55 protein-coding genes, 1 tRNA gene and 3 pseudogenes (2 of these 59 running past the window's edge) are annotated in these 55,390 nt (G+C 54.9%); 33 read left to right on the forward strand and 26 right to left on the reverse strand.

What is annotated here, in order from left to right:
• The 9 genes from BMW97_RS08465 to BMW97_RS23835 all read left to right on the forward strand — a co-directional run.
• On the forward strand, positions 1 to 47 hold the 3' portion of the coding sequence (locus BMW97_RS08465; RefSeq protein WP_090392643.1) for an aspartate aminotransferase family protein. It extends 1,282 nt beyond the left edge of the window; the window shows 47 of its 1,329 coding nt (coding positions 1,283-1,329); its start codon lies beyond the left edge, outside the window; it ends in the stop codon at positions 45 to 47.
• Complete coding sequence (locus BMW97_RS08470) at positions 44 to 598, forward strand: carboxymuconolactone decarboxylase family protein (RefSeq protein WP_175430163.1); 555 nt, start codon at positions 44 to 46, stop codon at positions 596 to 598. The genes BMW97_RS08465 and BMW97_RS08470 overlap by 4 nt, the downstream gene beginning before the upstream one ends.
• A gap of 125 nt (positions 599 to 723) precedes the next feature.
• Complete coding sequence (glnH, locus tag BMW97_RS08475; RefSeq protein WP_045909654.1) at positions 724 to 1,476, forward strand: glutamine ABC transporter substrate-binding protein GlnH; 753 nt, start codon at positions 724 to 726, stop codon at positions 1,474 to 1,476.
• Positions 1,477 to 1,526: 50 nt separating this feature from the next.
• Complete coding sequence (gene glnP, locus BMW97_RS08480; RefSeq protein ID WP_024906945.1) at positions 1,527 to 2,183, forward strand: glutamine ABC transporter permease GlnP; 657 nt, start codon at positions 1,527 to 1,529, stop codon at positions 2,181 to 2,183.
• A 2-nt stretch (positions 2,184 to 2,185) separates the two neighbouring features.
• Positions 2,186 to 2,908, forward strand: coding sequence for a glutamine ABC transporter ATP-binding protein GlnQ (gene glnQ, locus BMW97_RS08485; protein ID WP_024906944.1), 723 nt, complete (start codon positions 2,186 to 2,188; stop codon positions 2,906 to 2,908).
• Positions 2,909 to 2,929: 21 nt separating this feature from the next.
• Positions 2,930 to 3,961: an acyl-CoA--6-aminopenicillanic acid acyl-transferase gene (locus BMW97_RS08490; protein ID WP_045909655.1), complete on the forward strand. Its 1,032-nt coding sequence runs from the start codon at positions 2,930 to 2,932 to the stop codon at positions 3,959 to 3,961.
• Positions 3,962 to 4,193: 232 nt separating this feature from the next.
• A complete protein-coding gene (locus BMW97_RS08495) occupies positions 4,194 to 4,649 on the forward strand; it encodes a hypothetical protein (RefSeq protein ID WP_045909656.1) in 456 nt (151 codons plus the stop codon).
• A gap of 324 nt (positions 4,650 to 4,973) precedes the next feature.
• Positions 4,974 to 5,210, forward strand: a complete 237-nt coding sequence (locus BMW97_RS23830; RefSeq protein WP_126534566.1) for a hypothetical protein — start codon at positions 4,974 to 4,976, stop codon at positions 5,208 to 5,210.
• 185 nt (positions 5,211 to 5,395) lie between these two features.
• The gene (locus BMW97_RS23835) at positions 5,396 to 5,893 is read left to right on the forward strand and encodes a hypothetical protein (RefSeq protein ID WP_126534565.1); all 498 of its coding nucleotides are present in this window, start codon (positions 5,396 to 5,398) and stop codon (positions 5,891 to 5,893) included.
• 317 nt (positions 5,894 to 6,210) lie between these two features.
• Here the strand turns inward: BMW97_RS23835 and BMW97_RS08500 are convergent, their stop codons facing one another.
• A complete protein-coding gene (locus BMW97_RS08500; RefSeq protein WP_126534564.1) occupies positions 6,211 to 6,960 on the reverse strand; it encodes a hypothetical protein in 750 nt (249 codons plus the stop codon).
• A gap of 477 nt (positions 6,961 to 7,437) precedes the next feature.
• Between BMW97_RS08500 and BMW97_RS08505 the strand changes: the two are divergent.
• The 6 genes and pseudogenes from BMW97_RS08505 to BMW97_RS23840 all read left to right on the forward strand — a co-directional run bounded on the left by BMW97_RS08505 (position 7,438) and on the right by BMW97_RS23840 (position 10,660).
• Positions 7,438 to 7,746, forward strand: a pseudogene (locus tag BMW97_RS08505) (type II toxin-antitoxin system HigB family toxin).
• Positions 7,743 to 8,162: a helix-turn-helix domain-containing protein gene (locus tag BMW97_RS08510; protein WP_045909658.1), complete on the forward strand. Its 420-nt coding sequence runs from the start codon at positions 7,743 to 7,745 to the stop codon at positions 8,160 to 8,162. Before BMW97_RS08505 ends, BMW97_RS08510 begins: the two are co-directional and overlap by 4 nt.
• A 69-nt stretch (positions 8,163 to 8,231) precedes the next feature.
• The gene (locus BMW97_RS08515; protein WP_045909659.1) at positions 8,232 to 8,642 is read left to right on the forward strand and encodes an Imm63 family immunity protein; all 411 of its coding nucleotides are present in this window, start codon (positions 8,232 to 8,234) and stop codon (positions 8,640 to 8,642) included.
• A gap of 111 nt (positions 8,643 to 8,753) precedes the next feature.
• Positions 8,754 to 9,344: a hypothetical protein gene (locus tag BMW97_RS08520; RefSeq protein ID WP_045909660.1), complete on the forward strand. Its 591-nt coding sequence runs from the start codon at positions 8,754 to 8,756 to the stop codon at positions 9,342 to 9,344.
• Positions 9,345 to 9,625: 281 nt separating this feature from the next.
• Positions 9,626 to 10,129, forward strand: a complete 504-nt coding sequence (locus BMW97_RS08525) for a DUF2569 domain-containing protein (protein WP_045909661.1) — start codon at positions 9,626 to 9,628, stop codon at positions 10,127 to 10,129.
• A 231-nt stretch (positions 10,130 to 10,360) separates the two neighbouring features.
• Positions 10,361 to 10,660 carry a hypothetical protein gene (locus tag BMW97_RS23840; RefSeq protein ID WP_126534563.1) on the forward strand — a complete coding sequence of 100 codons (300 nt, stop codon included), beginning with the start codon at positions 10,361 to 10,363 and terminating at the stop codon, positions 10,658 to 10,660.
• A 115-nt stretch (positions 10,661 to 10,775) separates the two neighbouring features.
• Here the strand turns inward: BMW97_RS23840 and BMW97_RS08530 are convergent, their stop codons facing one another.
• Positions 10,776 to 11,090 carry a DUF6678 family protein gene (locus BMW97_RS08530; protein WP_052714375.1) on the reverse strand — a complete coding sequence of 105 codons (315 nt, stop codon included), beginning with the start codon at positions 11,088 to 11,090 and terminating at the stop codon, positions 10,776 to 10,778.
• 119 nt (positions 11,091 to 11,209) lie between these two features.
• Here BMW97_RS08530 and BMW97_RS24300 point away from each other — a divergent pair.
• Positions 11,210 to 11,317 (forward strand): annotated as a pseudogene (locus BMW97_RS24300) (AraC family transcriptional regulator); the annotation flags it as partial.
• Here the strand turns inward: BMW97_RS24300 and BMW97_RS08535 are convergent.
• On the reverse strand, positions 11,314 to 12,204 hold the full coding sequence (locus BMW97_RS08535; RefSeq protein ID WP_045909662.1) for an oxidoreductase: 891 nt from the start codon (positions 12,202 to 12,204) through the stop codon (positions 11,314 to 11,316). The pseudogene BMW97_RS24300 and the gene BMW97_RS08535 sit on opposite strands and share 4 nt — an antisense overlap.
• A 104-nt stretch (positions 12,205 to 12,308) precedes the next feature.
• Here BMW97_RS08535 and BMW97_RS08540 point away from each other — a divergent pair, with 104 nt between their 5' ends.
• Positions 12,309 to 13,430, forward strand: a complete 1,122-nt coding sequence (locus BMW97_RS08540) for a YbdK family carboxylate-amine ligase (protein ID WP_045909663.1) — start codon at positions 12,309 to 12,311, stop codon at positions 13,428 to 13,430.
• Here BMW97_RS08540 and BMW97_RS08545 read toward each other — a convergent pair.
• The 3 genes from BMW97_RS08545 to BMW97_RS08555 form a co-directional block, all read right to left on the reverse strand.
• Positions 13,360 to 16,515, reverse strand: coding sequence for an efflux RND transporter permease subunit (locus BMW97_RS08545; protein ID WP_090392645.1), 3,156 nt, complete (start codon positions 16,513 to 16,515; stop codon positions 13,360 to 13,362). The two genes, BMW97_RS08540 and BMW97_RS08545, sit on opposite strands and share 71 nt — an antisense overlap.
• Before the next feature lie 9 nt (positions 16,516 to 16,524).
• Positions 16,525 to 17,586, reverse strand: coding sequence for an efflux RND transporter periplasmic adaptor subunit (locus BMW97_RS08550; RefSeq protein WP_045909665.1), 1,062 nt, complete (start codon positions 17,584 to 17,586; stop codon positions 16,525 to 16,527).
• Between the two features lie 122 nt (positions 17,587 to 17,708).
• Complete coding sequence (locus BMW97_RS08555; RefSeq protein WP_045909666.1) at positions 17,709 to 20,417, reverse strand: cation-transporting P-type ATPase; 2,709 nt, start codon at positions 20,415 to 20,417, stop codon at positions 17,709 to 17,711.
• 479 nt (positions 20,418 to 20,896) lie between these two features.
• Between BMW97_RS08555 and BMW97_RS08560 the strand changes: the two genes are divergently transcribed.
• A complete protein-coding gene (locus BMW97_RS08560; RefSeq protein WP_013097677.1) occupies positions 20,897 to 21,145 on the forward strand; it encodes a DUF1158 domain-containing protein in 249 nt (82 codons plus the stop codon).
• A gap of 54 nt (positions 21,146 to 21,199) precedes the next feature.
• Here BMW97_RS08560 and BMW97_RS08565 read toward each other — a convergent pair whose 3' ends face one another.
• Together BMW97_RS08565 and BMW97_RS08570 are read right to left on the reverse strand one after the other, a co-directional pair.
• Entirely contained in the window at positions 21,200 to 21,541 is a 342-nt protein-coding gene (locus BMW97_RS08565; RefSeq protein ID WP_010428317.1) for a RamA family antibiotic efflux transcriptional regulator, read from the reverse strand.
• A 32-nt stretch (positions 21,542 to 21,573) separates the two neighbouring features.
• The gene (locus BMW97_RS08570; RefSeq protein WP_045909667.1) at positions 21,574 to 22,677 is read right to left on the reverse strand and encodes an MBL fold metallo-hydrolase; all 1,104 of its coding nucleotides are present in this window, start codon (positions 22,675 to 22,677) and stop codon (positions 21,574 to 21,576) included.
• Between the two features lie 190 nt (positions 22,678 to 22,867).
• Here BMW97_RS08570 and BMW97_RS08575 point away from each other — a divergent pair, with 190 nt between their 5' ends.
• The 3 genes from BMW97_RS08575 to nfsB all read left to right on the forward strand — a co-directional run bounded on the left by BMW97_RS08575 (position 22,868) and on the right by nfsB (position 24,590).
• On the forward strand, positions 22,868 to 23,458 hold the full coding sequence (locus BMW97_RS08575) for a TetR/AcrR family transcriptional regulator (protein WP_045909668.1): 591 nt from the start codon (positions 22,868 to 22,870) through the stop codon (positions 23,456 to 23,458).
• On the forward strand, positions 23,448 to 23,816 hold the full coding sequence (locus BMW97_RS08580) for an MmcQ/YjbR family DNA-binding protein (protein WP_045909669.1): 369 nt from the start codon (positions 23,448 to 23,450) through the stop codon (positions 23,814 to 23,816). Before BMW97_RS08575 ends, BMW97_RS08580 begins: the two co-directional genes overlap by 11 nt.
• Positions 23,817 to 23,936: 120 nt before the next feature.
• Positions 23,937 to 24,590 (forward strand): oxygen-insensitive NAD(P)H nitroreductase, encoded by a 654-nt coding sequence (gene nfsB / locus BMW97_RS08585; protein ID WP_024906901.1) that lies wholly within the window; start codon positions 23,937 to 23,939, stop codon positions 24,588 to 24,590.
• Between the two features lie 35 nt (positions 24,591 to 24,625).
• Here the strand turns inward: nfsB and BMW97_RS08590 are convergent, their stop codons facing one another.
• From BMW97_RS08590 to BMW97_RS08600, 3 genes and pseudogenes are all read right to left on the reverse strand, one after another.
• Positions 24,626 to 24,913: a helix-turn-helix domain-containing protein gene (locus tag BMW97_RS08590; RefSeq protein ID WP_045909670.1), complete on the reverse strand. Its 288-nt coding sequence runs from the start codon at positions 24,911 to 24,913 to the stop codon at positions 24,626 to 24,628.
• Positions 24,894 to 25,223 (reverse strand): annotated as a pseudogene (locus BMW97_RS08595) (type II toxin-antitoxin system RelE/ParE family toxin). Before BMW97_RS08595 ends, BMW97_RS08590 begins: the two are co-directional and overlap by 20 nt.
• Positions 25,224 to 25,362: 139 nt before the next feature.
• Entirely contained in the window at positions 25,363 to 26,232 is an 870-nt protein-coding gene (locus tag BMW97_RS08600) for a helix-turn-helix transcriptional regulator (protein WP_045909671.1), read from the reverse strand.
• Positions 26,233 to 26,339: 107 nt separating this feature from the next.
• Between BMW97_RS08600 and BMW97_RS08605 the strand changes: the two genes are divergently transcribed.
• Together BMW97_RS08605 and BMW97_RS08610 are read left to right on the forward strand one after the other, a co-directional pair.
• The gene (locus BMW97_RS08605) at positions 26,340 to 27,776 is read left to right on the forward strand and encodes an MFS transporter (protein ID WP_045909672.1); all 1,437 of its coding nucleotides are present in this window, start codon (positions 26,340 to 26,342) and stop codon (positions 27,774 to 27,776) included.
• 65 nt (positions 27,777 to 27,841) lie between these two features.
• Entirely contained in the window at positions 27,842 to 29,086 is a 1,245-nt protein-coding gene (locus BMW97_RS08610) for a mechanosensitive ion channel family protein (protein WP_048225987.1), read from the forward strand.
• A gap of 104 nt (positions 29,087 to 29,190) precedes the next feature.
• Here the strand turns inward: BMW97_RS08610 and pheP are convergent, their stop codons facing one another.
• The 8 genes from pheP to BMW97_RS08650 form a co-directional block, all read right to left on the reverse strand.
• Entirely contained in the window at positions 29,191 to 30,579 is a 1,389-nt protein-coding gene (gene pheP / locus BMW97_RS08615; RefSeq protein ID WP_045909674.1) for a phenylalanine transporter, read from the reverse strand.
• 102 nt (positions 30,580 to 30,681) lie between these two features.
• The gene (locus tag BMW97_RS08620; protein WP_045909675.1) at positions 30,682 to 32,865 is read right to left on the reverse strand and encodes a TonB-dependent receptor; all 2,184 of its coding nucleotides are present in this window, start codon (positions 32,863 to 32,865) and stop codon (positions 30,682 to 30,684) included.
• 185 nt (positions 32,866 to 33,050) lie between these two features.
• Positions 33,051 to 33,326, reverse strand: a complete 276-nt coding sequence (yahO, locus tag BMW97_RS08625) for a DUF1471 family periplasmic protein YahO (RefSeq protein WP_021241596.1) — start codon at positions 33,324 to 33,326, stop codon at positions 33,051 to 33,053.
• Between the two features lie 149 nt (positions 33,327 to 33,475).
• Positions 33,476 to 34,507 carry an ABC transporter ATP-binding protein gene (locus BMW97_RS08630; protein WP_045909676.1) on the reverse strand — a complete coding sequence of 344 codons (1,032 nt, stop codon included), beginning with the start codon at positions 34,505 to 34,507 and terminating at the stop codon, positions 33,476 to 33,478.
• Position 34,508: 1 nt separating this feature from the next.
• Positions 34,509 to 36,083, reverse strand: coding sequence for an ABC transporter permease (locus BMW97_RS08635; RefSeq protein WP_045909677.1), 1,575 nt, complete (start codon positions 36,081 to 36,083; stop codon positions 34,509 to 34,511).
• A 24-nt stretch (positions 36,084 to 36,107) separates the two neighbouring features.
• Positions 36,108 to 37,124 (reverse strand): iron ABC transporter substrate-binding protein, encoded by a 1,017-nt coding sequence (locus BMW97_RS08640; protein WP_045909678.1) that lies wholly within the window; start codon positions 37,122 to 37,124, stop codon positions 36,108 to 36,110.
• Positions 37,125 to 37,482: 358 nt separating this feature from the next.
• Positions 37,483 to 38,313: a CPBP family intramembrane glutamic endopeptidase gene (locus tag BMW97_RS08645; RefSeq protein ID WP_045909679.1), complete on the reverse strand. Its 831-nt coding sequence runs from the start codon at positions 38,311 to 38,313 to the stop codon at positions 37,483 to 37,485.
• A gap of 102 nt (positions 38,314 to 38,415) precedes the next feature.
• Positions 38,416 to 38,492, reverse strand: a tRNA-Arg gene (locus tag BMW97_RS08650).
• A gap of 278 nt (positions 38,493 to 38,770) precedes the next feature.
• Here BMW97_RS08650 and BMW97_RS08655 point away from each other — a divergent pair.
• The 3 genes from BMW97_RS08655 (at position 38,771) to fimZ (ending at position 41,655) form a co-directional block, all read left to right on the forward strand.
• Positions 38,771 to 39,469, forward strand: coding sequence for an EAL domain-containing protein (locus BMW97_RS08655; protein ID WP_045909720.1), 699 nt, complete (start codon positions 38,771 to 38,773; stop codon positions 39,467 to 39,469).
• 24 nt (positions 39,470 to 39,493) lie between these two features.
• Positions 39,494 to 40,222: a helix-turn-helix transcriptional regulator gene (locus BMW97_RS08660; protein ID WP_045909721.1), complete on the forward strand. Its 729-nt coding sequence runs from the start codon at positions 39,494 to 39,496 to the stop codon at positions 40,220 to 40,222.
• 800 nt (positions 40,223 to 41,022) lie between these two features.
• A complete protein-coding gene (gene fimZ / locus BMW97_RS08665) occupies positions 41,023 to 41,655 on the forward strand; it encodes a fimbria biosynthesis transcriptional regulator FimZ (RefSeq protein ID WP_008499339.1) in 633 nt (210 codons plus the stop codon).
• A 51-nt stretch (positions 41,656 to 41,706) separates the two neighbouring features.
• Here fimZ and sfmF read toward each other — a convergent pair whose 3' ends face one another.
• The 6 genes from sfmF to fimA all read right to left on the reverse strand — a co-directional run bounded on the left by sfmF (position 41,707) and on the right by fimA (position 47,718).
• Positions 41,707 to 42,228 (reverse strand): fimbria assembly protein, encoded by a 522-nt coding sequence (gene sfmF, locus BMW97_RS24305; RefSeq protein WP_045909722.1) that lies wholly within the window; start codon positions 42,226 to 42,228, stop codon positions 41,707 to 41,709.
• Positions 42,229 to 42,237: 9 nt separating this feature from the next.
• Positions 42,238 to 43,245 carry a type 1 fimbria D-mannose specific adhesin FimH gene (gene fimH, locus BMW97_RS08675; RefSeq protein WP_045909723.1) on the reverse strand — a complete coding sequence of 336 codons (1,008 nt, stop codon included), beginning with the start codon at positions 43,243 to 43,245 and terminating at the stop codon, positions 42,238 to 42,240.
• Positions 43,238 to 45,799 carry a fimbrial biogenesis usher protein gene (locus BMW97_RS08680; protein ID WP_045909724.1) on the reverse strand — a complete coding sequence of 854 codons (2,562 nt, stop codon included), beginning with the start codon at positions 45,797 to 45,799 and terminating at the stop codon, positions 43,238 to 43,240. The genes fimH and BMW97_RS08680 overlap by 8 nt, the downstream gene beginning before the upstream one ends.
• 14 nt (positions 45,800 to 45,813) lie before the next feature.
• Positions 45,814 to 46,506 carry a type 1 fimbria chaperone FimC gene (gene fimC / locus BMW97_RS08685; RefSeq protein ID WP_045909725.1) on the reverse strand — a complete coding sequence of 231 codons (693 nt, stop codon included), beginning with the start codon at positions 46,504 to 46,506 and terminating at the stop codon, positions 45,814 to 45,816.
• Positions 46,507 to 46,540: 34 nt separating this feature from the next.
• On the reverse strand, positions 46,541 to 47,086 hold the full coding sequence (gene fimI, locus BMW97_RS08690; RefSeq protein ID WP_023310642.1) for a type 1 fimbrial protein subunit FimI: 546 nt from the start codon (positions 47,084 to 47,086) through the stop codon (positions 46,541 to 46,543).
• A gap of 68 nt (positions 47,087 to 47,154) precedes the next feature.
• On the reverse strand, positions 47,155 to 47,718 hold the full coding sequence (gene fimA, locus BMW97_RS08695; RefSeq protein WP_008499333.1) for a type 1 fimbrial major subunit FimA: 564 nt from the start codon (positions 47,716 to 47,718) through the stop codon (positions 47,155 to 47,157).
• A 309-nt stretch (positions 47,719 to 48,027) separates the two neighbouring features.
• On the opposite strand from fimA, the gene folD reads away from it, so the two are divergent.
• The 5 genes from folD to BMW97_RS08720 all read left to right on the forward strand — a co-directional run bounded on the left by folD (position 48,028) and on the right by BMW97_RS08720 (position 52,587).
• Positions 48,028 to 48,894 carry a bifunctional methylenetetrahydrofolate dehydrogenase/methenyltetrahydrofolate cyclohydrolase FolD gene (gene folD, locus BMW97_RS08700; RefSeq protein WP_008499332.1) on the forward strand — a complete coding sequence of 289 codons (867 nt, stop codon included), beginning with the start codon at positions 48,028 to 48,030 and terminating at the stop codon, positions 48,892 to 48,894.
• 1 nt (position 48,895) lies between these two features.
• A complete protein-coding gene (gene ybcJ / locus BMW97_RS08705) occupies positions 48,896 to 49,108 on the forward strand; it encodes a ribosome-associated protein YbcJ (protein WP_028012224.1) in 213 nt (70 codons plus the stop codon).
• A gap of 284 nt (positions 49,109 to 49,392) precedes the next feature.
• On the forward strand, positions 49,393 to 50,892 hold the full coding sequence (locus BMW97_RS08710; RefSeq protein ID WP_045909726.1) for a PTS transporter subunit EIIC: 1,500 nt from the start codon (positions 49,393 to 49,395) through the stop codon (positions 50,890 to 50,892).
• An 83-nt stretch (positions 50,893 to 50,975) separates the two neighbouring features.
• Positions 50,976 to 51,992, forward strand: a complete 1,017-nt coding sequence (malI, locus tag BMW97_RS08715; protein ID WP_045909727.1) for a Mal regulon transcriptional regulator MalI — start codon at positions 50,976 to 50,978, stop codon at positions 51,990 to 51,992.
• 73 nt (positions 51,993 to 52,065) lie between these two features.
• Positions 52,066 to 52,587, forward strand: a complete 522-nt coding sequence (locus BMW97_RS08720; RefSeq protein WP_045909728.1) for a metal-dependent hydrolase — start codon at positions 52,066 to 52,068, stop codon at positions 52,585 to 52,587.
• Between the two features lie 85 nt (positions 52,588 to 52,672).
• Here the strand turns inward: BMW97_RS08720 and cysS are convergent, their stop codons facing one another.
• Positions 52,673 to 54,058: a cysteine--tRNA ligase gene (cysS, locus tag BMW97_RS08725; protein ID WP_045909729.1), complete on the reverse strand. Its 1,386-nt coding sequence runs from the start codon at positions 54,056 to 54,058 to the stop codon at positions 52,673 to 52,675.
• Positions 54,059 to 54,232: 174 nt separating this feature from the next.
• On the opposite strand from cysS, the gene ppiB reads away from it, so the two are divergent.
• Together ppiB and lpxH are read left to right on the forward strand one after the other, a co-directional pair.
• The gene (gene ppiB / locus BMW97_RS08730; protein ID WP_008499327.1) at positions 54,233 to 54,727 is read left to right on the forward strand and encodes a peptidylprolyl isomerase B; all 495 of its coding nucleotides are present in this window, start codon (positions 54,233 to 54,235) and stop codon (positions 54,725 to 54,727) included.
• A 3-nt stretch (positions 54,728 to 54,730) separates the two neighbouring features.
• On the forward strand, positions 54,731 to 55,390 hold the 5' portion of the coding sequence (gene lpxH, locus BMW97_RS08735) for a UDP-2,3-diacylglucosamine diphosphatase (protein ID WP_045909872.1). 63 nt of this gene lie beyond the right edge of the window; only the first 660 of its 723 coding nucleotides appear in the window; it begins with the start codon at positions 54,731 to 54,733; its stop codon lies off the right edge, out of view.

Genomic DNA, 55,390 nt, shown 5'->3' on the forward strand with positions numbered 1-55,390 from the left:
TAGACACGCTGAACACCGTGATTCGCGAAGAGACCAGCAAATTATGATCAATCGTTTACCGCCGCTGGCGGAGCATGAGTGGGACGACCAGCAGCGCGCGTTGGCCGAAGAGATAATCAACGGGCCCCGCGGTGCGCTGCTGCCACCTTTCGAGCCGCTGCTGCGCAGCCCAGAGCTTATGGCGCATGCACAACGCATGGGGGAATACCTGCGTTATCGCAGCGCGCTGGGGCAGCGCCTGTCTGAACTGGCGATTTTGATGACCGCGCGGCACTGGTCGCAGCCTGTGGAGTGGGCGATTCATGCGCCGATAGCGCGCGAGAAGGGTATTTCTGCCGCGGCGGTGCAGGCGATTAATGAAAAGCGTCTTCCAGAGGATCTGCAGCCGGATGAGTGGGCGATCTATCACTTTTGCAAGGAGTTGCAGGAGCAGCAGAAGGTCAGCGATGCCACCTGGCAGCACGCTATCGCGCTGTGGGGCGAGAAAGGCGTGGTGGATCTGATCGGCATCAATGGCTATTACAGTTTTCTCTCAATGGTAATGAACGGCGCACAGACGCCGGTACCCGACACCCGGGATGAGATTATTCCCGCATAAGCTTTCGCTTTAAATTTGGCGCATGAAAGTGCGCCCTGCATATCAACATTTTATTTCCCCACCCCGCAGATGTATTTCGCCGGGTGACATTCATGCACGCTACTTCACTGACGCCGAGGGTTATCATGTCTGGATTATTAACTAAATTAAAAGTTACGTTAGCGCTGGTCGCTTGCTCCGCCAGTTTTGTGGCACAAGCGCAGGATAAATTAACGGTTGGCGTTGATACCGCCTTTGTCCCCTTTGAATTTAAACAAGGCGATAAATACGTCGGCTTTGATATTGATTTGTGGGATGCCATCGCAAAAAAAATGGATGTCAGCTACGAATTACGCCCGATGGACTTCGGGGGACTGATTCCGGGTTTGCAATCACGTAATCTGGATGTCGCCATGGCGGGCATTACGATAACCGACGCGCGTAAACAGGTCGTCGATTTCAGTGACGGTTATTATGATGCTGATTTATTAATGGCGGTGAAAAGCAGCGATAATACCATTACTAAATTCAGCGATTTAGCAGGAAAGAAAGTGGGATTAAAGCAGGGAACGGCGGCGGCCAGCTTTATGAAAAGCAAATATAAGGCGAACTATGTTGAATTCCCGAATATCGACAACGCCTATCTTGATTTGCAGGCAGGTAACCTTGATGCCGTGGTGCATGATTCCCCCAATGTGCTCTATTACGTAAAAACGGCGGGTGATGGCAAAGTGAAATCGACCGGCGAGACTGACAGCATTCTGCCGCAGCACTACGGTTTTGCGATGCAGAAGAACAGCAGCCTGACGCCGAAGATCAACGCTGCACTGCAGGCGTTACGTGCGGACGGAACTTACAACAAGATTTACGTGAAGTGGTTTGCTAAACAGCCAAAATAATCCCGCCAGGTCGGAGCGATCCGACCTCGTTGCATCTTAACGGGTAACATATGAATTTCGACAGTAAATATATTTGGGAGTCCCTGCCGCTGCTGTTGCAAGGACTACAGTTGACGCTGATTATTTCATTATCAGGTTTATTGGGTGGTTTTGTTATTGGCCTGCTGGCCGGAACCTGCCGGGCGCTCGGAGGGAAAATATCAAAAACAGTCTCGTTAGTTTTTGTCGAGTTAATCCGCGGAACGCCTATTATGGTGCAAGTGATGTTTATTTACTTCGCACTCCCCATGGTGTTACCGATTCATATCGACCCGGTAACGGCGGCCATTACGACCATTGTGATTAACTCGGGTGCTTATATTGCAGAAATCACCCGAGGGGCGATCCTCTCGATTAATAAAGGTTTTAGAGAGGCCAGCCTGGCAATGGGATTATCCCAGCGCAGCACGCTATGGCATGTCATTATGCCGCTGGCATTACGCCGTATGATCCCTGCGTTGGGTAATCAGTGGATTATCAGTATTAAAGACACCTCGCTGTTTATTGTGATTGGTGTGGCGGAATTGACTCGTCAGGGGCAAGAAATTATTGCCGGTAATTTCCGTGCGCTGGAAGTCTGGACCGCAGTGGCAATGATCTACCTGCTGGTGACGCTGTGCCTGAGTTTCCTGCTGAAGCAACTGGAGAAGAGGATCCATATTTTATGAGCATGGTTGAATTTAGCGCAGTGTCGAAAAATTTCGGCGCCACTCAGGTGCTGCACGACATCAATTTAAAAATTGACGCTGGCGAAGTCGTGGTGATCATCGGCCCTTCCGGTTCGGGCAAATCGACGCTGCTGCGCTGTATTAACAAGCTGGAGGAAATTTCCTCCGGCACGCTGCTGGTAGCGGGAATGCATATTACCGATCCTCACGCTAACGAATGTGATATCCGCCGTGAAGCCGGGATGGTGTTTCAGCAGTTCCATCTGTTCCCCCATCTGACGGCGCTGGAGAATGTGATGTTTGGTCCGGTTCGCGTACGCAAACAGAGCAAAGCCGCCGCGCGGGAACAGGCGCTGGCGCTGCTGGACCGCGTTGGCTTACGCGAACGCGCCAGTCACTACCCATCAGAGCTCTCTGGCGGTCAGCAGCAACGCGTGGCCATTGCCAGAGCCCTGGCGGTGAAACCGAAAATGATGCTGTTCGATGAGCCGACCTCAGCGCTGGACCCCGAATTACGGCATGAGGTGCTGAAAGTCATGCGCTCGCTGGCCGAAGAAGGCATGACCATGGTGATTGTGACCCATGAAATCGGCTTCGCCCGCGATGTGGCATCCCGGCTCATTTTTATTGATGGCGGTACCATTGCCGAAGATGGTCCACCTGATATGCTGCTGAATAGCAGTCGCAATCCCCGCCTGAAAGAATTTTTGCAACACGTATCCTGAACAGAAGTGAATGATAACACTATGAAAAAAATCGACATTCGTGGTTCCGCTTTTGCAGTAGGTCAGGCGCTTGGCGCGTTCGGACGCGAGGCCTGGCATGCAAAACTGACGCAAACGGCATTGTGGCAAACCGTTACCGCCATGAAAGACGCAGAACAGACCCGGAGCATGCGCTCGCGGGTCCAGTCTCAGTATCCCCTGATCTGGCAGGAGCTGGAGGGATTGGCCGAGGGTCTGGATGCACCGTTTGATGAGGTGTTTGCCTGGAACTGCCGCGGCGATCTGGTGAGCTCAACCTCTGATGGCTGCACCACGGTAGCGGGAAGCACCGCGGAGGGAGAGCTGATTATCGCGCATAATGAAGACGGTTTCCCGCAGCTTCGCAATGACTGCGCCATCGTCAGCATCACTCCGGATGATAGCCTGGCGTTCACCAGTTTCGCTTATCCGGGATCGATTTGCGGACACACCTTCGCCGTAAACGAAAAGGGCGTGGTGAATACGGTGAATAACATACGCGCTTTGCACCGTCCGGACGGCATGCCGCGCCAGATACTTGCCCGCGCTGCGCTGAATGCCGCCAGCCTGGATGAAGCTATCACTATACTGACCTCATCACCACGCGCCGGAGCCTTTCATCATACGCTGGGACAAATGGGAGACAGCCGGCTGTTTAGCGTGGAGGCGACGGGAACAGGCTGTTCCGTCACGCCGCTGCGGGACGTTTTCGCCCATGCTAATCACCTTATCCACCCTCAGCTTGATGCGGTTGAGCAGGTGATCACTGACAGCTCCCGGTCACGCCAGCAGCGGCTAAACGCCTGGCTGGAGACGCAATCTCACCTTGATGGTGCAGCGGCACTGGGTATTCTTTCAGACCAGCATGATCCTGCGCTCCCGATTTATCGTCTCTCGCCACACGACCCGGATGAAGAGAACACGCTGGCCACGGCCATTTTTACCCTGAGTACGTCGCAGATAAAATGGCAGATATTCACACACGATCGGCAAAAACCCGTTTTACAGCAGGAATACCCGGCGGCGCTGCGCTAGCGCGGGCCTACAGGGCTGTGATTTTTGTAGGCCGGGTCAGGCGTAGCCGCCACCCGGCAATGCCCTTCTGGAAGCCGCCTCGCAAACCTGCAAGCAACCTTATGTAATTCAGGGGCATCCCCTTTCCTTCCTTTTTTCACCGCCGTAAAGTGCCTGCGTTGCGGCACATCCGTAACCGGGCGTAGGAACCCGTTAGCATAACATGACATTTTTTGGACAAAGAGGATGCTAAATGGCGACTACCCCTGAATTTTCCTACGCGCTTTCTGAGGAAAGCGCTGTTCATCAGCTCATCACCCACCCCATTTCCGATTCTGCGGATCTCTTCGAACTGGCCGATGCCTGCGCCGCTTACGTAAGCGTACTGGTGGAAACTGACGATGCGGTGACGTTTGCCACGCTTTGTAAGCAATTACTGGCTGCGCTCAAACGGCTGCGAGAGTGCTGTGACTCGGAACTTCCGCCGTATCTGGCTGAACAGCTTATTGCGGGGGAAAAGATTGCTTCCTGCGTGCCGGACTGCTGGCAAGAGACGACGTTGCAGGTGGATTATGCCGTAGCGTTAACGCTGGCGGTGATGGGCGGGACGCTCCCTGTAAACGTGGCGAAAGAACTGACCGGGCTGCTTCATGATATGGTCTGGCTGCTGGCGGAGTTTGTGAAGGAGCCTTATATCCAGGCGCACTGAGACGGGTGATGGGAGGCTGGAATTCTGCTGGGTAAGAAGCAGGATTTCGGCCTTACGCAAAGTACAACGTAGCTTGTTTAATGTCTGTAAAGAGCGAGGAGCAGGCTTCTAGGTTCTTGACTAAGAATTGGCCCCTCTATAGGCCTAAATAACTGGGATACGATAAACATTAAAGCGTTTTGGTCGGACATAATCATCTATGATGATTTAGTATTTCCTCGTGAAAGAAAATCTGCTGCACCTTCGCATGGAATATTTAAATTTCTTAATTCCAACTCAAGAGTTAAAATAAAAAAGTATAGTTAAAATTTAGTGGATTAAGTAATGGCTAACAAAAAAAGAGATAACTTTAGTGCTAAGACGATTAAAACCCTTCAGGAGAGAGCAGGATGTCGATGTTCGATGCCTGGATGTGGTGTTGTGACAATAGGCCCAAGTGAGGAGTCATTAGAAAAATCCATCAATCTAGGTGTTGAAGCTCATATATGTGCTGCTTCTCCTGATGGGCCTCGTTACGATGCAAACATGACAACTGAAGCTCGTAGACATATAAAAAAATGAATTTGGTTATGTGTATCGCATAGCACTTTGAACGATCGCGATATTATCAGTTATCCGGTAGAAGTCCTGCAATCCATGAAAATGGACCATGAAGAAGCAATTAAGGCAGAAAATAGATCAGGTAAAGGCTTTCTTCAAAATGCTGATTTTTTTGCAATTGGCCCGATATTGTAGGATTAAGTGAATTGCAGGGAGTATCAATTAATAATTGGTCTATTCGAATTGACCATTTTGTTGCCGGCGATTTATCAAACCTCATTCGATTCATTGAGAATTTTGATCAGCAAGACCTGTCAGATCGATACCTCATAATCAATTCACTGGGTGATGGTCGTCAGTTTGCAGCAGCTCCTACATGGAGAAAAGATGGGAAATCAATTGAGCTGTCATGTACTCTTAAGAATCGATTTCCTCGAAAAAATGCAAAAGATCTAGGCCGTACATTAGCCAGAGACAACTCGAATGATATCTTCTTAGTTAATAGGAGCTTATCACTCGTTAGCGGCATTGAAGCTTTGCCTCAAAAAATTAGAACAACCCTTTCTCTGATTCAAGATAAGTCCCCCTTTTACCCTAAGGCTGGAAATTGTATTAAAGAGTACTTCGACATTTTTGATGATTCGCCATGGATTTTACGCTGGGTTAAACTTGAAGTAATAAGGCAGGCATGTATTCATTACTAAAATAAATCAACTGATACTGAATCAACTCCGCTTGAATGCGTCAATAAAGTTATTGAAGTTGTGTCAAAATCTAATACAAAAAAAACAACTGGCGCTTAATTATGTTTAAACTAGATATCGAAGGGATTGGCATATGGGAAGGAGTCCTTCCAATTTGTGTTCCCTATGATAGTATGCAACCTAAACCAAATAGCTGGGAACTCCTGTCAGACTAGAAAGTTCCCGGTTGATATTATTAAAAAAAATTATTTTTTTGTATTGTACTGAGTGCAGCCAGTACTGGGAGTTAAAGATTTTAATAAAATTACAATGCCGAGCTAAATAAATATTTTATTGAGAGGGCTTGCTTTGCATAAAAAATAAGCATAACTATATATTCTCACAGATGACTCTTCAATTTTTTTATGTGCTCGATCAATTTCTTTTAACAGATACTCTTGATTCATGAGAGATCCATTTATTTGACATTCTTCAATCTTAGTCAAAATACGGCTATACTCTATAAAATTAGAGATTATAGTTCCACCTAATTCAGAAAAATTATAAACATCCCTATTAAAATCTAAAGAAAAATTTTTCTTGATTACCTGTCCTCTTTTTCGTAGCGAGTTTTCGAGGCTAGACATCGAGCTATAAATATCATCAAGTGAACCGATAAGAATTGTAGCCTCCTGCATTTTTGATAAAAAATCAAGGGAGCTAGTTTGTTTATCAAAATTTTGATAATTGCTTAGCCATTGTTTCACCTCTCCATTGATAAGCATTACTTTTTTTAAACGAGCTTCTAGTTCAGTGGCATTTTTTTCAACAAAATCAATGGCGAATGAAATTGCCGACTCATCTAATTTTTGTTTGAACCAGTTCGGCGCGGACCTATACACTTTCCAAGCAATAAGGAGAGTGCCTGCACTGCTCATCGCTGAAATCCAGTCAGTTACTGAACCAAAATCTAAGCTATGCCATACGCTGTTTTTAAATATTGCACCGGCAACAATCACTACACACAAACCTGCAAGACATACTGGAATTACTAAAATAATTATCAACCATTTAAATACTAATTTCATTTAGCCAAACCATTTCCAAGTTAATTAATGACTGCGATTTATGAAAAAATCTAATTTACGATGTAAAGACAGTATATTATATAGTTATCCGAATTAACTAAATGATACAGAACTCACACAATATATCCAATTGTAAACACTCATTGGCTAGCACACATACTTGCATAAATTTCCGTAGTTGGCACAAAGAGGACGAAATTTTCACACACTTCCATATACTGCTGTAAGCAAAACTATCAACCACAGCACTCCTTTTCACCCAGCATCCCTTAATACACTAAGAAAATCAAACATATACCAAAACCGAGCCATACCATCCACTTTAATCTCTCACCACCACCTCTTAAAGTATTCGCACTCATTAAATGAGCGCCGTAATCACGGGCATGTAGAAACTGCACTCCCATCGTAGTTTCCACATTGTCAACTCACCAACCACTACCTATAATGTTTCCAATCTGGAAACAAAGGGCAAGGATGCACGTAGTCTCAAGAGCGCCTTTCGATACGGCGGCCAGATATTTTCCCAATGGATCACTCGCCCTGGACGACCTTTACCGGGTACTAAAGAAGGAACACTACTCGTCACCAGGCGATATGCGAAAAGCGCTTTCCCAACCTGGACCGGATGAAATACCGGGAAAAATGGTGGGTCATTGATGTAGGTGGCGGACATTTAAGAATAATATTTTTTGCTGATTTTGAGCGGGGAAAGATCTTCATTAAACACATCAGCACGCAGAGTATGACAAGCTCACGGACTACTACCGGAGAACAAAAGAATGAATTACGAAGCAGCCCTCAAAGCGGCAAACGATTTGACAAACGAGCTTCCCTTCCTGGGCTCAAGCCCGTCGCAACAAGATTACGAGGATGCTCTGGCGATGGTGGAACACCTTATTGAGCACGACCCCGATAGCCCGCTGGTAGAGATGCTTACCGCGAAAATCGATAAATACGAAAACGAGTCTCCGGAGTTTGCAGAATTTAACGCGCGTGTTGCCCGCATTCCGTCAGGCGTTGCGTTATTACGAACGTTGATGGATCAGCACCAACTCACTCAGAGCGATTTCGAGAATGAGATTGGTAAGAAGTCTCTGGTGAGTCGGATCCTTAATGGACAGCGCACATTGACCCTGGATCATATGCGGGCGCTGGCGAAGCGTTTCGGTTTGCCTGTGAGTGCGTTTGTGGGGAAGTGATCGCGAGCAGACTCTGTGCACCCATTCTGCGATAATGAGTGGTTCACATAAAAGAACAAAGGAATGCTGATGAAAACGATTGAAGAACTACGAAACGAGCTTCTAAAAATAGGTGAGCAACTTGGGGGAGGCACAAGACCAAATCATTATTTTTTTATTCCTGACCAACCTGATGGGGTTGCAACTCCCTATCTGGAAATTCATGGTAAAGAATATCATTTTATCATCAGTGAAAGGGGTCTTGAAATACAGCGAAAAGTAACGCTCAGTGACGATGAAATTCTTTATTGGTTTGTGGAGAGTGCCGTGGCGGGGCTGGCCTCAGCCTATGCAGCAAAACATTCATCTGAACGGGAATTCAGAGAGGTTTATTTCAGAAAGGAATACAGTTCAATGCTCTCAATCAAGCCCGAATGGGCAACAAGAAAGCGCAAAGAAATCACTCAGCTTCTCCATTCGCAAAGAAGCGAACATCGTTAACCCAACCGGCTCGTTACATTTACTGCCCTATCCCCCTCTCTTTTCCTGGTGATTGCCTGCAGCACGCCATCTGATACTCTGGCTGCACTCAAGGAATGACAAGGAAGAGAAATGCTGAATCCTGGATTCGTAACCCGCAAAGCACTTGCTCAGTGGCAGGATGTCCCCGTTTTTTTACCTCAGTTCCAGTTTCATGAAAAACACCGAACGGTCATTCATACTGCGCACCCTGAACATATTCTGCCGTTGATTGCCAACTTTGACGTCCGGCAAGATGCTGTGATTCGTCGGTTGATGGCTTTGCGGCAATTACCGCAAAAACTTCTGCGCGATCAGCAGGCTGGCTCAATTAGCAACTTTGGTCTGCACAGTTTCACCCTTTTGAAAGATTCAGCATCGGAGCTTTGCTATGGCTTAAGAGGGCAATTCTGGCGTGCAGATTTCGGTCTGGAAAACGTGCCGGATGCCAGCGCGTTTCAGACGCCTACCGTGCCGGGCAGCGCGACACTGTTGCTGCGCTACCAGGTAAAGGAACTGGCGCCAGGCCAGCATGAACTCAGTACGGAAACGTTCGTCTTTTGCCCGGACAGAAGCACCCGGCTCAGGATGGCGGCTTACTGGCTGGTAATACGGGCGGGCAGCGGCTGGATCCGCAGGAGAACGCTGAAAGCGGTTAGGATGAATATCGAGAAGCTGGACTGAAGTGCAACAGAGAACTTTATGGTGTTCAGTGTTAGCACTTTACTTTAAATATTCGTTTCCGGTCGGGAACTGTCGGAAAGAAATGTTTGAAGAACCGTTATTAGCAAAGAGCGGTCCCTGGTAGGGACTTAGAATGAATATCTGTGCTGCGGGAATCTCCCCTTAACGCAAATTTACTCAAAAAAGTTAGCTGCACAGCATACTTATTTATCAGTCAGTTGCGTTTGTAATAGACTTCGTTTAATCTATTGTAAATCATTAAATACTTCAAAGGTCCATATATGGAATGGGGATGCATAAAGTGTGGGGTCGAAATACCTCAGGACAGAGAGTTTTGCGACAGTTGCGAAGATAAAAACTTCAGGAAAATTGGAGGCTTTCTTTTTCTCCCTCTTATAGGATTAGTGGTTACTGCTGCTTCCTATCTTTTTGCAATGACAGATGCGTTTAAATTTACGATAGAAAATTATTCGCACCTGAATGCAAATGCAAAAATTTTCTTCATAGCTTCACTGGTTATTTATATTGGCGAATTTCTTTTTACAGTCACCGTTCTTTCATTTTTCCTAAGAAAGAAGAAATCGCTACCAAAGCTTTATATTTTGTTTTTAATATCAATCGTGACGACAATGTCATTTAATACCTATTTGCTTTACATATTAATTCCTGGCGCTGAAATTGGCTATAATGAACTTGTACCTATTTTTAGAAACGTGATTTCGGCTTTAATTTGGATTCCCTATTTCATAACCTCTGTTCGTGTAAAAAGAACGTTTATCCGATAAAAAACACGAGTGGCTTCATCATTTTGATGACAGAAGATGCATGGCTATACTAATGCACATACAGTCATCAACACTGAGCGGACGCTATCACCGTCCGCTCATTATACGGAAAGGGCAGAAAAGTGGGTAAGGTCCGCACTGAGTTAAGAACGGACACTCTTGTATAAAGCATGGCGTCGGATTACAGTGAGAGCATTGATTGATAAGTGAGTAAAATCAGAACAGTAGCCAATGAAACAAAAACTTCGCAAACGTAACCAGGACTGGATATCAAGGCAATTACAACGTGCGCGCAAAGAGAAAATGCCGTTAAGTTTCTTTATTAATTTTCCTTCAATACGAGCAACTGCGTGTAATGGTCAGCGCCTTAAACGGCGTGGTCGTCTCAAGCCTGACTGGAGTCGCGCATTGTTTCATCCGGGGTGGGGAGAAGTGCCGATTATTGGACCGCAAGGCTCAGTGTATTGGTTTGAGGGGTTTGATAAGGAACAATTACCTGGAGAATTGATGCCGCTATGGGAAGATGTTTGATTGTATTGACTTTGAATTAATAACTTTCAGTGTAACGCTTAGACAGTGAGAAGTAGAGGCCAATTCTACGCAAAGACTAACGTATTCCTGTTAGCCATTAAACGATTTTATCTGGTTAAAGATAATCTACATAGCTGACCGAATCTGCGTATCCCCAAATTCTATAACCGGTTGATACCTCGATTCCAGGGAGATGAATAGCGCGAAGAATAGTACCTACCATGATATGTTGTTCAATTGAGTTTGTCATAATATCAAGATACTTGATATCCAAATAGCCACCTTCACAGAAATGGTAAAACCACTCGCCATCAACTGCAGATTCATAGCCATTGAGAAAAGTCATTTTCCATAAGGGAGGAGATTCCATGCTAACCATTGCCATGCGGATCTCATTCCATTTTGTATTATTCATGCAGCTATAAAGCATCTGAACCTCCCGGGCTCTGCTCCCGACAGATCAACACGCTACCAGGATAACAACGTAAAATTATGGCACAAAGCTGAAATGCATATTCACTTATCTTCCCCCCTCTCTATCGCCCCACCGCCACTCTCGGGTACGAATCCGTGAACGCGTTTATCACCATGTTCAGAAAAGTGATGGGCAGCACGCCCGCCCATTACTTTGCCGAACGGAAAAACAATAACCGTTAACCCGGCCCCTCGCTCCCCGCCGCCAGCAGCGGCACCACCACGTCGCTGATGGGCACCGCAATGCCGTGTTTACGGCCGTAGCGCTGGATCACGCCGTTGCGGATATCCCACTCCATCGGGCGATCCGCCTGACGGTCAGCGAGAATCGACGTACCCAAATCCACTGGCGCGCGCTGGAAGTTCGCCAGAATCTCTTGCGCCACGTCATCGGCCAGCTTCGCCCCTTCGGCGCGGGCGACAGTAAGCCCCTCGCGCAGGTAGGCCAGCGCAAGCTCGCTGATATCCTCGCGCCTGAACATCCCGGCACGGCGGTTGGCCAGCACCATCAGCCCGGCGACCGCGTTTTGCAGCAGCTTGCGCCAGGCGACGGTAGGGAAATCAGCCGAGAGTTCAACTTCACAGCGCGTACCGCGAAGCGCCTCGACCACCCGCTGCGCCTGAGGCACGTCCGGCAGCGTCAGGCGCGGCTTCGCCCGTAGCCAGACGGAGGCATCCGGCTCGCGCTGCGCCGGGAACCAGACCACCGACGGCAGCACAGTCGCGCCACTGACCAAAGGCTCAAGCTGAGCCTTCTGCTCTACGCCATTTTGCAGGGCACAGACCACCGTATTTTCATCGCACAGCGCGCGCAGCCACCCGGCGCTGTCGGCGTTTTGCGTCGTTTTCACCGCGATAAACACGAGGTCAACGGGGCGCGTGATGGCCGCCGGATCGGTTAATACCGGACCGGGCACCACCGTTTCCCCCTCATCGTGACGCAGGCGTAATTCCGGATGCGCGGTGCGTCCGCAGAGTAGCGGCGTGCGGCCAGCGTCATGCAGTACCGCGGCAACGGTGGTGCCAATCGCACCGGGACCAATCAGCGCAATGGTTGGATAGTCAGACATGAGTCACTCCCCTTTTGCTAAGCCTGCTATCAGTTATACCACCCTGAGACGAGTGCGCCACACCCGTTGTCTATACTCAATATTCACAGACAACGGAGTGCGCCATGCCTTTACCCGATTTTAAATCCTCTGAACCGTTCACCCTTGGCATCGAGCTCGAACTGCAGGTGGTTAACCCGCCGGGGTACGATCTCAGCCAGGACTCCTCCGCGCTCATCGCCGCCGTCAAAGACGACATCAAAGGCGGTGAAGTCAAACACGACATCACCGAAAGCATGCTCGAAATCGCCACCGGCGTGTGTCAGACCATCGATCAGGCGGCGGCGCAGTTCTCGGTGATGCAGCAGAGCATCCTGCGCGCGGCGGCGGAGCAGCACATTCAGATCTGCGGCGGCGGGACGCATCCGTTCCAGAAATGGCAGCGCCAGGAGGTGTGCGACGACGAGCGCTATAACGTCACGCTGGAGCGCTTTGGCTATCTGATTTTGCAGGCGACAGTGTTCGGTCAGCACGTTCACGTCGGCTGCCGGACCGGGGATGACGCCATTTACCTCCTGCACGGCCTGTCGCGCTTTGTGCCGCACTTTATTGCCCTGGCGGCCGCCTCGCCTTACATGCAGGGCACCGACACAAAGTTCTCCTCGTCGCGGCTCAATATCTTCTCCGGGTTCCCGGATAACGGACAGATGCCGTGGGTCAACAGCTGGCAGGAGTTTGAAGGGCTGTTCCGCCGCCTGAGTTCCACCAGCATGATCGACAGCATCAAGGATCTGCACTGGGATATTCGCCCCAGCCCGCATTTTGGCACCGTGGAGGTGCGGGTGATGGATACGCCGCTGACGCTCGGCCACGCGATTAACATCGCCGGGCTGATTCAGGCCACGTCACACTGGCTGCTGACCACGCGGCCGTATAAGCATCAGGAACGGGATTTTCTGCTCTACCGTTTTAACCGTTTTCAGGCGTGTCGCTACGGGCTGGAGGGGATCCTGACGGATGTGCACACCGGCGAGCAACGATCCGTGGCGGAAGACATCGCCTGGCTGCTGGAGCAGGTGGCGCCGTCGGCCGATAAGCTCGGTGCCACAAGCGCAATCAATGAAATTGCCCTGCTGTTAAAGCAGGGCAAGAGCGAGGCGCAGCGCATGCGCGACTTTATCGCCGACGGCGGCTCGCTGATTTCTCTGGTCCAGAAGCACTGCGAGCTGTGGGCGACGAGTCCGTAAGGCCGTGGCCCCACTCACGCAGGCGCTGGAACAGCACGAACAGCGCGGGGATGAACAGAATCCCCACCACGGTCGCCACCAGCATGCCGCTGAAGACCGTGGTGCCGATGATGCGACGGCTCTGGGCGCCTGCGCCGGTCGCCAGCATCATCGGCAGAACGCCGATAATGAACGACACGGCGGTCATCATCACCGCGCGGAAGCGGCGCGAGGCCCCTTCCCGCGCGGCATCGACAATCGCCATTCCGTCCAAACGCCGCGCGCGGGCGAACTCGACGATAAGAATCGCGTTCTTGGCCGCTAACGCGATCAGCAATACCAGACCAATCTGCACGTACACGTCGTTGGCGTATCCGGCCATCCACAGCCAGACCAGCGCCCCGCCGATGGCAAACAGCACCGAGAGCATCACGCTTGCGGGGAGCGTCCAGCTCTCGTACTGGGCGACGAGGAACAGCCATGCCATCACCACCGCCGCCAGCACGATCCAGATCGCCTGATTGCCGGTCTGCTGCTCCTGGTACGACATGCCGCTCCAGGCGTAGTCGTAGCCAGCCGGCAGGCTTTCCGCCAGAATCTCACCCATCGCCGCCATCGCGGTGCTGCTGCTCACCCCAGCCGCTGCCGAGCCGCTCACCGACACGGACGGGAACTGGTTGTACTGCTGCAGGAACGGCGCGCCGACGGTCGGCGTGATGGTGACGAGGTTGCTCAGGCGTACCCGCTCGCCGCTGTTACTGCGCACGAACAGCTCGCTAATCTGCTCGGCGCGCTCGCGCCACTGCATCTCGTTTTGCATCACCACGTGGTAGACGCGGTTGTTGATGCTGAAATCCCCGGCGCGGGTGCCGCCAAAGGCGGTTTGGAGGCTGCTGAAGATGCGCGACACCGGCACGTCAAGATGGGCGGCGCGCTCGCGGTCAACGGTCAGGGTCAGCTGCGGCACGTTGCTGCTCCAGGTGGTGAACACGCGGCTCAGCTGCGGATGCTGGTTAGCTTTCGCCAGCACCTCGCGGGTGACGCGCTCCAGCTCCGCCGGGCTCTGCCCAGCCTGGGCCTGGATGCGCAGGTCGAAGCCGGAGGCGTTGCCCAGCCCCGGCAGTGTCGGCGGCGCGAAGGTCATGATGGTCGCTTCCGGCAGGGCCAGCAGTTGGCGCTGCAGGGTGCCCATCACCTCCTCCAGCGGCGGGCGCTCGCTCCAGTCCTTCAGCATGATGGAGATAAACCCGCCGTTGGAGGCGCTGGTGCCGTTGAGGATGTTAAACCCGGAGACCTGAATCACGTCTTCAACCGCCGGGTTTTTGGCGATTAACTCGCGCGCCGTGGTCATCACCGCTTCGGTGCGCTCCAGCGAAGCCGCTTCCGGCAGCTGAACACTGGCGAAGAAGTAGCCCTGGTCCTCCTGCGGCAGGAAGCCTTTTGGCATCGACGTAAAGCTGAACAGCACGACTGCCGCCGCGCCTGCGGTGGCCAGCAGCGCCAGCCACGGACGCAGGTTTAAGACATTCACGATGCGGGTGTAGAAACCGCGCGTGGCGTCCAGCCCGCGGTTGAAGGCGCGATAAACGGCCGCCGGTTTCTCCGGGCGCGGACGCAGCAGCATCGCGCACAGCGCGGGCGTCAGGGTCAGCGCCACCAGGCTTGAGAGCGTCACGGCGGTGGAGAGCGTCACCGCGAACTGGCGGTAGAGTTCGCCGACAATGCCCGGCAGCAGCGCCACCGGCACAAATACCGCCAGCAGCACCAGCGTCGTCGCGATCACCGGCCCGGCAATCTGGCGCAGCGCCAGCGCGGTCGCCGCCGTGCGGCTCTGCCCTTCCGCCATCAGCGTTTCAACGCTCTCCACCACCACGATGGCGTCATCCACCACCATGGTCAGCGCCAGAATAATGGCAAACAGGCTGAGCGTGTTGGCGGAGTAGCCGAGCGTGTAGAGCACCGCAAAGGTGCCCACCAGCGACACCGGAATGGCGAGGGCGACAATCAGCGTCGCGCGCCAGCTCTGCAGGAACAGGGAAACGACCACCACCACCGCCAGCATCGTCAGCGCCAGCGAGACGCCGATCTCTTTAATGGTCGCGGCGACAAAAGAGGTGGTGTCGAATTTCACCTCATAAACCAGGTCGTCCGGGAAGCGCGTTGAGAGGCGTTCCAGCTCCGCACGTACCGCATCGGCCACGCGCAGGGCGTTGGCGGACGGCGTCGGATAGATACCCAAATAGGCGGAGTCGTGCCCGTTCAGCTGCGCGCCGGAGCTGTAGCTGCGCGAGCCGAGCTCGATGGTGGCGATGTCCTTCAGGCGCACCAGCTGGCCCATCTCCCCGGCGCGGATGATGATGTCGGCAAACTCTTCGGCCTGGCTTAAGCGCCCCAGCCCGTTGATGGTCAGGGTCTGCTGCTGGCCGTTAAACACCGGCGGCGTGCCCACCTGACCCGCCGCGCCCTGTACGTTCTGCTCACGCAACGCCTGCGCCACGTCATCAGTGGTGACGTTCAGGGCGTTCATGCGGTCCGGGCGCAGCCAGATGCGCATGCTGTAGTCGCGCGCGCCGAACATCTGCACCTGCCCAACGCCGGGCAGACGCGACAGCGCCTCGCGCACCTGGGTGCTGGCGTAGTTGCTGACGAACAGCGGCGTGTGGGTGTTATTCGGTGAGTAAAGACTTACCCCCATCATCAGGTTGGTGGCCCGCTTGCGCACCTGCACGCCGTTTTGCTGCGCCTCGGTCGGCAGCTGCGCCACGGCCTGCGCCACGCGGTTTTGCACATCGATGGCCGCGAGATCCGGATCGGTGCCCGCCGCAAAGGTAATGTTCAGGCTGTAAGTGCCTTCATCCGAACTGGTGGACTCCATGTAGAGCATATGGTCCACGCCGTTCAGCTGCGTCTCCAGCGGCGTGGCGATGGCCTCCGCCACGTCCGCGGAGCTGGCACCGGGCCAGCTGGCAGAGACGTTCACCACCGGCGGCGTGATCTGCGGGTACTGCTCCACCGGGATAATCCTCAGCGCAATGGCCCCCAGCAGGGTGATGACCAGCGCAATCACCATCGCGAAGCGCGGGCGTTTGATGAAAAACGTCAGCATGATGGCTCCTTAATTCAGTATCTGGACAACAGCGCCGGGCTGCACGCGCTGCGCGCCGTCAGTAATCGCTCGCTCACCGGGCTTCACGCCAGAGGTGATCTGGAACTGCTGGCTAATCTGACCAGCCACGTTCAGCTGGCGCATTTCGGCGTTGCCGTCGGCATTAACGACCCAGGCAAAGTAGCCGTCGCCGTTCTGCTGGACCGCGGCGGCGGGCAGGGTCAGTACCGGCTGTTCGCTTGCCGGGCGCAAAAACACGTTCACATTGCCGCCGGGCAGCAGCTGATGGCGGGGATTGGCAAACTCGGCGCGCAGCATCACGCTGGCGGTACGCGGGTCAATGCGGTTATCCACTGATGTCAGCTCGCCGCTGACGCGCTGGCCGTTGCTGTCGATCAGCGCCTGCCAGGCACGCTTCATGGCGTTGATATCCGCATGCTGTCCGGCTTTAGCGGCAAACGCCCCCTCTTCCAGCGCAAAGGCGATGCGGATCGGGTCAAGCTGCACCACCTCCACCAAAACGCCGCTCGCCGGGTTGACCAGGCTACCCACGTGGAAGCTGCTGTGCCCCACGCGGCCGTCAATCGGCGAGGTGATGCGGGTGTAGCTCAGGGTGACGTTGCGGGCTTCGAGCCGGGCCTTCGCCTGCTCGAGAGCGGCGCTGGCGACGTCGCGCTGCATGCGGGCGTTGTCCACGTCGTGACGGCTGATGGCGTTGCTGCTGCCGAGACTTTCAAAGCGGGAAAGCTGCTGCTGCGCCTGGCGCAGCGTGGCTTCGGCGCTTTTCACTTCGGCCTGCGCCAGGCGCAGGGCAGCGCGCGGCTCGGCGTCGTCCAGCTCAAACAGCACGTCGCCTTTTTTCACGTACTGCCCGTCGCGGAAGTGGATTTTGGCAATCGCGCCTTCCGTGCGCGCCCGTAGCTCAACGGTGTGAATGGCTTCGATGCGGCCCGGGATCTGGCGCTCGGCGGCGTGGGCGGTTTGCTCCACGGTGGCGACGCGAACGGGAATGGCGGCGAATACGGGTTGCAGGGTACTGACAAGAAGTGCTAACAGGACCGGGAATTTCATGGGAGTACCTCAGCGTTGTTTCTCCCCTCACCCCGGCCCTCTCCCCAAAGGGGCGAGGGAGAAAACCGGGCGGTCCCCTCTCCCCTGTGGGGAGAGGGTTAGGGTGAGGGGTAAGGTTTTCGTTATGCAGCCTTACGGAACCTGCGGGTCAGTCGCTTCTCGATTTCGACGACGAAGAACATCACGCCTGCAACGGCCAGGGTCACAAACCAGTAGCGCAGCGGCAGGGCTTCGGTACCGAACAGCATCTGCATAAACGGCAGGTAGATAATCGCCGCCTGGAGCAGGAACAGCACGCCCGTCACCAGCCAGATCCCTTTGTTCGCCAGCAGACCGCGGTTGAGGGAGAACCCTTCGGTGTTGCGGCAGTTAATCATGTATACCCACTGGGCGCAGACCAGCATCTGCAGCAGCACGGTGCGGATGAACTCCGCGCTGTGGCCGCGCGGAGCCAGCCAGGCTTCCAGCGCAAAGGCGGCGATGGCAATCATGGTGCCGACGAAGGCCACGCGCCAGACGGCGTAGGCGTCCATCACGTGCTGCCCGGTCTGACGCGGCGGACGGCGCATGATGTTGCGCTCGGCGGCCTCAAAGGCCAGGCCGAAGGAGAGCGTGGCGGAGGTGGCCATGTTCATCCACAGAATCAGCACCGGCGTCAGCGGAATGATGTTCCCCGCCAGCAGCGCAATCACAATCAGCAGCCCCTGCGCCAGGTTGGTCGGCATGATGAACAGGATGGTCTTCTTCAGGTTGTCGTAAACGCGACGCCCCTCTTTCACCGCGCTGGCGATGGTGGCGAAGTTATCGTCCGTCAGGACCATGTCCGCCGCCTCTTTGGTCACTTCCGTGCCCTTAATGCCCATCGCAATACCCACGTCCGCCTGACGCAGCGCAGGGGCATCGTTCACGCCGTCGCCGGTCATGCCGACGATTTCGCCTTTGTCCTGCAGCGCTTTCACCAGGCGCAGCTTATGCTCCGGGCTGGTACGGGCGAAGATGTCATACTTCACCGCCGCGTCCGCCAGGGCGGCGTCGTCCATCTTCTCCAGCTCGTAGCCGGTAACCGCCTGCTCGCTGTTGCTGATCCCCAGCATCTGCCCGATGCTCATTGCCGTCTGCGGGTGATCGCCGGTGATCATCTTCACGCGGATCCCCGCCTGCTGGCAGGCGTTAATCGCGTCAATGGCTTCCGGGCGCGGCGGATCCATCATCCCGGCGATGCCGAGGAAGATCAGGCCGTGGCTCAGGTCATCGTGCGTCAGTTCCTGCTCGCCGTTCGCTGGTTTGAACGCCGCGGCGACCATGCGCAGCCCCTGACGCGCATAGCGCTCCATCTCACTTTCCCAGTACGTGCGGTTGAAGGCTTCTGCACCGTGACGGGTCTGCTGCTGCGCACAGAGGGCGAAAATGACGTCCGGCGCGCCGGTGATCAGGATCTGCTCCTCACCGCCAATCTGGTAGTGGGTGCTCATGTACTTGTACTGCGAGTCGAACGGGATCTTGTTAACCAGCGTGGTCATCACCGGCTCAAGGCTGGCTTTCGCCGCCAGCACCTTCAGCGCGCCCTCGGTTGGGCCGCCGGTGATGCCCCACAGCCCGCGATCGTCCTGAATCAGCTGGCTGTCGTTACACAGGTCGATGGTGCGCAGGTACTGCTCCATCACGGTGCCCGGCTGGATCTGCACCGGCTCGTCGCTGCCTTCCAGGTAGATGTTACCCACCGGCTCGTAGCTGTTGCCGTCCACGCGGTAGCAGGCGTCGGCGGTGATGATGGATTTGACCGTCATCTCGTTCATGGTCAGGGTACCGGTTTTATCCGAGCAGACCACGGTCATCGCGCCGAGCGTTTCAACCGTCGGCAGCTTGCGGATAATCGCCCGCTTGCGCGCCATCGCCTGCACGCCAAGGGAGAGGATGATGGAGATAATTGCCGGCAGACCTTCTGGTACGGAGGCCACCGCCAGGCTAATCAGGGAGAGCAGCAGCTCGCCCATCGGGATCTCGCGGAACACCAGGCTGAAGACAAACAGCGCGGCCATCATTGCAAGGATAATGGCGAAGATCGCTTTACCCAGCTTGTCCATCTGCACCAGCAGCGGCGTACGGTGCTTCTCGATACCCGCCATCATCTGGTTGATGTGGCCGAGTTCCGTATCCTGACCGGTCGCGGTGACCACACCGATGCCGCCGCCCGCGCTGACGGTCGTCCCGGAGAAGACCATATTGGTGCGATCGCCCAGCGGTAATTCGCCGCTCAGAGGATTAACGTGTTTATCCACCACGGTGGATTCACCGGTCAGAATCGCCTCTTCCACACGTAAATTATGAGCTTCAATTAAACGCATATCCGCCGGAATACGATCCCCCGCGCGTAATACAATAATATCGCCCGGGACTATTTCAGTTGTGGGGATTGTTTCATGGTTGCCGTTACGAATAACGCGCGCCTCGCTGGCAAGCATATTACGAATACTCTTCAGGGATTTTTCCGCGTTACTTTCCTGAATATGACCAATTAAGGCATTGATTACCGCCACGCCCAAAATAACCAGCGTATCAACCCAGTGGCCCATTACTGCCGTTAATACGGCGGCGGCCAGCAGGACATAAATCAGCACATCATTAAAATGGGCCAGGAAACGCAGCCAGGCGGGTTTGCCTTTTTTCTCCGGCAGCGCGTTTGGTCCTGTTTTTTGCAGACGCGCCTGCGCCTCTGCACGGTCCAAACCGCTGGCCTGGCTCTGCGCGTGTGCAAGCACCTGCTCTACGGTCTGCTGGTATGCCAGCCCGCCGGAAGGCGGCACGTTCGGAATCACTTTTTTTTCAGTCATCGTATTTTTCCTTCAATTTCCGGTGAACAGAAGCCTGAATTCCTTTCGGGCTTAAATAAATTCATTTTAAAGTCTTGCGGGTAAAATTGATCTACCGCAATATAATGACTTCTCGGTTATTCAAAACTGTTTAAAACTATTTCGATGTTCTGATTTTTACAAAATATTTCTAAACCAAAACTAAACGAGGGGGAACCATGTGGGGTATTTATCGCGGGCGCAGACTGGTGTTATACGTTATCGCGGCCATTGTTATTGCCACGTTAATTGGTTATAGCACCTATACATTTGTAAAATTATTTTCCTGATGCGGACGTTTATTTACATAACGCGATATTAATATAAACGCCGGGTCGTATGTTGTTATTTGTGCGCAGTAATAATGTTTTTGTTTTATTCAAAAAGGTCAGCGGGGCTGATATTGCTTTACGTTACAGAATGCCGGACAATGACATTTTTAACTGACGATTAACATTACGATGAAACACCCGCTAGAATCGCTGCTCACCGCAGGCGGCATTTTATTACTGGCCCTGCTTTCGTGCCTGCTGCTCCCGGCGCCTTCGCTTGGGCTGGTGCTGGCTCAGAAGCTGGTTCAGACCTTTCACATGGTCGATCTTAACCAGCTCTATACCATTCTGTTCTGCGTGTGGTTTTTACTGCTCGGGGCGATTGAGTTCTTCGTGCTGCGTTTCGTCTGGCGACGCTGGTTTTCACTCGCGTCCTGAGCCCATAAAAAAGCCGGGTGGCGGCTACGCCTTACCCGGCCTACACGCGACAGGTTAATGTGTCTGGCTATGGTTCTCTTTACGGTACGCACCCGGCGGCTGGTTGAACGTACGGGTGAAGATACGGGTAAACGTCTGCTGCGAGTCAAACCCGTAACGCAGGCAGATGTCGTACACCCGGGCGTCGGATTCTCGCAGATCGCGCGCCGCCAGCAGCAGCTTACGTTCACGAATATAACGCCCCAGACTCTCCCCTTTGTACTGCATAAACAGCCGCTGCAGGTGCCATTTCGAGTAACCCGCGTGACGGGCAATCTCTTCTATTCGTAATGGCTGGTGCAGATTGTCGTCGATCCATTCGACGATAGTGTCGATGACTTGAGCGGAAATGGTCATACTGCTGTCCCCCTCTGCTTCTCGCTTAAACATTATTCCCACCACGCACGAAAGGTTTGTGCGCTGTCGCTTACCCGGACGGGCTCGCCCAGTTCCGGCGTCAGCAACCGATAATTTTTATCCTTGCTGGCTTTTGCCAGCTGGATCAGCGGATCGTTCCAGGCGTGTTTCGCCAGCACGAAGCGTCCGTTATGCCCGGGCACCACGGCTTTCGCGTTCAGATCCGCCGAGGCCTGCGCCGTTTCCTCCGGCAGCATGTGGATGTACTTCCAGTCCTGGTCGTACTGGCCGTTTTCCATGATGGCGACGTCCACTTCGCCAAACTGTTCACCGATGGCCCTGAAGTGAGGGCCGTAACCGGAATCCCCGCTGTAGTAAACCTTCTGCTCTGGCGTGACGAACATGAAGCTGCCCCACAGGGTGCGATCGCGTTTGATGCCGCGACCGGAGAAATGACGCGCTGGCAGAACGTGCACCGTCAATTCATCGCTGATGCGTACCGACTGGTTCCAGTCGCGCTCGTCAATAATCTCGGGCTTCATCCCCCAGTAACGCAGGTGGGATCCCACGCCCAGCGGCGTGACCACCCGCTTCACCTTCGGCAGTAGCGCCTTGATAGTGGCGTAATCCAGATGATCGTAGTGATCGTGCGAGATAATCAGCAGGTCGATCTCCGGCATGCGTTCAGCACGCCACGGATACTCGCCGGCAAAGGCCTTATTGAGGAACGAAAACGGCGCGGCATAGTTGCCAAGCACCGGGTCAATCAGGATGCGTTTGCCTGCGAGCTGCAGATACCACGAAGAGTGACCGAGCCACACCAGGGTGTCCTGCTCCAGCGGCAGGCTCGCAAGATCGGTTTTCACCAGCGGTAGCGGCTGGGCCGGGCGGGCGTTTTCAGTTTTTTTAGTCAGAAACTCCCACATCGCGACCAGCATATTTTTGTCACCGTTATATCCCGGCGTCGGCAGCGTATTGTGGAATTTCCCCTCGCGATACTGTGGGGAGGCCTCCACTTCGGTGAGGCGTTCACCCTGCGGCGGCTGGCCGAATCCGGCATTCAGAACAAACGGTAAACTCGCGGCTGAAGCAATAATCATGATTAACACCACGCAGATGAAGAGAGGTTTTTTCATATCCTGACCCGAAAACGCGCCCCATCCGATAGCGTGCGCAGGGTAAACTTGATTATGAGTGAGTAAGCACTCATTATAGATATGATGATAAAGTCGTCAAGACGTTTTCGATCTTTGACATTCCGCGTTGCAGCGTGTCAAAGCACGTGTTTCAATCAGGGTTTTTATAATTGACAGGAGGAAAAATTTAGTGGCACGTCCGAAGAGTGAAGATAAAAAACAGGCCTTACTGGAAGCCGCAACGGCGGCGTTTGCACAGTCAGGTATTGCCGCCTCAACGGCGCTCATTGCCCGTAAGGCGGGCGTCGCCGAAGGCACCCTGTTCCGCTACTTTGCTACGAAAGACGATCTGCTGAATGCCCTCTATCTGCATCTGAAGCAGGATCTCTGCCAGACCATGCTGGCAAACCTCGATCGCACAATCACGCTGCCTAAAGAACATACCCGCAATATCTGGAACAGCTATGTGGACTGGGGTATTCGTAACCCCGTTGCGCATGCGGCGATCCGCCAGATTGGCGTCAGTGAAAAGCTGAGCGTCGAAACGGAACAGGCGGTGAAAGAGATGTTTCCGGAGCTGCATGAACTCTGCCGCCGCTCGGTGCGTCAGGTGTTTATGTCTGATGAATTTAAAACATTTGGCGATGCGCTTTTCTTATCGCTGGCCGAAAGTACGATGGAATTTGCCACCCGCGATCCGTCCCGCGCCGTTGAGTTTAAAGCGCTCGGCTTTGAGGTGATGTGGCGCGGGCTTGCCCAGGAAGAGAGCGATGGACAGTAAAACGTTGCAGGAGCACGCAAAACGCGTGGCGCTGGAACTGCCGTTCACTGAACACTGCTGGCCGTTTGGGCCGGAGTTTGACGTGTTTAAAGTGGGTGGAAAAATTTTCATGATTGTGGCCGTCGCACACGAGCGGCCGCACGTCAGCCTGAAGTCAGACCCGGAGAAATCGCTGTTAAACCAGCAGATTTATCGCGGCGTTGAACCGGGCTATCACCTCAACAAAAAGCACTGGATCTCCCTTTACGGTACGGACGACGTGACGCCGGAACTGGTTACCGATCTTATCAATGATTCCTGGCATCTGGTGGTGGATAAACTGCCGAAAAAAGACCAGAAGTGGATCCGGCCGGTCTGATTGTTCGTCTGAGACGAACAGATTAAACGCTCGAATTGCCCTTATCTTTTTCCCCGTCCCGCTGTAATCTGCTCATCTTTCGCGCCCGCACGCGGGCGAATTTCATCATCAGGAGTTGTTATGGATATCATTTCTGTTGCGCTGAAACGCCACTCCACCAAGGCGTTCGACGCAAGCAAAAAACTGACCGCTGAAGAAGCGGAAAAAATCAAAACCCTGCTGCAGTACAGCCCGTCCAGCACCAACTCCCAACCGTGGCACTTCATTGTGGCCAGCACCGAGGAAGGAAAAGCGCGCGTGGCGAAATCCGCGGCAGGCACCTATGTGTTCAATGAACGCAAAATGCTGGATGCCTCTCACGTGGTGGTGTTCTGCGCGAAAACCGCGATGGACGATGCCTGGCTGGAGCGCGTTGTCGATCAGGAAGAAGCCGACGGTCGCTTCAACACCCCGGAAGCCAAAGCCGCGAACCATAAGGGCCGCACCTATTTCGCCGACATGCACCGCGTGGATCTGAAAGATGACGACCAGTGGATGGCGAAGCAGGTTTACCTGAACGTCGGCAACTTCCTGCTGGGCGTGGGCGCTATGGGTCTGGACGCGGTACCGATCGAAGGTTTCGACGCCGCGATCCTCGACGAAGAGTTTGGCCTGAAAGAGAAAGGCTTCACCAGCCTGGTAGTGGTGCCGGTTGGGCATCACAGCGTGGAAGATTTCAACGCCACGCTGCCGAAATCTCGCCTGCCGCTGAGCACGATTGTGACCGAGTGCTAATCCCTCCTGGCACGCTGGGTTCCGGCGTGCCTGTTTCAATAAAGCGTAATCTGCGGGTGTTTAATCCCACACACCAGCGCATAACGCGTTAACGTATCAAGGCTTGCCCGGGTAATATTCGCTTCCATTCTGGATACCGTGGGTGCGCTGACGCCCATCCGTTCAGCCACCTGCGCGCGCGTCAGGCCAGCATGGTCTCGCCATTGCGCCAGCATCTCTCGCAGGCGTTCCTTGCGCTCTTCTGCATCAAAAGAAGCCTGCACTTCTGAATTGCTTAACAGTTCCGCTCTGAGTTCATCCCAGTCAATAATCTTTTTGCTCATCCAACATCTCCTGTTGTCGTTTCAATGCCAGACGGAGTTCAGCAGAGGGCGTTTTTTGCGTTTTCTTGATAAATACCCGCAGCAGAAAAATTGTCTTTTACCGCTGATAAACGTAGATCCCACGAGTGTGGATCAGCCCGACGGTTCTGATTTCAAACAAACCATAGGGTAAGGGTTTGCTGTCAGGTTCTCTCAGTACTGTCGGATTGGTGCGTAATTTATCAAGCTGTCGAATCAGCTTCGCCTGCACCCCAGCAGGCAGTGAGAGAATCTCTTCCCTTACCGCCTCATGAACGATAAGTCTGAACACGATATTTCATCCCTGTGAATATTAGCATATAAGGCAATTTGCATTAAAGGCTAATTTAGCTTTTCGTGTCCCACCTTACCCGTTTTTAACAGACAGAACCGGATCCGCTTTGATTACATGAAAGCCCCTCGCAAAAAACTTACTTTCCCTGCGCCGCCAGCCACTCCATCGCCCGCTCTCCCGCTTCATCCACCGGCAGATACACCAGCAGCCGCGATCCGTTTCGCGGCGCGGAATACCAGTACATCTGCTGCAGCGTAAAATCCCCCAGCTCGGGATGGGTAAACAGCTTGAGCTGATTCTCCACGCCGCGCACGTCGTTGCGCTGGTGCCACAGGGTTTTGAACTCTTCGGACACCGCGAAGAAGCGCGCCAGTTTGGCCTCCCACAGCGGGTCACCCCGGTGTTCGGCCATCGCCGCCCGGAAATAGGAGACAAAAATGGGCAGCACGTCGTCGCGTCTGCCGAGGCGCGCGCGCCACGCCGGATGCGTGAGGAACAGATAAATACAGTTGCGATCTTCGGGAGGGATGTCATTGAAATCGACGCCCATCAAGTGCCCGAAGCTGTCGTTCCACGCCACGATATCGAAGTTCGGTTTTTGAATGCTCGCGGGTTTCGGCATCAGCGTATCCAGCAGGCGTCGGGTGCCTTCGCTGATGCCTTCACAGCAGACCGCCTGTGGTGCTTCACCCGGCGGCAAACCCGCTAACACAAAAAGGTGCCGGGCCTCGGTCGGGGTGCATTGCAGCGCTTTTGCCACGGCCGCCATCACCGCGCTGGACGGATTGACGTCCCTGCCCTGCTCAAGCCAGGTGTACCAGGTCACGCCCACGTCAGCGAGCATCGCCACCTCTTCCCGGCGCAGACCCGGCGTGCGGCGACGACCGCTGCGCGGCAAGCCGAGACGCTGCGGATCGAGGCTTTCACGCCTGGCGCGTAAAAATGCCCCGAGCTGTTTTCGGGTGTCATCCTGAAGTGAGACGACGGGTTCAGACATCAGCGCCATAAATCCCCCTGCATGGTAGTGCCAGTACCAGTATAAGCAAGAACTGGTACCCGTTTATCTGATGGTAGATGCTACGACCATATGTTGAATGACGCAATGGAGTTACCATGAATACGTCAGTTGTTTCACCGGGTCGCGCTGGCCTGATATTACTGTTAACCGGCCAGATGCTGCCGATGATTGATACCTCAATCACCAACGTGGCGCTGGACGCCATTACCCATTCACTGCACGCTACCGCCACCGAACTGGAGCTCATCGTCGCACTCTACGGCGTGGCCTTTGCCGTCTGCCTCGCGCTCGGCAGCAAGCTGGGGGATAATTTTGGCCGTCGCCGTCTGTTCATGTGGGGTGTGGCGAGCTTTGGCCTGGCCTCGCTGCTCTGCGGAATGGCAGGGAACATTGAACAGCTGCTCGCCGCGCGCATCGTTCAGGGCGCAGGTGCCGCACTGATCATGCCGCAAATTCTTGCCACGCTGCACGTGACGCTCAAAGGTACGGCGCATGCAAAAGCCATCAGCCTGTTCGGCGGCATCGGCGGGATTGCGTTTATCGTCGGGCAGATGGGCGGCGGCTGGCTGGTATCTGCGGATATCGCCGGGCTGGGCTGGCGTAACGCCTTCTTTATCAACGTGCCGATTTGTCTGGTGGTGCTGGCGCTGAGCCGCCGCTTCGTACCGGAAACCCGTCGCGAGACGCCGTCACGCATCGACTGGCCGGGTACCGTGTTGCTGGCCATCATGCTTTGCTGCCTGCTGTTCCCGATGGCGCTCGGCCCGCAGTGGCACTGGTCCTGGCCGCTGAAGGCGATGCTGCTCGCCCTTGTCCCGCTGGCCTGGCTGATGGCGCTGAATGCGCGCAAAAAAGAGCGTGAGAATGCCCACCCGCTGATCCCGCCGCGCCTGCTTGCGCTTCGCAGCGTGCGCTTTGGCATTCTGATTGCGATGCTCTTTTTCAGCGTCTGGTCCGGGTTTATGTTCTGTATGGCGCTGACCATGCAAACCGGTCTGGGGATGGCGCCGTGGCAGTCCGGGAACAGTTTTATCGCCCTGGGCGTGACCTACTTTATTTCGGCGTGGTTCGCACCTCGGCTGATTGCCCGCTACAGCACCAGCACCATCCTGCTGACGGGTCTGGCGATCCAGATTACCGGCCTGCTGGCGCTGATCGCCACGTTCCGCGTTTGGGGCATGGAGAATACCACCCTGACGCTGGCACCCGCGACCGGACTGGTGGGCTACGGGCAGGCGCTGATCGTGAACAGTTTCTACCGCATCGGGATGCGCGACATTCAGCCTGACGACGCGGGAGCCGCGAGCGCTATTTTAAGCACCCTGCAGCAGGCCGCGCTGGGTCTTGGCCCGGCTATTTTTGGCGCCATTTTGCTGCATGCTCTTCAAAACCATCACGGGGATTACACCCAGGCGGTTAACGTCTTCCTCATGGTGGAAACAGCCATGATGGTGGTGCTGGCTCTGGCGACGCTGCGCATCCGCCATCGCCTGTGCCTGCCGGTGGTAAAGGTCTGCCAGGCCGCCAAATAAGTTCGTGAATTTGCATAATAGATCCGCAGCCGCCATTATGGGGCTGCAAAAATACAGGAGACGTTATGCAGGAATTGATTGCTCAGGTTGAAGAGTTAGGCATTGAAATTAATCACACCACCTCTTTAGTGATTATCTTTGGTATTATTTTTCTTACCGCCATCATCGTTCATTTTATTCTGCACAAAGGGGTACTTCGCGCATTCGAAAAACGCGCGCAGGCCAGCAGCCATTTATGGCTGCAGATCATCACCCAGAATAAATTATTTCACCGTCTGGCCTTTACCCTGCAGGGGATAATTGTCAACGTCCAGGCGGTACTGTGGCTGCAAAAGGGCAGCGAAGCGGCGGAAATACTCACCACCTGCGCGAAGCTGTGGGTGATGGTGTATGCCCTGCTCTCCTTCTTCTCGCTGCTGGACGTGATTTTCAATCTGTCGCAGAAAATGGCTACCGCGTCACAGCTGCCGCTGAAAGGGATTTTCCAGGGTATCAAGCTGGTGAGCGCCATCCTGGTGGGGATACTGATTATCTCCCTGCTGATTGGCCAGTCCCCGGCGATTCTGATCAGCGGTCTGGGTGCCATGGCCGCCGTCCTGATGCTGGTGTTTAAAGACCCGATACTCGGACTTGTGGCGGGTATTCAGCTTTCTGCCAACGACATGCTCAAGCTCGGCGACTGGCTGGAGATGCCGAAATACGGTGCCAACGGCACGGTGACGGACATCGGCCTGACCACCGTGAAAGTGCGCAATTTCGATAATACGATTACGACCATTCCGACGTGGGCCCTGGTCTCCGACGCCTTTATCAACTGGAGCGGCATGTCGGCCTCCGGCGGGCGACGCATTAAGCGCAGCCTGAACATTGATACCACCAGCATTCATTTCCTCGACGAGCAGGAACAGCAGAAGCTCATTCAGGCGAAACTGCTGAAGCCTTATCTGGCCGCACGTCATGAGGAAATTAACCTGTGGAATCAGCAGAACGGTGAAGGGGAATCGGTATTAAACCTGCGCAAGATGACCAATATCGGCACCTTCCGCGCCTACCTGAACGAATATCTGCGCAACCACCCGCGTATTCGTAAAGATATGACGCTGATGGTGCGCCAGCTAGCGCCTGATGCGAATGGTTTGCCGATTGAAATATATGCCTTCACCAATACCGTGGTCTGGGCAGAATATGAGGAGATTCAGGCCGACATCTTCGACCATATTTTCGCGGTGGTGGATGAATTTGGTCTGCGTATTCACCAGTCACCCACCGGGAATGATATTCGCGCCCTATCGGGTGTTGTCGCCAGATAATCTTTTTGTAGGCCCGGTAAGCGAAGCGCCACCGGGCGAAAAGGCAGGTGCGGTCTGGTGCCCTCAACCCGACCCTCTCCCACAGGGAGAGGGAGAAAACTGCGCTACTTTTTGCGCGAGAGCTTAAAAGCAATAAACAGGAACACCACCCACACCGGCAGCAGCATCGCCGAGAGGCGCATCTCATCCATGGTACACATCAGTACCAGAATCAGCCCCAGGAAAGCGATACAGAGGTAGTTCCCCGCCGGGTAAAGCAGCGCTTTGAACTGCGTTTCGCGCCCCTTGCGGCGCATCGCGGCGCGGAATCGCAGGTGCGCCAGGCAGATCATGATCCAGTTCAGCAACAGCGTAGCGACTACCAGCGCCATCAGCAGGCCAAAGGCCTCTTTCGGCAGCAGGTAGTTGATCAGCACCACCAGCGACGTGATGGCACCTGACAGTAACAAGGAGTTCACCGGCACGCCGCGACGGCTGACGCGGGTTAAGAAGCGCGGTGCGTTGCCCTGAACGGAGAGGCCAAACAGCATACGGCTGTTGGAGTATACGCCGCTGTTATAGACCGACAGCGATGCCACCAGAATGACGAAGTTCAGCGCAGAGGCGACCACGTTGCTATTCAGATCGTGGAAAATCATCACGAACGGGCTGCTGTCGGACTTCACTTCTACCCAAGGATAGAGCGCCAGCAGCACCACCAGCGAGCCGATGTAGAACAGCAGAATCCTGTACACCACCTGGTTAACCGCTTTTGGAATGCTTTTATGCGGGTCGCGCGCTTCAGCAGCGGTAATGCCAATCAGTTCCAGTCCGCCGAAGGAGAACATGATCACCGCCAGGGAGAGGATCAGCCCTTTCCAGCCGGTGGCGAGGAAGCCGCCGTGCTGCCACAGGTTGTCGATCGTGGCGCGCTCGCCGCCGTGGCCTGAGAACAGCAGCCACAGGCCAAAGCCGATCATGCCGATAATCGCCAGCACCTTGATCAGCGCAAACCAGAACTCGGTTTCGCCATACAGGCGGACGTTGACGAGGTTAACGGCGTTAATAATGATGAAGAAGGCCGCCGCCCAGATCCACGTCGGGACATCCGGCAGCCAGTACTGCATATAGATGCCTGCGGCGGTCAGCTCCGCCATCCCCACCAGCACGAACATCACCCAGTAGTTCCAGCCGGACAGGAAGCCGGCAAACGGGCCCCAGTATTTATAAGCAAAGTGCGCGAAGGAGCCTGACACTGGCTCTTCGACAACCATCTCGCCAAGCTGGCGCATGATCAGGAAGGCAATAATCCCGGCGATACCGTAACCCAGCAGCACCGCCGGGCCCGCCATCTGAATAGCGGGGCCGATGCCGAGAAAGAGCCCGGTACCGATTGCGCCGCCAAGGGCAATTAACTGAATATGTCGATTTTGCAAACCACGTTGCAGCGTCGGATTCTGATCCGACGAGGCTTCGGCGCTACCATGGCCTGAAGCGGATGACGCGTCTTTCACGTCCTACCCCTGTCTCTTTTTTAGAAGGGGCACGTTTTAACACTTCATGCTTGAGGTAGCAAGGGATTGGGGCATCCCTGCCCCGATAACGAGATGGTACGCTTAGAATTCGTAGCCAACCGCGATCTTAAAGGTACGCGGTTCGCCCTGCGTGATGTAGGTACCGGAATCGTCCACGCTGGCCCAGTAGTTTTCATTGGTCACGTTGTCGATGCCCGCGCGCACCGTCATCTGGTTTGCATTGTGGTTCACCGCGAAGCGATAGCGCATCCCCAGATCCAGCGTGGTGTAGCTGTCCAGCTTTTTGGTGTTTGCCAGGTCAGCGTACTGCGCACCGGAGTGGTTGACGCGGGCGGTCGCCGTCAGGCCATCAATCGGCTTGATGTCATACTCTGCACCCAATACGGCGTAAAAGTTCGGAATACCGATCGCATCGTTACCCTGATTGACGCCATTTTTGGTTTTGGTCAGCTCGGCCTGCAGCCAGGTGGCGCTGGCGTTGAGGCGCATCCCGAGCATGGGTTCGCCGAAAATGTTCAGCTCCACGCCACGGTTACGCTGTTCAGCGTCCAGGCCGTAGTGATTGTTGCTGTCGAGGATCGCCGACGGCATCTTGATTTCAAACAGCGCAAGCGATCCGCCTACGCGGCCAAAGTCCGCCTTTACGCCCACTTCGTTCTGCTTAGAGTGAACGATACCGGTGCTCTGGCCGTAGTTGGTGGCGGTATTAGGCGCGGTTTTGCCCGGCTGCAGCGCTTCGGTATGGTTAGCATAGAGGGAGATTTCCTCCCACGGCTTGTAGACCACGCCGTAGGTTGGCATCCAGCGACTGCCGTCGAAGCCGTCTGCCGCGTTTTCCGCACCGGTAATTTTGTTATACCCGCGAATGACCACTTTCTGGTGGCGTGCGCCAGCGGTGAACAGCAGTTTGTCGTCCAGCACGCCCAGGGTATCGCTCAACAGCCAGCCCTGGGTACGGGTGCGTCCGCTGGTCAGCGGGTCGCTGTACTTTCCGCCAGATCCGTTGAAGTTGCTGCTGTCCGGCATATCGACCCCGGTGTTGTGGTAGATGTTGGTCGTCGGGTTATCCTTCGTCGCCGACATTTTCCACGCGATTTTTTCGTTTTTGGTCATCGCCGAATAGCCAACGTTGACCTTGTGCGAGATAAAACCGGTATCAAAGTTACCGCGAATGCCCGCCATGCCGCTGACGGAATCGCTGATGCGGTTGGTATCAAGGCGGCTGACCGTTGCCTTACCGCTTTTATCCACCAGCTTCGGCGCGCTGTAGATCCCTTCCTCGTGCGCGTGCTGCGCGCCAAGTCCGGTATAGGCGGTCCAGCCGTCGGTGATGCCGTACTCGCTGCGCCACATCCCGAACTCGTTTTCGATGTTGCTGTAGGCCCACTTCTGCGAGAAGTTGCGATCGTTTTTCGGCGGCTCGGGCACGAAATCCACCGCCGAAATGTTGACGCTGGTTGGGCTGCCGTGGAAGGTTTTCTTCTGATAGCCCAGATCCAGCGAGGTGCGGAAGCGGTCTCCGTTGTAATCCAGGCCGGTAGAGAGCAGCGTGGTGCGGCGGCGATCGTTCGGTATGCCGGTTTCCCCTTCGCGGTGCACCAGGTTCACCCGCGCGCCAAACTGGTCGTTGTCGCCGTAGCGACGGCCCGCATCCAGCGTGGTGCCAATTTGAGAATCTGAGGTGTAGTCGACGCCCACTTTCGCCTGCGGGAGTTCGCCCGCATGTTTTGGCTCAAGGTTGATCATCCCGCCCACGCCGGAGCTCGCCGCGCCGTTCATCAGGGCGTTTGCCCCTTTGAAGATCTCAATGCGCTCAACCATCTGCGTATCCACCACCTGCCGCGGCAGCACGCCGGACAGACCGCCAAAGGTCATGTCGTCACCGTCGAACTTCAGACCACGGATACGGTAGGTTTCCGCGCTGTTGCCGAAACCCTGGACGAACTGCACGCCCGCATCGTTGGCGACTACGTCAGCAATGGTTTTCGCCTGCTGATCTTCCACCAGCTTTGAGGTGTAGCTGATGATGTTGAACGGTACGTCCATGGCGTTCTGCTGGCCCAGCATCCCCATCCGTCCGCCGTTTGCCACCTGTCCGTCGAGGAAGGCCGGTACCAGCCGATCGCCACCGGGTTTGAACTCGCTGGCAGGCTTAGCCTGCACGACGAGAGTATCTTCTTTTTGATCGTCCGCCGCGAAGGCGGAATGTGTTACCGCGCCAACGGCAAGCGCCAGCAGCGTTTTGTGTATGTTGGTGTTGTTCATCGTTAACTCATTTGAAAGTGCGCGCAAAAATGACCCGTTGTCGGGCCTTAGAATGTATTTATAGCAATGCAAATGAGAACTATACGCATTATCCATGCGTTAGCAAGCGTAACTGCGAATAACAAGAAGAGATGGGGAGACAGGGTGAGGAACAACCACCCCGTTTCGGGGTGGCTGCAATGACGTTATTTTTTCTTGTAGATATTGGCCGTACCGTGAATTTTATTGTTGGTGTTCCCTGAGGTGAGCACCAGAACATCCGCGCCTTGCTTATCGGCTTTCTCAATCAGTTCTTTTTTTGCATCATCAACCGATACTTCATTTGAAGTGCTTACCGTACCGATTTTTTGATACTGAGACTCGACTTTCTTGAACTCATTTTTAGTCAGCAGTTGGGCAGCAAAAGCATTGGTCGTAAACAGTAACGCCGTTCCCAACAAAATAGCAGTCGTCTTTTTCATAACCTTTTTCCTTGAGATTAATCAGCAACTACGAAAAACCTCACGCATTATGGTGAGGTTTTATGAGCATGGTAGAGAATCTCAGGAAATGCCATTTTTTCGGGAAAATTCTTTTATAACAACCCATTGCATGAAATTATTAACGAATATTAAGAATAGTCGAATACACGCGCGGCGCCAGCAATATCAATGCGTACCGCCGTGCCCGGGTTCCATCCTGGCTGGCTGACGGTCTTCAGGGTCACGGGCTCGAGCTGCCCGGCGAGCCCAAGGGTGAGCGTCGACAGGTGGCCGGTAAAATCCACATCAAGAATGGAGATTGGGCTTTCATGTGAGGCGCATGCCGTCACGCTCAGCTGCTCCGGGCGCAGCATCACTCTGCCCTGCCCTGTCGCCTGCGCGTTGTCCGTGGGCACCTCACCCAGGGCGCACAGGGCGTAGCCCGCGGTGAGCTGCGCAGGCAGGATTAGCGCATCACCAAGAAACAGCGCCGTCTCTTCGTCAACGGGACGGGTATAAACCTCATAAGGCGTCCCGACCTGCGTGAAACGTCCGGAACGCATGACGGCAACCTGCGTGGCAAAAGACAACGCTTCGTTCTGGTCGTGGGTGACCAGAATCGAGGCCACGCCCGCTTCGGCCAGCAGATCGGCCGTTGCCTTACGCGTCATCGCGCGCAGGCCGGTATCCAGCGCCGAGAACGGCTCATCCAGCAGCATCAGTGAAGGACGCTGGGCCAGCGCACGAGCAAGCGCCACACGCTGCTGCTGTCCGCCGGAAATCTCGTGGGGCCAGTGTGTTGCGAGCTGCCTGTCCAGCGAGACCATCTCCATCAGCGCCTCAACGCGCTGGCGCTTCTCGTGGCGGGTCCCGTCCAGCCCCCAGGCAATGTTGTCTGCCACGTTGAGGTGGGGGAACAGTGCGCCCTCCTGCGGCACAAAACCGATCCCGCGCTGGTGGGCTGGGACAAAACGGTTTTCATCAAACAGCGTTCTCCCCTGCATGACAATACGTCCGGTGTCGGGTGTCTCAAACCCGGCAAGAATACGCAGCAGCGTGGTTTTACCCGACCCCGACGGCCCGACAATGGCCGTTCTGCTCCCCGGCGCAACGCTCAGGTTTAAGCTGTCGAGCACCTGCACATCAGCAAACGATTTAGAAATGGCGGTTAATTCAAGCATGTCATAGCCCTGCAATTTTCTTCGACTGCATATAGAGAATGGCGGTCAGCGGGAGGGAAATCAGGATCATCAGCATCGCGTAAGGTGCCGCAGCCACATAATCAATTTCGCTGGTCAGCGCCCAGAATCCGGTGGAGAGCGTGCGCGTGCCCAGGGGAGAGAGCAACAGCGTGGCGGTCAACTCATTGCTGACGCCGAGGAAAACCAGCGCGGCTCCCGCCGCCGCACCCGGCGCGGCCAGCCGCATCGTGACGCTCCAGAGCGCCTTCGCGGGCGTGCTGCCAAGGCTGCGCGCCACGTTTTCCAGCTCAACCGGTGCCTGCGCAATTCCCGCCCGCAGATTGATGAGCGCACGGGGCATAAACATCAGCAGATAGGCAAGGAACAGGGTTATTTCCGTCTGGTAAATGGGACGGGCGTAGTGAATGGTGACGGTGACCAGGGCCAGCGCCGTGACAATGCCCGGCAGCGAACTGGTGATATAGATGCACCCTTCCAGCATCCGGAAGATACGGTGCGGATAGCGGATACCGAGCCACGCGATGGGGATCACGCACGTCGTCGTCAGCAGCGCGCCGCCCACGCCGAGCATCAGCGTCTGGCGCAGCGAGTGCCAGAGATCGGCGCTCATCCAGTTTTCCACACCGCCGAGCCAAATCCAGCGACACAGGACAACCAACGGCACGCCCAGCGCCAGCACGATCAGCACGATGAAAAACAGCTGCCCCAGCGCGGCAGCCGCAGGCTTCAGCGGCCAGCGTTTCTGTTCGCGCGCGGCACCGGCGCCAATGCGCGCGTAGCGTGCTTTTCCACGCGTCACGCCTTCCAGCACTAAGATAGCCAGGCAGCATAACGCCAGCACGCCCGCCAGCATGTTTGCCGCCGGGCCGCTGAAGGTAGACTGAAACTGGTCATAAATTGCCGTGGTGAAGGTATCAAAGCGGATCATCACGTACAGGCCATATTCCGCCAGCAGGTGCAGCGCCACCAGCAGCGCGCCGCCGCAGATAGCCAGCTTGAGCTGGGGCAGCACCACGCGGAAAAAGACCCGCCACGGCGGGGTGCCGAGCGATGCGGCCACATCTTCGAGCGTCGGGTCAAGGCGGCGCAGCACCGCCGCAACCGGCATGTAGATAAAGGGATAGTAGGCCAGAACGGAGAGAAACACGCCCGCGGAGAGCCCGTGCATGGACGGAACAACGCTCACCCAGGCATAGCTTTGCACAAACGCGGGGATCGCCAGCGGGGCGACCGCCAGTGCAGACCAGATCCCTCGCCCGGCAAGCTGCGTGCGCTCTGTGAGCCAGGCTATCGCCACGCCCGTCACGATACACAGCGGAACCGCCAGGGTTGTCAGCCACAGCGTGTTGCTGAGCAGCTCAGCCACACGCGGGCGAAACACCAGCGCCTTTATCGTTTCCCAGCCCGTCTCAATGCCAATGGCAATGATAAAACCCAAAGGCAGAAGCGCCAGTAATGAAAATAAGACAGCTAACGCAACCATCGGCAGTGCAGGACGCCTGCGGGCAGGCTCCTGCACTCTGTTTTTTCCGATGTCGAGACTCAGACCAGACATAAGACGTTCACTTCACTCTCAGGATCACAGCAGACCGGCTTGCGTCATCAGCTCAATAACTTTCTTACTGTTGAGCGTTGAAGGTTCAACTTTCGGCGCATCAAGATCTTTCAGCGGAACCAGTTTCGGGTTGGAGGACGCGTTCACGCCCACGGCGTATTCAAAGGCGTTGTTGGTACGCAGACTTTCCTGACCTTCTTTGCCGGTAATGTATTTGATGAAGGCCTGCGCCTGCGCTTTGTGTTTGCTGGACACCAGCACGCCACCGCCAGAAAGGCTTACGAACGCGCCCGGGTCCTGGTGTTTGAAGTAGTAGAGCTGGGTGTTTTTGCTGTTTTCACCGGTTTTGGACTGATCGACAAAGCGGTAGTAGTGATAAATCACCCCGCCATCAATCTGACCAGCATTGACCGCTTTCATCACAGTGCTGTTACCTTTATAGGCAACGAAGTTGGCTTTCATCGCCTTGAGCCATTCCAGGGTGGCTTTTTCGCCTTTCAGGGCCAGCATCGCGCTCACGATGGCCTGGAAATCCGCGCCTGAAGGAGATGCCGCCCAGCGGCCTTTCCACTCGGGTTTCGCCAGATCCATCAGCGACTTAGGCAGCTGCTGTTCGCTCAGCTTCGCCGGATTATAGACAAATACGGTGCTACGGGCGGCAATGCCGATCCAGCGGCCGTGCGCCGGACGATACTCTGCCGGTACCTGCTTCAGAGTGTCGGCATCCAGCGGTGCAAACAGGTTAGCGTTATCCACCAGCACCATGGATGGCGAGTTTTCCGTCAGGAATACGTCTGCCGGCGATGCGCTGCCTTCCTGAACCAGCTGGTTACCCAGCTCGCTGTCATCACCATTACGCAAAGTCACTTTAATCCCGGTTTCTTTGGTAAAACCGTCAACCCAAGACTTCACCAGGTTTTCATGCTGCGCGTTATAGACAACGATACCGTCGTTGTTATCGGCGGCAACCGATTGTGTGGAAAGGAAAAGGGATGAAGACAACAAGGCAAGCGAGAAGCAGGACAGCAGGCGAGAATTCATGAACATATCCTTAATAGACCAACGGGAGTAACCACTCATAGCTTTGTGGGACAGGATTAAAGCATACAACAACGCTAATGATAATTAGTATCAATCCAGTTTACGCGTAAAAGTGTAAAATTTCTTTTTAGCAGATTTTGTAATGATAAAAATCCAAATTTTAACGCGAGATAATTTCTAGATTAAGAAAACCTTAAGCCTGCCAACAACGAAATTCATTAGCCTTCTATTCATTATGGCGCGAAGGTAAATCTGTTATTCGCGCTCCCGGCAGATATAAAAAAGCCCCGATATTGCGGGGGCTTTTTATGGTTATCCGGAGATAGCTAAATTTATTAGGCTACTCATTTAAAAAGCATTACATAGCCGCATGAGGGGCATACACAGGATAGGTGAAGAACAATAAATGCACGCAGTTCAGTCCAAAATGGAATAACGTTGCAACCCAGAGCCTGCCGCTCCACATCCACGCCAGGCCGTAAATAATGCCGGAGAGACTGGCAAAAATAATCAGTAGTAAACCGCCGCTATAATGCATCAGCCCAAAGATGACTGAGGTAATCAACAACGCGACAACAGGATGAACGATCCGGGACAAGCGCTGCTGCAGGTAGCCTCTGAACAGGGCTTCCTCGGCCAAAGAGACGAAGAAAATATTCGCAAGGGCAAATTGCGCGAACCATTCTGGCGCATGCGGCTCAATTCTCAGCCCGCCCAACGCCACAGCCAGAAGTAACAGCGCGGGTACCGCAAGTACCAATATTCCCCAGCCGAGCTTGCCAATTTTATAGAGGGGTTTTGCTACGAATAGCGTTGGCATGCACGTAATTAAAAAGAACGGCACCACCGCCTTGTCCATATTAAAGTACATACTGAACGGTATGCTTTGCGGACCAACGACGACAGCATCCAGCACTTTGGGATTATGGAAGCCCGGGAGCACATGCATAACCAGGGCAACGGCGATGACCACGCACAGGCCTTCAATCAGATAAGTATATTTATCATCTTTATTACGTAGCCATTCAACAACAGACCAGCCAATTACGATTGATGCAATAACCAGCAGCGCCGGGGCGTCAAGAATGCTCTGTTTCCAGCCGAGAAATGCCGTTAATCCCAGCAGCAGGTAAGCCAGGCTTTTATTAAGGGAAAGTGCGGCAAGCGAAATTGCGAGTAGATACCACATAAATGTCCTTCGTGACCGATAAATTTTAGGGTCGATGTCCCAAATATGTCCCAAAACGGAAATCAGGAGGATGTGAGTGAGGCGTAACTCTATGAAATGAAATGGCACGCCCTGTAGGATTCGAACCTACGACCTACGGCTTAGAAGGCCGTTGCTCTATCCAACTGAGCTAAGGGCGCACTGAGAAGCGTGTACTTCGCGGCGGTGAAACGCGAAGAATTATACGGTCAATGGCAGGTGAGTCAATGCCTTTTCCGTTTTAAGGAGCAATTACCGCTAGCCGATTGTAAATACGGCTATTTTCTCAACATTTATCCCCGTTTTACCGTAAAATTTAGCGCTGCGAAAAGGCTTAGTTGCATTTAAGTAACGCCTGCTGTTTTCCTGTACGTCAGCTCGTCACACTAGAGTCAGGTATCCCGGCCGCCTGGAGGCTGACAGACAACAGGACAATGGAGTGACAGCGCAAAACCTGATCGATACGCCCCCCCGGTTACAGTACCTATCTCAGGACATCGTCGGCATTAAGCTTGAGCCCATCGTCGCCCTTACCTCCTTGCGCCAGGTTGGCGTCGAGGTCCTTAGCGTTCTGGCCGACACGCGGCACAGTGAGGACTTTTTTTGCGATCGGTCCGCTGAGTGGTCGATAACGCTGCTTGAAGCGCAGCTTGCCACGTTAAAAAATACGCCGCACGGTCATAACCTTTTTATTAATCTGCCGATAACCGTCCTGACAGAGCCTGCGTCCTTTCAGCGTCTTATCAGACTCCCCTGCGTGCCGCTCAATATTGAGTTTGTCGACCCTGCGGCTTTTTTGGCGCTGTCTGTCGCGCGCAAGCAGCATGTGGTTCAGAATCTGCAGCAGCTGAGCAGACAGGGGCACGCAATCTGGCTGGATGACATCGATGACGTCTTAGTGCAGTCGTTTTTATCCTGTCGACTCCCGTTAAGCGGCATCAAAATAGATAAGGAAGCATTCTGGCGTTTACGCGATACCCCTGCGCTGAGGCACCTGGTTTCCCTTTGCTTTCAGCTTGCCGGGAAAGTGCTTATCGAAGGTATTGAGACTGAACGCGATCGTACCTGGGCACTGCAGGCAGGCGCAGACTTCGGCCAGGGATATTACTGGCCGTCCTGGACATGGCCGGAGGATTAAAACGCCATTTCCAGGAGGGAGACCATGCGAATGACAGTGCGCCGTTACCGGCGGCGGCGTACAGGAAGTGATGCACTGGGATTTACGCGCTCACCTTTTGCCCCCCCCTTTTTCGACCGGCTCGAATTCTTGAGCCAGTCCATCAGCCAGCCCCGCAAAACAGACGCCCCGTTTATCCTTCTGGTGACGGAGGATCACTATCTGCGCACCGGTTTTCTCAACGGGCAGTTCCCGCTGAGCAGCTGCTGTGACTACGCCACGCTGGATGACGCCCTTGTCGCGCAGACGCAGTGGCCCTCTGCCCGTCTGGTCGTGGATATTGAAAGCCGGTCCACGGGGCTTCTGGAGAAACTGGATCAGTTGAGACGCCACAGCCTGTTTCCGCCTTTCCTTACGCCCTGGCTGTTAGTCCGGGCCGATAATTACGATACTCGCCTCTTCTGCAAAGCGGCAGGTCCTTTTCATGTGCTCGAACGCCAGATGAACGCCGCAGCACTCCAGCACAGCCTGCTGGATACCCGCCCCCCACAGGGCTCCGACAAAGACTGGTTTTCCCGCAACGAATGGCCGATCCTGCAGGAACTTTCCCGGGGCAAGACGTTACGTCAGATTGCCCTTATGCAGAATCGTCCCTATAGCCGCATTATCTATCGTCTCAGCTGCATCCTGGTGAAACTGGGGCTGAGTCATCGGCAGGAATTACTTCACCTTCTTAATAACCTCTCAGACTGCACGTTTACACTCACGTCCTAACCCCTTATTTCCTAAAGCGCTTTAGGAATTTACTTACCACTCGTGTTTCAAAAATGTTAATTTTTAACAATAAAGTCGAAATTATAACTATTCCTAATTTATGGCCGCGAACCTTGCGAAATGCCACAAATTGAACGAACGGCAGCACTTTCCTCCATCCGTTAAGTGAATGCAGACGGCGTTAACAAGATGATAATGATGTAAAAACAAGCAGGTTAGCGGGAACGCTCAGGAGAAAAAAGCGAAGCGGATAGCATGTTCTCCTGTGCATGAGATGTGGGCCTTAGGGTCAACATGCGCGCTTTCAGATGAAGGTCTGACGGCCTGCGAGGGCAATTGTTGTCCTCATCAGCGTGGGTTTGTCCCCCTGAATGATGCGTATTTTTGTTAACAATTGATCAACATAAAGAGATATGTGTTATTTTTTGTTATTACATAAAGATGAAAATATGCGGTAAATGAGATAACAGGATATTTCCGCTAAATTTAAAAAAATAGCGATTCAGATCCAGAAGATAATACAAACCCATAAGCGGATATTAATTTACAGGGTTTTCGGAAAAAACTTACCCTGTATAATAAGATGCGTACCAAATCTGAATAAGAAAAACCTTTTTGCCAACACCAGCCAAATGAGATGACCGCGCTGAGGCATAGTTCTTTTCATTACGTAAACAAGGATGCTTTCGCTCTTTCCAGGGAAATACTACGGTATAGGGATCTGCACATTATATCCTTCCGGCATTTCGAGAGTTTTACCAAACTCTGCATAACGCTTTTAACAATCTGAGGCATTAAAAATGAAACCGGCATCCGTTATCATTATGGACGAACATCCTATCGTCAGAATGTCGATAGAAGTCCTGCTACAGAAAAATAAGAATATCACAGTCAAGCTCAAGTCTGGCGATAGCCATGAAGTTCTTGACTGTATCCGTAATCACCCTATCGATCTGGTGATCCTTGACATTGAACTCACGGGCACGGATGCTTTCGCTTTACTTAAGAGAATCAGAAACTTAAACAAAGACATTAAGGTTCTGTTCCTCTCGTCTAAATCAGAGTTATTTTACGCGGGTCGCGCTATTCGCGCCGGGGCAAATGGCTTCGTCAGTAAACGTAAAGATTTGGGTGAGATCTACAACGCCGTAGAAATGATCCTGATGGGCTATTCCTTTTTCCCGTCGGAAACGCTGAACTTTATAAACCATTTGGGTTCAGGGAAAGGGATGGCTGTCGATATGCCATTATCGAATCGCGAGGTCACGGTATTACGGTATCTGGCGAATGGATTATCCAATAAGGAAATTGCTGAACAGCTACTATTAAGCAACAAAACCATTAGCGCGCATAAATCCAATATTTATTCCAAACTGGGTGTGCAAAGCATCGTGGAATTAATTGATTACGCCAAAGCGCACGAGCTGCTTTAACCTGAATTCACTCCCTGCAGCTTATCTGAGCTGCAGGGAGTGCGGTCAGTGCTAATTATAGTTAATCATAAAGGTGGCATCCGCATCGGCTCGTCCGGGCTGAGGGTTATCTGCAGTGGCAATATAATTGGCATAAAACGACAATGTTGCATTCCCCTGCGCATCAACCGAGACCGGCTGGCTGGCCTGCTGGAGAGCCAGACGCGTTTTATCCGCATCCCTGATCTCTACCGCAACACGGCTCGCTGTACTGGCGTCGTTCAGCGCCAGCAAACCGTTATTGCTCCCGTCGGCTTTGCCCGAAAACGTAATGGACGCCGCGCCCGGCGGACAGCCGGTCAGCTTCAGCGTAAACGGCATGGGCTGCGTGCGGCTCCCGGTCGTGCTGAGCTGTTTCGTGGGCCAGGTGCCCAGCGTAACGGTCTTGTCGCTGTCGCTCCCCTCGGCGACGCAGGTAAAATCGACAATGTTGCCGTAGAGCCGAATGTTAATTTCGCCCAGCGCGGTGTCCGCCTGAGCCTGTGTGCAAAGCGCAAAAAGCGCCACGGTGATAAAACGGATCCCGTTTCGCATATCGGCTCCTTAGTCGTAATCCACACGCAGATACCCGCGCGAGGTAAAACGCCCTTCCGCTGGCTTATTGCCCGTCACGCTCACCGGCCAGACCCGGATCCCAACCTGTGCCTGCGCGCTATCGTCGAGGCGGAACGGAATTTTGCTTGTCAGGTTGTTAGGCGTCAGCGGCGCCCCGCTCTCGTTAGCGATGATAAACCCGACGTCCGGGTTATCCGACACCAGCACATTATCAGAGACTTTTTCCGCCTCAACGCGCATCGTCAGCATGGCGTTCGCCTCCACGTTGGTGCATTTGATCGCGATGGTTTTGCTTTGCGATGAGACGCCCTCCGGTTTGTTACCTACACCCGCCTTGCTGAACAGGGAGGCGCCAATGTCACCGAAATCAAACTCCACCACGTTACCGGCATTGATGGCGCAGCTTTGCGGCACCTGGATGGTACCGCTATAGCTGATGGTATAGACCGGCGTGGTGAGCGGATCGGAAGAGGTGGTGGTGACATAAACGCGGAACATGGTGGCGCGCGGGATCACGACCATGTTAATAAAACGCCGGGTCACCTTAAGGCGGAAGACAAGGCTGGAGTCCTGCACGCCAAACGGTTTGTTTTTCGAGACGTTAGGGTGGCTCCCCATCTGGATATAGTTTTTGGGCGGATAAAACACGCCAGCATAGCTGTCCGTGATTTTCATGGCCCCGTCCAGATAGTCGTTAAGCTTCAGATACTGATAGCCGTCGCTCGTGCCCGTTACCGGGTAGTCGGTCACATAGCTACGCTTGGTGGTATTCCCGACGGTGCCCTTCGGGCAGACGGCATTCACCCCTACCCACTGCGACTTCTCGCTGAGCGTCACGACCTGTCCAATCTGGTTATTCGAGCTATTGAATTTATCCGTCAGGTCGTAATGCACCTCCGTCGGCACGCCCTTTTCATTGACGCACACGGTAGCGAATGCGTTTGTCGCAGGCAGTAACGCCAGAAGCGACAAGGCAAAGATGTGGGTTTTATTCACAGCGAATCCCCTTCAGTGTGATTGCCTGTTGCAGGCTCTTTTCAGGCAAGCTGTAAGGCGCGCGACACTGGGACTGCGCCCCGTCGCCCCACTGGATCAGCAGTTCGCCTTCCAGCGGCAGCCCGCTCAGGTAAATTTGCCCGTCATCCCCCACCATGCTGGTGACACCGCTCCGGGTCTCACGGACCACCGCACCGAACGGCACCGGCTGGTTACCGCGCATCACCGTCAGCAGGGCGCGCACGCCAATGCGGGTATCAAAGCTGGCGCGCACCAGCGCGCCTTTGGTCGGCACCACGCTGCTCACGTTGTTTTCGATGTCGGTGTTGTTGCTCATGGTGTTGGTATCCAGCGCCACGCGGTTATAGCGGTAGACGGTGGCATACGGCATCACCGCATAGCCTCGCCAGTCGGTTCTCACGCCGGTCTGGTTTTCGACGCTGACGCCGGATGCCCCCGGGGCTTTGATCAGCACGTTGGTGTCGCCCAGCGGCTGGCTGAAGGTCACGCCGTCGGCATGACCGACGACCCCGCCGGAGAGCTGCCAGTTAAGATCGTGCTGATCGTCGCTGTAGTTGTAGCCCATGCCCAACGTGCCGTAGGTCGCCTGCCAGTTGGCGCTGGCGCTTCCGCTTGCGCCGTTGGTGCTGGTGTGTCCCTGGGTCACGCTGTAGTTCAGGTTGCGGTCCTCCAGCAGCGTGCCGCTGACGCCGGTTTGCCAGCTCGTGTCGCCATCGCTGTTCCGGCTGGCGGAAGCCGTGGCATAGGCGCGGTCAATCGCGCTGTCCCGACGATAGCCCTGGCGAGTAAAGATACTGAACGGCACGGAGACGTTAAACGACGCGATCCGGTCGGTGCCGTCGATCCCGACGGATTTGTTCCACGACCACGAAACGGAGTAGTTGATCCCCTTCACGCCCCCCGCGTAGCCCAACTGGTACCAGAGGTTCGACTCGTCGGTTCCCCAGTAGGTCTGCTCGCTGCCGGAGATATAGACTGAGCCGTAGTCCCCCAGAGACTGAGATACGTTGAGCTGGAAGCGACCTTTTTTATTCCACGTCAGGTTGTGATAACTCTGCACGTCCGGCACGCCGTCATTATCCTGGCTGTCGGCATACTGATAGCCTTCCATTGAGCGCCAGGCCACATCGTCCAGGGTGTAAAATCCTTTTGTGGAGTAGCGGTAGCCCAGCAGCTGGAAGTTGGTGCCGAAGCCGTTAAGGGATTTCGCATAGAGGAAGCGCAGGGACTGCCCTTCATGCTTGCTGTCGTCCGCGAGCTGGCTGCGGGCGTGGGTGATATCGAGCGAAACCGCGCCCCAGTCGCCCAGGTTTTTTCCGGCCCCGACGGCGACCGCGGTATAGCGTGAGGCCAGCTGTGTTCCGCCGTAGAGCGTAAAGCCGTTGGCAAGTCCGGTAATCAGGGTGCCCTGGGTGAAGAACGGCGTGTCCTGATCGCTGTTACCGCTGCGGTAATCCCCCGCGACGAGGTCATACTTCCAGCGCCCTTCACGCTGCAGAAGCGGCACGGTGGAGTACGGCACGGTATAGCGCTGCTGGGAACCGTCTTTCTCTTCCACCGTCACTTCCAGGTCACCGCTTGAAGAGGTGGGGTTGAGATCGGTAATCGCAAAGGCGCCCGGCTGCACATAGCTTTGATAGATCACGTAGCCATTCTGACGGACCACCACTTTGGCGGGCGTCCGGGCGATCCCGCGCACGGTGGGCGCGTAGCCCTGCAGGCTGTCCGGATACATGCTGTCAGACGAGAAGAGCCGTCCGCCGCGGAACCCCATGCTGTCGAAGACGTCATTGCCGGTATTGCTGTCGCCCAGGACCAGTTCGCTTTTCAGCGGGATCACGGTGCGCTGCGCCCAGGTGCCAATATTCTGCCACTCGCTGTGTCGCTGCCCGTTGGTCTGCGTGTATCGCCATGCGCCGTTGTTACGCAAGCGCCAGGCGCCATAGTTCAGCCCGCTCTGCAGGTTGAGATAATAGCTGTCGTCTTCGCTTCCCCGGTTGCCGGAGAAGCTGTAGTTCAGCAGCGCGGCGGGAATGCCCTCATCCCACTGTTCAGGCGGAATGTAGCCCCGGGCGCTGTTCTGTAATGCCACCTGCGGCAGGCTGACGTTCAAACGCTGTGAGGCAAAGTTGAATACCGTTTCGCTGCCGGGAATGGCCGTGGTCAACGGGACGCAGGTCTCGCCCTGGACCTGAGCCAGCTCGGGAAACGCCGCGACGTTGACGCCAAAGCGGTCGAGCATCGCCCGCGTAATACACGGCGATAACCCGCCCGCCACCGGCGGCGTGTTCTCAGCCTGCTCAAAACGCACGTCCTGAGTTCCGATAAATTCATCGTTACGCCAGATATCCACGCGATAAACGCCGGGTACCTGCTGGTGCCCTTGTTCAAAACGCGACAAATCCGCCACGCTGGCGGTGTCGTCGGACAAAAAGGCCGGGTTGAAATAGCTTTCGCTCCAGCCAGCCTGCGGCCAGAGCGCAGCCATCAGCGCCAGCGCAACCGGGCAGTAACGTCCCTGGTGGTTTTTCATCGCCCTGACTCTGCTCACAGGTTGACGCTACGCGCCGGCGTGATGGCACCGTAGTCATTCACGCTCTGCCAGGAGAGCGTGCCGCCGGCACCGGCTGGCAGCACCTGCTGTGCCGCGCTTTTCGGCGCCACCATCAGGTTATCCAGCGTCTGACCGCCCAGCTTAAGATTGACGAGGGTGATGTAATACGGAGACGCGTTGCTGACTTTGAGATGGTTACCCGCGCGCTCAAACCGCAGCTGGGAAAGCGCCTCTTCCGGCTGCATCGCCAGGTTGTTCGGTCGCACAAACAGCTTGATGCGCGAGAGAATAGCCAGCTGCAGCACGTTATTGTTTTCCGTTTTGGCTTTGTTCACTGACGGGATCGCTTTCACGTTCATGTAAAACAGCGATTCACGGTCGGCAGGCAGCGCAGGACCGGCGTAAATAATGCGCAGCGTGTTTTCACTGTCCGGCTCGCTAACAAACAGGGGCGGCGTGACGGCAAACGTTTTTTCTTTTTTCCCGTTTGCATTTTCGATCCACGCGTTAATTAAATAGCGTTCCTGTTTATTGCTGTTGGTGATTGCCAGCGACGTTTGCTTCGCCTCTGCGGGATAAATAACGCGGGTGGCTCCCAGCGCAATACCACCGGATGCATTCGCGCATGCGGAAACCATCATTAAAATAAACGATAAAAAAAGTCCTGGTTTAATTAGGGTATTCATCACAACCGTACCTTTAATAATGTGTTCGCAGGTGTTATGGATAAATCAACGTAAACCAGACATCCGACTGAATTTTGCCTGGCTCGAGGTGTTCGGAAATAGCCCGATAGCGGGCGCTAAAATGGAACGCCAGCTCGCGGGTATCGATCGGCAGCCAGCTGACGGCCGTGGCATTCGGGATAATCTGACGTTGCTGTTCGTCAAAGAGCGCCAGCCCGACGCCGCTGCTGACAGGCGTTTCACCTGGTCGCGATGTCGCCAGAAAGACCTGCGGATCCTCTGCGGGTGTGACGCCCTGAAACTGGATCCCCACGGTGCGCGAAACATCAACGCTGCAGTCCAGCAACCGCACGGTGAACGGCACATTCACCGTGGAAAAACTGCCCACGCCGGAAAATGAGTTGGTTCGGTACTGCCCCATATCGATGCGCATATTCTGGCTGTCGGGCGCCACGGCGCAGCCGCCGTTCACCAGTTCACCCCGGAGATGAACCTTGCCGCCTTCAATCACCACGGTATGCGCCGATGCCGGGCAAGCCATCGCAAGGGTTAACAGCAGTAGTGTTCCTGTCCTTGTCATCCTTCGTTCCTGGCAATAGCGTATGACGGGCCTCGTCCCTGAGGCCTGAACATCCCTGTGCGGAGGAATTATTCGTATTTCATTACGAAGGTGGCGTCAGCGTTCGCCTGGCCTGGCTCGGTAGTCGCAGCCGTTGATTTATAACGCGCGGTGAACTTCAGGGTGTTTGTCCCTTCGATCAGCGTCTGCGCAGCAGAGAAGGTCGCACCGTCTGGGGTCAGAACGCTGGATTTGCTGTCGAGGATCTCGATACCCACGCCTTTCGCGGTGTTGTCGTTGCTGCCGGAGGTGACGGCCAGCAGGGTTTTGTCGGTTGGGTCGATCTGACCGGTGAACGCAACGGCTGCGGTTTTGGCGACCAGCGGATCGCAATCGTTCAGTTCAATGTTGAACGGAATATTAGAGGTGGTGTCGCCCACTTTGGTGAATTTCGCGGTACGATACTGACCCAGATTAACGGTCTGCTCGGAAGAATCAGTATTTACTGAACAAGCCGCATTAACCAGCTCACCTTTAAAATGTACGGTACCGCCATTTACGGAAACCGGGGCAGCAGGATCTGCTGCATTTGCGGCACCCGCAACCAGGGCCAAAGTTGCAATAACAGTAGAAGCAATGTTGCTGAGTTTCATGTCTATTCCTTTAAAATGTAAATAACCCTTCCCGCGAATAATCGGGAATAAGAAATACGTTCAATTGATGAATTGAAAGCTTATTTCGGAGGAGACAAAGTAGCTCAGGAGGCGATTTTTAAATATGTCAAAACGCTGCCATTTCGCCAGGTCACATCCTAATCCCGCCTAAGAAATTGACCATCCCTTAAGAAGGGTTTTTGCGGCTTGCTGATAAAAACGCGCAAAGGGTGACTGACAGCGAGGCTCGCTTCTGACAAAATACACGCATCCCCCCTTTCGAACGTTACAGACGGAATCTTCTCTCTGATGGCAGCAAAGATTATTGACGGTAAAACGATTGCGCAGCAGGTGCGCTCTGAGGTCGCGGAAAAAGTGAAGGCGCGTAAAGCCGCCGGAAAACGCGCCCCCGGGCTGGCCGTTGTGCTGGTTGGCAGTAACCCGGCATCGCAGATTTATGTCGGCAGCAAGCGCAAAGCGTGTGAAGAGGTCGGCTTCGTCTCCCGCTCTTACGATTTGCCGGAAACCACCAGCGAAGCAGAACTGCTGGAACTTATTGACACTCTGAATGCCGATAAAGAGATCGACGGTATTCTGGTTCAGCTGCCGCTGCCCGCCGGTATCGACAACGTGAAGGTGCTGGAGCGTATCGCACCGGATAAAGACGTGGACGGTTTCCATCCGTACAATGTGGGCCGCCTGTGCCAGCGCGCGCCGCGTCTGCGTCCGTGCACGCCGCGCGGTATTGTGACGCTGCTGGAGCGTTATAACATCGATACTTACGGCCTGAACGCCGTGGTCATTGGCGCGTCCAACATCGTGGGCCGTCCGATGAGCATGGAGCTGCTGCTGGCCGGCTGCACCACCACCGTCACCCACCGCTTCACCAAAAACCTGCGCCACCACGTTGAGAACGCCGATCTGCTGATCGTCGCGGTCGGTAAGCCGGGCTTTATTCCGGGCGAGTGGATTAAAGAAGGTGCGATTGTCGTGGACGTCGGGATTAACCGTCTGGAAAACGGCAAAGTGGTCGGCGACGTGGTGTATGAAGATGCCGCCGCGCGTGCCTCGTACATTACCCCAGTACCGGGCGGCGTAGGCCCGATGACCGTCGCAACGCTGATTCAGAATACCCTGCAGGCATGCGAAGAATATCACGACGTAGAGGACGCGTAAGATGGCCACATTTTCATTAGGCAAACACCCGCACGTTGAGCTGTGCGATCTGCTCAAGCTGGAAGGCTGGAGCGAAAGCGGTGCGCAGGCGAAAATCGTCATCGCCGACGGGCAGGTTAAAGTCGACGGCGTGGTGGAAACCCGCAAACGCTGCAAGATTGTCGCGGGGCAGACCGTGAGCTTTGAAGGCCAGAGCGTAACCGTTACGGCCTGAGCCCCCTCACCCTAACCCTCTCCCCAACGGGGAGAGGGAACAGTCCGAACGCCGTTTCCAGGCCGGGTAAGGCGAAGCCGCCCCCCGGCAATGTCTCTCATCATCCCCTCACACCCATCACGGTTATTTATCGATCCACTTCAAATAATCACTATTTCATCTGTTGAAAAGTGAAAATTCAGTTGCGCGTTTTTCACTCTTTGCCCACGATAAGTAGAACGTTCTACTAAAACGTTCTACTTACAATAACAGCGCCAAAAAAGCGCTACTCGGGGGAAATCAGCATGAGTCTGATATCAGGGTTTGTTAAATCGCTGTCTAAGTTATCGATGATTGGTCGCGCCTTAATGCTGCCAATTTCACTGCTTCCCGCTGCGGGCCTGCTGCTGGCCTTCGGCGATAAGTTCCATCTGCCGCTGATGATGAACGCGGGCGGAGTTATTTTTGATAACCTGCCGATGCTGTTTGCCATTGGTTCTGCCGTGGGCCTGGCGTCAGAATCCGGCATTGCGGCGCTGTCCGCGGCGGTCTCGGTGTTTGTCACCAATATCACCATCAGCACCGTGCTGAGCATCACGCCGGAAATGGCCTCCCAGGGCGGGAAATACGCCATGGTAGTGGGCATTCCGACGCTGCAGATGGGCGTCTTTGGCGGCCTGATCTGCGGTATTCTCGCGGCCTGGTGCTACAACCGCTTCCACACCATGCAGCTTCCGGAATTCCTGGGCTTCTTCTCCGGCAAGCGCTTCGTGGCGATTGCAACGGCGTTCCTCTCGTTCCTGATGGGGCTGCTGCTGCCGTACGTCTGGCAGCATATCCAGGCCGGGATCGACGCCCTCTCCGTGGTCGTTAACGGCGATAATCAGGCGGCCTCGACCTTTATCTTCGGTCTGGTGGAACGCGCCCTGATCCCGCTCGGTCTGCACCATATCTGGTATCCGTCGTTCTGGTATTCGTTTGGGGATTACACCACCCAGGCAGGCCAGGTGATCCACGGCGACCAGACCATCTGGTTCAAGATGCTGGAAGAAGGGGTGAAATCCTTCAGCAGCGACACCTACCAGAACGCCGGCAAGTTCATGCAGGGTGAATTCCCGCTGATGCTGTTCGCGCTGCCTGCGGCGTGCCTGGCGATGTATCACGAAGCCCATACGAAGAATAAAAAAATCGCGGCCGGTATTCTGTTCTCTGCGGCGCTCACCTGCTTCCTGACGGGGATCACCGAACCGGTTGAGTTTACCTTTATCTTCGTGGCACCGATTCTGTACGTCTTTAACGCCATCATGGCGGGCCTGGCCTACATGACCATGTACCTGCTGCATGCGCATATCGCCAAGTCGTTCTCTGCGGGCTTTATCGATTATCTGTCATTCGGGATCCTGCCGTCGTTTAACGGTTATCAGACCCACTTCCTGAGCGCCATTATCATCGGCATTCCAATGGGCCTGATTTATTACTTCACGTTCCGCTTTGTGATCCGTCGTTTCGACGTGAAAACGCCGGGCCGCACTGAAGTAACCGCCAACGCGGATGAGAAATCGGATTCCGAACTCGCGACCGAGATCATCACCCTGCTGGGCGGCGCGCATAACATCGACTCCGTCGGCGCCTGTATCACTCGTCTTCGCCTGGAAGTCACAAAAAGCGAGGCGGTGGATAAAGACGGCCTGAACGGACTCGGCGCGCGCGGCGTAGTGTTTGTCGGCGACAACGGTATTCAGGTGATTTTCGGTGCCAGAGCACAGTTTATCGCCCAGACCATGTCCACCATGATCGGCAAATAATAAGATGCCTGAAAGACACGTCTCCTGTACGCTGGGAGACGTGTTTTATCTGGCTGATAATCGGTAAATTTCAGGGAGCGGTTTTGAAGAAAGTCAGCATTATTGATGTCGCGAAGCACGCGGGCGTGTCGGTTTCCACCGTCTCGCTGGTGCTGCGCCAGAAAGGGAAAATCTCAGAGGCAACGATCGAGAAGGTCAACGCTGCCATCAATACCCTGGGCTATGTTCATAACGTTGCCGCTGCCAACCTTCGCGCCAATACCTCCAACCTGATTGGCCTGATCCTCCGTGACTTTAGCGACAGTTTCTCCATCAAGGTGATGGCGAGCATCGTTCAGGATCTTGAAAAACAGGGGTATATGGTTTTTCTCGGTCAGCCCCAGAACGACCATGACCATCTTGAGCGCTGCCTGCTGTCGTTTAAGCAGCAAGGCGTCGCAGGGGTGATCTATCTGGCCTCGGATACCCGCACCGCCACCCTCCCGGAAAAGATTCGCCACTGCCCGCTGCCGCTGGTGGTGGTCTCGCAGTCGCTGCTGGATGAAAAATGCAATCTGGTGATGCGCGATAACCGACAGGCGGCCAGTCTGGCGGTGCGTTATCTCATCGAACGCGGTCATCGTAATATCGCCTACATTGGCGGACGCGAAGGCTGCCTTATCCGCGAACAGCGCCTGCTCGGTTTTCGCAGCGCGATGGCGCAAAACGGGCTGGTCTGGCGCGATGAATACTCTCCGGCCTGCAGCGATGACACGCTGGCCGCGGGTTTCGCGACCCGCCAGCTGCTGGAAAAAAACAATACCATCACCGCCCTGCTCTGCCACTCGCCGGATGCCATGATCGGCTCCATCTCCGGTATTCATCAGGTCGGGCGTACGGTGGGTAAAGATGTGTTTCTGACGCAGCAGGTCGCCCTGGTCGGTTTCGAAGATATGCTCCACGTTAACCTCACCTCGCCCTCGTTTACCTACGTCTCGTCCGCCAGCGAAGAGACGGGGCGTCAGGCGGCCGGGCTGATTATTCGCACGCTGAAGGAGCCGACGCTGCAAACCCAGCGCATTACGCTTTCCGGGCAGCTTATCGCACGCGAGTCGGCGTAAAATCAGAATTTCGCACAGGTTTTTTAGCGCGGAATGACTGCTATATTTCCATGATTTGCCATGGATAATCACAATGCCTACCGTCATTACACACGCTGCTGTTCCGCTTTGCCTGGGCTTAGGCCTGGGGACAAAAGTTATCCCACCCCGCCTGCTGTTTGCCGGCATTGTTCTCGCCATGCTGCCAGATGCCGACGTGCTGGCATTTAAGTTCGGCGTCGCGTACGGCAACGTTTTCGGCCATCGCGGCTTTACCCACTCCCTGCTGTTTGCCTTCGTGGTGCCGATACTTTGCGTACTGACTGGACGACGATGGTTCAGGACCAGCCTGACGCGGTGCTGGCTGTTTTTAACCGTGTCACTGCTGTCGCACAGCCTGCTGGATTCGATTACCACAGGCGGAAAAGGCGTCGGCTGGCTGTGGCCGTGGTCTGATGAACGCTTCTTTGCGCCGTGGCAGGTGATTAAGGTCGCGCCGTTTGCGCTCTCACGCTATACCACGCCGTACGGGCATCAGGTGATTATTTCAGAACTGCTGTGGGTGTGGCTGCCGGGGGTTGTGCTGATGGGAATGTTGTGGTGGAAAAGAAGGTAAAAAAAGCCGGGTGGCGGCTGCGCCTTACCCGGCCTACTTTTGCCTGTTGGCCCGGCAAGCGTGAGCGCCACCGGGCGTTACAGACTTACTTACGGCGCCAGGTAGTGCCCTGCGGGCCGTCTTCCAGAATAATACCCATCTCGGTCAGACGGTTACGCGCCGCATCTGCCGCCGCCCAGTCTTTCGCCTGACGCGCTTCCAGACGCGCCTTGATCAACGCTTCAATCTCCGCCACTTCACCGTCATCCGCCTGCGCACCGCTCTGCAGGAACGCGTCCGGCTCCTGCTCCAGCAGGCCAAGCACGGCAGAGAGCTTACGCAGATGGGACGCCAGCGCATTCGCCGCGGCCATATCTTCTGACTTCAGGCGGTTCACTTCGCGCGCCATGTCGAACAGTACGGAGTAGGCTTCCGGGGTGTTGAAGTCGTCGTTCATCACCTCAACGAAGCGCGCTTCGAACGCTTCGCCGCCTGCCGCCGGAACAGACTTGTCGGTTCCGCGCAGCGCGGTGTAGAGACGCTCCAGCGCCGAGCGCGCCTGCTTCAGGTTCTCTTCGCTGTAGTTCAGCTGGCTGCGATAGTGGCCGGACATCAGGAAGTAGCGCACGGTTTCCGCGTCGTAGTATTTCAGCACGTCGCGCACGGTAAAGAAGTTACCCAGCGATTTCGACATCTTCTCGCGGTCAACCATTACCATCCCGGAGTGCATCCAGTAATTCACGTACTCGCCGCCGTGGGCGCAGGTGGACTGCGCGATTTCGTTTTCGTGGTGCGGGAACATCAGGTCTGAACCGCCGCCGTGAATGTCGAAGTGTTTGCCCAACTGCTTGCAGTTCATCGCAGAACATTCAATGTGCCAACCCGGACGGCCTTCGCCCCACGGGGATGGCCAGCTTGGCTCACCCTCTTTGGACATCTTCCACAGCACGAAGTCCATCGGGTTACGCTTCACGTCAACCACGTCAACGCGGGCGCCGGCCTGGAGCTGATCCAGATCCTGACGGGAAAGCGCACCGTAGGTTGGGTCCGTCGGCACGGAGAACATCACGTCGCCGTTGTCGGCAACATACGCATGACCGCGGGCGATCAGCTTTTCGGTGATCTCGATGATTTCGTGAATATGGTGGGTCGCGCGCGGCTCGCTGTCCGGACGCAGAATATTCAGGGCGTCGAAGTCTTTGTGCATCTCAGCGATCATGCGATCCACCAGCGCGACAAAGCTTTCGCCATTTTCATTCGCGCGCTTGATGATCTTATCGTCGATGTCGGTGATGTTGCGCACGTATTTCAGGTTGTACCCCAGAAAACGCAGGTAGCGTGACACCACGTCGAAGGCGACAAAGGTACGGCCATGGCCAATGTGACAGAGATCGTAAACCGTAATACCACACACGTACATGCCGACTTCCCCGGCATGGATAGGTTTAAATTCCTCTTTTTGGCGCGTCATTGTATTAAAGATTTTTAACATCGAAGATTCCATGTAAACACGTGTGTGGTTGAAAACCGGCTATTCTACCCGTAATTCAAACCCGAAGCAGCACACAATGCAAGGTGATCGCATCCTGTGGTTATGCTATAACAAGCCCCTATAGATGACCCGAAGGCGGGTCGACGTACCACAATAACGGAACAGGATGCAAAAATGGTTACTTTCCACACTAATCATGGCGATATCGTAATCAAAACCTTTGATGACAAAGCGCCTGAAACAGTTAAAAACTTCCTGGACTACTGCCGCGAAGGTTTCTACAACAACACCATTTTCCACCGCGTGATCAACGGTTTTATGATCCAGGGCGGCGGTTTCGAACCTGGCATGAACCAGAAAGCCACTAAAGAGCCGATCAAGAACGAAGCGAACAACGGCCTGAAAAACACCCGCGGCACGCTGGCGATGGCACGTACTCAGGCGCCTCACTCTGCTACTGCACAGTTCTTCATTAACGTGGCGGACAACGACTTCCTGAACTTCTCCGGCGAAAGCCTGCAGGGTTGGGGCTACTGCGTATTCGCAGAAGTGGTTGAAGGTATGGATGTGGTTGACAAGATCAAAGCCGTCTCTACTGGCCGCAGCGGTATGCACCAGGACGTTCCAAAAGAAGACGTTGTGATTACAAGCGTGACCGTCAGCGAGTAATTGGTGGCGACACTCTTTATTGCGGATCTTCATCTGCAAACAGAAGAACCGGCGATAACCGCCGGTTTTCTGCGTTTTTTACGCGGTGAAGCGAAAAGCGCCGATGCGCTGTACATCCTGGGCGACCTCTTTGAAGCCTGGATTGGCGACGATGACCCTAACCCGCTGCACCGTGAAATGGCCGCCGCCATTCACGCGCTGGTGGATTCCGGCGTCCCCTGCTACTTCATTCACGGCAACCGTGATTTCCTGATCGGCAAGCGCTACGCCCGTGAAAGCGGCATGACGCTGCTGCCGGAAGAACAGGTGCTCGACCTCTACGGCCGTAAGGTGCTGATCATGCACGGCGACACGCTCTGCACCGACGATACCGGCTACCTGGCGTTTCGCGCCAAAGTCCACACCCCGTGGATCCAGAAGGTGTTCCTTGCCCTGCCGCTCTTTATCCGCAACCGCATCGCCGCCAGAATGCGCGCAGGCAGTAAAGCCGCCAACAGCAGCAAATCCATGACCATCATGGACGTCAATCCACAGGCGGTCGTGCGGATGATGGAAAAGCATGACGTTCAGTGGCTCATCCACGGTCATACCCATCGTCCTGACGTGCATTCCCTTATCGCCAACGGCGAACCGGCCCATCGCGTGGTATTAGGTGCCTGGCAC

Source organism: Enterobacter sp. NFIX58 (assembly GCF_900110475.1).
Lineage (GTDB): Bacteria > Pseudomonadota > Gammaproteobacteria > Enterobacterales > Enterobacteriaceae > Enterobacter > Enterobacter quasiroggenkampii.

Excerpts from the sequence above, each read along its gene's own strand:
- BMW97_RS08470 (WP_175430163.1), top strand. The coding sequence starts at position 44 with ATGATCAATCGTTTACCGCCGCTGGCGGAGCATGAGTGGGACGACCAG.
- glnH (WP_045909654.1), top strand. The coding sequence starts at position 724 with ATGTCTGGATTATTAACTAAATTAAAAGTTACGTTAGCGCTGGTCGCT.
- glnP (WP_024906945.1), top strand. The coding sequence starts at position 1,527 with ATGAATTTCGACAGTAAATATATTTGGGAGTCCCTGCCGCTGCTGTTG.
- glnQ (WP_024906944.1), top strand. The coding sequence starts at position 2,186 with ATGGTTGAATTTAGCGCAGTGTCGAAAAATTTCGGCGCCACTCAGGTG.
- BMW97_RS08490 (WP_045909655.1), top strand. The coding sequence starts at position 2,930 with ATGAAAAAAATCGACATTCGTGGTTCCGCTTTTGCAGTAGGTCAGGCG.
- BMW97_RS08495 (WP_045909656.1), top strand. The coding sequence starts at position 4,194 with ATGGCGACTACCCCTGAATTTTCCTACGCGCTTTCTGAGGAAAGCGCT.
- BMW97_RS23830 (WP_126534566.1), top strand. The coding sequence starts at position 4,974 with ATGGCTAACAAAAAAAGAGATAACTTTAGTGCTAAGACGATTAAAACC.
- BMW97_RS08500 (WP_126534564.1), bottom strand. The coding sequence starts at position 6,960 with ATGAAATTAGTATTTAAATGGTTGATAATTATTTTAGTAATTCCAGTA.
- BMW97_RS08510 (WP_045909658.1), top strand. The coding sequence starts at position 7,743 with ATGAATTACGAAGCAGCCCTCAAAGCGGCAAACGATTTGACAAACGAG.
- BMW97_RS08515 (WP_045909659.1), top strand. The coding sequence starts at position 8,232 with ATGAAAACGATTGAAGAACTACGAAACGAGCTTCTAAAAATAGGTGAG.
- BMW97_RS08520 (WP_045909660.1), top strand. The coding sequence starts at position 8,754 with ATGCTGAATCCTGGATTCGTAACCCGCAAAGCACTTGCTCAGTGGCAG.
- BMW97_RS08525 (WP_045909661.1), top strand. The coding sequence starts at position 9,626 with ATGGAATGGGGATGCATAAAGTGTGGGGTCGAAATACCTCAGGACAGA.
- BMW97_RS23840 (WP_126534563.1), top strand. The coding sequence starts at position 10,361 with ATGAAACAAAAACTTCGCAAACGTAACCAGGACTGGATATCAAGGCAA.
- BMW97_RS08530 (WP_052714375.1), bottom strand. The coding sequence starts at position 11,090 with ATGCTTTATAGCTGCATGAATAATACAAAATGGAATGAGATCCGCATG.
- BMW97_RS08535 (WP_045909662.1), bottom strand. The coding sequence starts at position 12,204 with ATGTCTGACTATCCAACCATTGCGCTGATTGGTCCCGGTGCGATTGGC.
- BMW97_RS08540 (WP_045909663.1), top strand. The coding sequence starts at position 12,309 with ATGCCTTTACCCGATTTTAAATCCTCTGAACCGTTCACCCTTGGCATC.
- BMW97_RS08545 (WP_090392645.1), bottom strand. The coding sequence starts at position 16,515 with ATGCTGACGTTTTTCATCAAACGCCCGCGCTTCGCGATGGTGATTGCG.
- BMW97_RS08550 (WP_045909665.1), bottom strand. The coding sequence starts at position 17,586 with ATGAAATTCCCGGTCCTGTTAGCACTTCTTGTCAGTACCCTGCAACCC.
- BMW97_RS08555 (WP_045909666.1), bottom strand. The coding sequence starts at position 20,417 with ATGACTGAAAAAAAAGTGATTCCGAACGTGCCGCCTTCCGGCGGGCTG.
- BMW97_RS08560 (WP_013097677.1), top strand. The coding sequence starts at position 20,897 with ATGAAACACCCGCTAGAATCGCTGCTCACCGCAGGCGGCATTTTATTA.
- BMW97_RS08565 (WP_010428317.1), bottom strand. The coding sequence starts at position 21,541 with ATGACCATTTCCGCTCAAGTCATCGACACTATCGTCGAATGGATCGAC.
- BMW97_RS08570 (WP_045909667.1), bottom strand. The coding sequence starts at position 22,677 with ATGAAAAAACCTCTCTTCATCTGCGTGGTGTTAATCATGATTATTGCT.
- BMW97_RS08580 (WP_045909669.1), top strand. The coding sequence starts at position 23,448 with ATGGACAGTAAAACGTTGCAGGAGCACGCAAAACGCGTGGCGCTGGAA.
- nfsB (WP_024906901.1), top strand. The coding sequence starts at position 23,937 with ATGGATATCATTTCTGTTGCGCTGAAACGCCACTCCACCAAGGCGTTC.
- BMW97_RS08590 (WP_045909670.1), bottom strand. The coding sequence starts at position 24,913 with ATGAGCAAAAAGATTATTGACTGGGATGAACTCAGAGCGGAACTGTTA.
- BMW97_RS08600 (WP_045909671.1), bottom strand. The coding sequence starts at position 26,232 with ATGGCGCTGATGTCTGAACCCGTCGTCTCACTTCAGGATGACACCCGA.
- BMW97_RS08605 (WP_045909672.1), top strand. The coding sequence starts at position 26,340 with ATGAATACGTCAGTTGTTTCACCGGGTCGCGCTGGCCTGATATTACTG.
- BMW97_RS08610 (WP_048225987.1), top strand. The coding sequence starts at position 27,842 with ATGCAGGAATTGATTGCTCAGGTTGAAGAGTTAGGCATTGAAATTAAT.
- BMW97_RS08620 (WP_045909675.1), bottom strand. The coding sequence starts at position 32,865 with ATGAACAACACCAACATACACAAAACGCTGCTGGCGCTTGCCGTTGGC.
- yahO (WP_021241596.1), bottom strand. The coding sequence starts at position 33,326 with ATGAAAAAGACGACTGCTATTTTGTTGGGAACGGCGTTACTGTTTACG.
- BMW97_RS08630 (WP_045909676.1), bottom strand. The coding sequence starts at position 34,507 with ATGCTTGAATTAACCGCCATTTCTAAATCGTTTGCTGATGTGCAGGTG.
- BMW97_RS08635 (WP_045909677.1), bottom strand. The coding sequence starts at position 36,083 with ATGTCTGGTCTGAGTCTCGACATCGGAAAAAACAGAGTGCAGGAGCCT.
- BMW97_RS08640 (WP_045909678.1), bottom strand. The coding sequence starts at position 37,124 with ATGAATTCTCGCCTGCTGTCCTGCTTCTCGCTTGCCTTGTTGTCTTCA.
- BMW97_RS08645 (WP_045909679.1), bottom strand. The coding sequence starts at position 38,313 with ATGTGGTATCTACTCGCAATTTCGCTTGCCGCACTTTCCCTTAATAAA.
- BMW97_RS08660 (WP_045909721.1), top strand. The coding sequence starts at position 39,494 with ATGCGAATGACAGTGCGCCGTTACCGGCGGCGGCGTACAGGAAGTGAT.
- fimZ (WP_008499339.1), top strand. The coding sequence starts at position 41,023 with ATGAAACCGGCATCCGTTATCATTATGGACGAACATCCTATCGTCAGA.
- sfmF (WP_045909722.1), bottom strand. The coding sequence starts at position 42,228 with ATGCGAAACGGGATCCGTTTTATCACCGTGGCGCTTTTTGCGCTTTGC.
- BMW97_RS08680 (WP_045909724.1), bottom strand. The coding sequence starts at position 45,799 with ATGAAAAACCACCAGGGACGTTACTGCCCGGTTGCGCTGGCGCTGATG.
- fimC (WP_045909725.1), bottom strand. The coding sequence starts at position 46,506 with ATGAATACCCTAATTAAACCAGGACTTTTTTTATCGTTTATTTTAATG.
- fimI (WP_023310642.1), bottom strand. The coding sequence starts at position 47,086 with ATGACAAGGACAGGAACACTACTGCTGTTAACCCTTGCGATGGCTTGC.
- fimA (WP_008499333.1), bottom strand. The coding sequence starts at position 47,718 with ATGAAACTCAGCAACATTGCTTCTACTGTTATTGCAACTTTGGCCCTG.
- folD (WP_008499332.1), top strand. The coding sequence starts at position 48,028 with ATGGCAGCAAAGATTATTGACGGTAAAACGATTGCGCAGCAGGTGCGC.
- ybcJ (WP_028012224.1), top strand. The coding sequence starts at position 48,896 with ATGGCCACATTTTCATTAGGCAAACACCCGCACGTTGAGCTGTGCGAT.
- BMW97_RS08710 (WP_045909726.1), top strand. The coding sequence starts at position 49,393 with ATGAGTCTGATATCAGGGTTTGTTAAATCGCTGTCTAAGTTATCGATG.
- BMW97_RS08720 (WP_045909728.1), top strand. The coding sequence starts at position 52,066 with ATGCCTACCGTCATTACACACGCTGCTGTTCCGCTTTGCCTGGGCTTA.
- cysS (WP_045909729.1), bottom strand. The coding sequence starts at position 54,058 with ATGTTAAAAATCTTTAATACAATGACGCGCCAAAAAGAGGAATTTAAA.
- ppiB (WP_008499327.1), top strand. The coding sequence starts at position 54,233 with ATGGTTACTTTCCACACTAATCATGGCGATATCGTAATCAAAACCTTT.